The organism is Rhodococcus aetherivorans (assembly GCF_011058165.1).
Classification (GTDB): Bacteria; Actinomycetota; Actinomycetes; order Mycobacteriales; family Mycobacteriaceae; genus Rhodococcus; species Rhodococcus aetherivorans.
Genome location: NZ_JAALEG010000001.1, coordinates 1 through 57,398 on the forward strand (window position 1 = coordinate 1; position 57,398 = coordinate 57,398).

Here is a 57,398-nt window from a genome sequence, read left to right on the forward strand (position 1 = left end):
TCCCGCACCGACAAGCCCGCCGACAGTGTCGCCGAGGAGACCGGGGAGGTGACACCGGCCTTGACTGCCTGACCCACTCCCGAGGAATCACGCGACGACGTCGTACACCACCTCCAGGGACTTGACCGCGGCCGGTCCGGCCCGGCGCTGCTCGACAGCTACACCTCCGAACGGACGCGACACCTGCAGTACGCAATCGCGATGTCGGTGGCCCTCGGCAACGTCATCTGCGTCCTGGACCCGGAGCTGGCTGCCGAACGTGACGCCCGCATGCTCGCCGGGGGAGCAGATCCGGCCAAGGTTCTGCCCATCACCGAGCAGCCGGTCCTGGGGTCCGGGATCGTGGCCACGGCCGAGGGCCTCGCCGGACTCGCGGGAACCCATGCTCCGCAGTTCCCGGTGGAGACTGCCGAGGGGTACACCGCCCTGCTCGACGACGTCGTCGGCTACGGCGCGGTTCTGCTGACGTCCGACGCCGCGGCTGCTGCCCGGATCGGCGAAACGCATCGGTCCCTACTCGATGCGGCGAACGTGCGAGTGTTCACAATCGGGTCGGAAGGCTGCGATCTCGAGGATTCCACTCACGCATGGTCGCGATGGTTCACCGACCAGCAGATCGCCTGCGTACTCCTCCGTCCCGACCACTACGTCTTCGGCACCGCTGCCGCCCCGGAGCGGCTCACCGACCTTGTCCACGGGTACCACGCTGCCCTCGCTCCGATCTCTGTCGCCACCCCTGTTCCGACAGCCTGACCCCGCACCGCCCCGGGTTCCTCACACAATTTCAGGAGATGCCTCTCATGCGTATTGCCAACCTTGCCGGTCGCGCCGCTCTGATCGTCGGAGAGCGCGGTGCCGAGCACGCCATCGATATCGCCACTGCGAGCGATGGCCGGTTCGGTCCGGACCTGCCGTCGATCTACAACACCTGGGACGAGTTCCGCTCCTGGGCTTCGGATGTGGATTCGACGGAGCAGACCACCCCGGTGCAGCGGGCAACGCTCGAGGCGCCGTCCCCGGCCCCGCGCCAGGTTTTCGCGGTCGGCCTGAACTATTCCGCTCACGCCACCGAATCGGGTTTCGAGGCGCCGAGCCAGCTCCCGCCGGTCTTCACCAAGTACGTCTCGAGCTTCTCCGGCCCGGACACCGAGGTCACCATTCCCGCCGGCGGTAACGTCGACTGGGAAATCGAACTCGTGGCGATCATCGGCCGCGAAGGTTTCCAGATCGCCGAGCAGGATGCGTGGGACCACGTAGCCGGATTGACCGTCGGGCAGGACATCTCCGAACGAGTCACCCAGTTGCGCGGACCCGCACCGCAATTCGGACTCGGAAAGTCGTTCCCCGGATTCTCCCCGCAGGGTCCGTGGCTGGTCACCCCGGACGAGTTCGCCGATCCGAGCGATCTGGAGCTGGGCTGCAGGATCGACGGCGAGGAGATGCAGAAGGGCCGCACCCGCGAGTTGATCTTCCCGGTCGGCAAGCTGATCGCCGCCCTTTCGCAAACCGTCACCTTGTACCCGGGCGACGTCATCTTCACCGGAACCCCTGCCGGCGTCGGCGGTGGCCGCACCCCGAAGCGTTTCCTGCAGCCCGGCGAAACCCTCGACAGCTGGATCGAAGGCATCGGCGAACTGCACCAGCGGTTCGTCGCCGGTCCCGCCGCGAAGTAACAGGAGAACTGTCATGGCCTTGCACGGACTGGGCAAAGTCACCATCGGTGTGCCCAATGTGGACGAAAACATCTCCTACTACACCGAATTCGGGCTAGACCACCGCGGTGGCGGCATCTTCGCCACTCAGAACGGTGGCGAGCAACTCGAGATCGTTCATGCACCGATCCGTCGGCTGGTCGAACTCGAGATTGCTGCGGACGATCCCGACGACATCGCTTCCATCGCCCGGCGACTGGCCGAGCTCGGTGTGCCGGTGGTGCACGAAGAGTCGAGTCTGGTGGCCGTGGAACCGGCCACCGGCACCCGAGTGCGTGTCTCGGTGCGTTCGCGCATCGTCGTGCCCCCGGTACCGGCCACCCCGTACAACGGGCCCGGACGGATCGACCGCACCGGTCGCGCGCCCTTCTCCTCGCGCACCGGGCCGGTCCGTCCCCGCAAGCTCGGTCACGCCGTGCTGGGAAGTGTCGACTACGAGACGACGCGGAGGTTCTTCACCGAAGGCCTCGGGTTCAAGGTCAGCGATTATGTCGGGGACACGGCCGCCTTCATGCGTTGCTCCACCGATCACCACAACGTGCTCGTCCAGGCCTCGCCGGTGAACTTCCTGCACCACACCAGCTGGCAGGTCGACGACATCGACGAAGTCGGACGCGGCGGTTACGGAATGCTCGAAGGACATCCGGAACGGCACGCCTGGGGACTGGGACGGCATTACGCCGGCTCGAACTTCTTCTGGTACCTGCGCGATCCCGCCGGCAACTACTCCGAGTACTACTCCGACATGGACTGCATCCCCGAAGACGAGGTGTGGACCCCGGAGGTGCTCCACGGCCTGGCAGCACTGTACTCGTGGGGACCCCCGCTGCCGCCGTCGTTCCTCGAACCCGAAGATCTTGCCGCCCTGATGACCGGCGCGCACTCGAGCAAAGGCTGATCCAAGATGACCGATCGCGTCGAATTATTGTGCGCGGGCAAGGTGTTCGCCTCCGCAGCCGAAGCGGTGGCAGACATTCCCTCGTCGGCCGCGCTGGCGGTGGGAGGATTCGGAGTCTCCGGTGTTCCAGATGTCCTGATCGGTGCTCTTGCCGATCGCGACGTGGACGACTTCGAGGTCTTCTCCAACAACTGCGGCGCGACCGGCCACGGACTGGACCTGCTGCTCACTCGCGGAAAAGTACGCCGGATGGTCTCGTCCTATGTGGGGGAGAACAAGGAATTCGCTCGGCAGTACCTGTCGGGTGAACTCGAGGTGGAGTTGACGCCCCAGGGGACCCTCGCGGAGAAGCTGCGGGCCGGCGGCGCGGGCATTCCCGCCTTCTTCACCCCCGCCGGGGTGGGGACACCGGTTTCGCAGGGCGGTCTGCCGTGGCGCTACAACGCCGACGGATCGGTCGCGGTGGCGTCCCCGCCGAAGGAGATCCGCGAGTTCCGCGGCAAGCGGTACGTGCTCGAGGAGTCGATCACGGCGGACTTCTCGCTGGTGCACGCGCTCGAGGGCGACACCGAGGGCAACCTGGTGTTCAACAAGGCCGCGATGAACTTCAACCCGCTCGCCGCGATGGCCGGCCGGATCTGTATCGCGCAGGTCGAGGAGCTGGTGGAGCCGGGCGAGATCGATCCGGGCGAAGTGCACCTGCCGGGGATTTTCGTCAACCGGATCGTGCACACCGGGGTGCAGGACAAGCAGATCGAGAAGCGGACCGTGTCGGCCGGAAAGGGTGCTTGAGATGACCGTGAGTGTGGACACACAGTCCGTCGGCTGGTCGCGCACGCAGATGGCGGCCCGGGCCGCTCAGGAGCTGTCGCCGGGGGAATACGTCAACCTCGGTATCGGCCTGCCGACGCTGATCCCCAACTACCTGCGCGAGGGCGTGAAGGTCACCCTGCACAGTGAGAACGGGATCCTGGGAACGGGACCGTACCCGACCGAGGATGCGGTCGATCCGGACTTGATCAACGCCGGTAAGGAAACGGTCACCGTCAACCCGGGCGCGGCGTTCTTCGACTCGGCGCTGAGCTTCGGCATGATCCGCGGCGGGCACATCGACACCGCGGTGCTCGGTGGCATGGAGGTCTCCGCTACGGGCGATCTGGCGAACTGGATGGTGCCGGGCAAGATGGTCAAGGGCATGGGCGGGGCGATGGACCTCGTCCACGGTGCCCGCAAGGTCATCGTGCTCATGGAACACACCGACAAGCAGGGCAACCCCAAGATCGTCTCGGAGTGCTCGCTGCCGCTCACGGGAGAGGGCGTGGTGCAGCGGATCATCACCGACCTCGCCGTGATCGACGTGACCGACGACGGCCTGGTCCTGCGTGAGTGCGCACCCGGTGTCGCCGAGGAGTGGGTGCGCGGAGCCACCGGCGCACCGCTGCACCAACTCGAAGCTCAACCCGCCTGAGGACCTCAACCCGCCTGAGGACACTGTCGCGCCCGGGCCGCACTGCCGAACCCGCCCACTCCCGGAAAGAACCACCGGCCATGCCTATCGCCCACGTAGTGACCTTCACCTTCACCCCGAGCACCACATCGGAGACCATCGACGCGCTCGCCCACGCGCTCGAGACCGTCTCCCACTCCTGCGCGGGTATCGAGTCCTACCACCACGGTGCCGACCTGCGCCTGCGGCCGGGAACTGCGGACTACGCCGTCGCCGCGGTCTTCCGTGACCAACAGGCACTCACCGACTACATGACCGATCCGCAGCACCAACGCGTCAACACCGAGTTCGCGACTTTTGTCGCCGCCAAGTCATCGGTGCAGTTCCCGGTGCCCTGACCCGTCAAGACAGCTTTGCATCGATCCTCTCCCCAGAGCACCTCGGCATTGCGGGCGCACCGAGACCGGTGCTGCGGACGGTCAGTGAGTCGACGGCAGCCACGTCCGGGCAGCGGTCACCAACGCGGCGACCCCGATCGGCAGCGTCGGTTCGATGACAGGGGCGTAATGGGGTGAATGGTTGGACGGGACGGTGAGCAGCGCGGGATCGGTCATGTCACCGGTGGTGAAGAGCGACGGGTCGGCGCCGCCGAGAAGCCAGTAGGACAGCGGCGCCCCGGCGCTGGTCGCGAGAATGCCGACGTCCTCGCTTCCGGCGCCGGCTCCCGGGTCGAGAATGTTGTCCTGCCCCAGCCAGGTCGCGAAGGCCTCGAGGCTCGTGCGCAACGCGTCCGCGTCGTTGGTGACGACCGGAAAGCGCTCGATCTCGGTGATGGTCGGGTCCTCCGGCGCGCCGGCCGTGGCAGCTTCGCCGCGCACGATGCGTTCGACACTGTCGAGGATGCGGCGGCGCACGGCGGTGTCGTAACTGCGGATGTTCAACTGGATCTCGGCGTGCCCGGGAATCACGTTCGCGGCGTCACCGGCATGGATCGACCCGACGGTGAGCACCGCGGTCGCGGTACTCGGAATCTCCCGGGAAACGACGGTCTGCAGACGCAACACCGTGGCGGCGGCCAACACGATGGGATCGACCGACGCCTCCGGCATCGATCCGTGCGCGCCCCTTCCGACGAGCCGCACCCGCAGAGAATCCGAGCCCGCGTACGACGGGCCGGGATGTCCGGCGATCTTGCCGGCCGGCAGGGGCGCCACGTGCTGACCGAGCACGACGTCCGGCTTCGGGAATCTGTCGAACAGCCCGTCGTCCACCACGGCCTGCGCACCCGCGCCCAGCTCCTCGGCGGGCTGGAACACCAGCAGTAGGGTGCCGGTCCAGCCGGACCGGTCGGCAGCGAGAATTCGGGCCGCGCCCAGCAGACAGGTGGTGTGCAGGTCGTGGCCGCACGCATGAGCGACCGGCACCGTGCCGCCGTGCTCGTCGGTGGCCGTGGCGGTGCTGGCGTAGTCGAGCCCGGTGTCCTCCCGGACGGGAAGGGCGTCCATGTCCGCCCGCAGCAGCGCGGTCGGCCCCGGCCCGTTCTTCAGGACGCCGACTACGCCGGTCTTCCCTACGCCGGTGGTGACCTCGAATCCCGATGCCCTCAGCCGGTCGGCCACGATCGCGGCAGTGCGGTGTTCTCGGAATCCGAGCTCGGGATGCCGGTGCAGGTCCTTGTACAGATCGACGAGTGCCGGATCGATCGTGATACCGCCGGGTGTGGTCATGGTTTTCCTTCGATTACGTCTTCTGCTGGGCAGACGACTCGACCTTCGGGTTCCATGGGGCTGGCTGTGCACACGGAGCGCGGTTGTGCGTGAGGCCATCCTTCCACGCCCTTACTCGGCGCGGGGTGACTTCATGCGACCCGGCTCGAACGGGTTGCGCACGAATACGTTCGGCCACCGCCTCGCCCGAAGCGCTATCGGCCACAGCCGGCGCGGGTCGAGGGCTGCCCTGGCGAAGCCTGGGGCGCTGGACCGGTGGTCGACGAGGTGTGCAAGCTCGGCGAAGCCGGTGTGGTGATACGGAGACTGGTGTAATGGTGTGCGGCGAGGGGGGTTCCATCGATATCGTCGACGAGGTGGCGTTGCGGGACGCGGGTGCGGGTTGACAGGCCCTGAGCGTCACGGCGAGCAGCGGGAACGCGCAGTCGCGATGGTGGTCGGGCCCGAACTGTGACGGAGGTGCGTATGACGGTCGCTTATACGGTGGCGCCGCTGGTTCGTGCGGTGCTGGGCGAGGAGGCTCCGGTCGGGATCAGGTGTTGGGACGGCAGCCGGAGTGGGCCTGCGGACGCGCCCTGGCGGGTGCACCTGGTCAATAGGCGTGGTCTACGGCGATTGCTGTGGGCGCCCAACGACCTCGGTTTCGCTCGGGCCTACGTCTCCGGTGACATCGACATCGAGGGAGATCTGCTCGCCGGTCTGGACGTGTTGGAGCAGGTGTCGGACCCGAGCCGCGGCCCGGGTGTCCGGATCGACGGGCACACGAAGACGGCGGTGGTGAAAGCGGCGCTGCGCCTGGGGATCCTCGGCCCGCCCCCGCGGCCGCCGACGGAGGAGATGAAACCGGTGCGCGGGCGCCGGCACGACAAGGGACGTGACGCCGCCGCGATCAGCCACCACTACGACGTCGGCAACGACTTCTATCGACTCGTGCTCGGAGAGTCGATGACCTACTCGTGCGCATACTGGGCGGCGCAGAGCGAGGATCTGGACGCCGCCCAGTACGCCAAATGCGATCTGGTGGCCCGCAAACTCGGCCTGACCGCGGGGATGCGGGTACTCGACGTCGGCTGCGGGTGGGGGACCTTCGCGCTGCACGCGGCACGTCACTACGGCGCGCACGTCGTCGGTGTCACCCTGTCCCACGAACAGGCGGACTACGCCGGCAAACGGATGGTCGACGCGGGCGTGGGCGAGTTGGTGCAGATCCGGGTCCAGGACTACCGCGACGTCACCGACGGCCCCTACGACGCGATCTCGAGCATCGGCATGGCCGAGCACGTCGGCGCTGCGATGCTGGCGACCTATGCCGCGGACCTGTTCGCGCTGCTACGCCCGCAGGGACGATTGCTCAACCACGCGATCTCGCGGCGACCGGGCAAATCCCTCGCCGAGTTCTCGAAAACGTCGTTCATCGATCGCTATGTGTTCCCCGATGGCGAGATCTTGCCGCTCGCGACGATGATCGAGGCGCTCGAAGGGGCCGGTTTCGAGGTGCGAGACGTCGAGTCGCTGCGCGAGCACTACGCGACGACCCTGCGGGCCTGGGTGGCGAACCTGGAGTCGAACTGGGACGAGGCGGTGGCTCACAGCAGCGCCGGGCGGGCACGAGTATGGCGGCTGTACATGGCCGGCTCGGCGTTGGCATTTGCGGCGAACCGGCTCGGGGTCAATCAGGTCCTGGCGGTCAAATGCACCGAACGGGGTCACAGCGGCATGCCCGGCACCCGCGCCGAACTCCTGCGGCCACCCGCACCGAACCCCTCTCCGCCGGGCCACAGTCACACGCAGTGATGTCGGTCCTCTGCCCGGCACACGGACACGATGCGGAGTTCTACCGGCTTCTGACGAGGTAGCCGGAGTTTGCTCGGCTCGACCGAGCTGGACCATTCCGCGACCTTGCCACGGGCCTCGACTGGGATGATCCGAACTGACACCATTCGTACCCGTCGCGGCGACCGCCGTCGCACCCGAGAGTCCGAGGAGCCCCATGCCGAGTCGCACAGCCGGTGTCACCCTTGTGTCGGCCCTTGCGATGGCGATCCTGGCCGGGTGCGCGCAGCCGCAGGACGGGCAGCCGGTGGCCGAACCGACCACCGCGACGTCCTCCCGTCAGGCACCCACCGGCGGGGCCGCCGTGTCCACGACGGTGGGCGAACAGCCGTGCGACCCGGATGTCGACCTCGAGGCACCCGAGGTCTTCGCGGTGATCGAGCAGCTACCCCCGCCGCAGCAGATCCCCGATGCCACGTGGCTGCAGGCGTACAACGGCAACTACAACGGCTGCAGCAACCTGAGCTACGCGCAGGTCGGGATCGTGGGGGCGACGGGATCGTCGCCGACCCACCTGCTGTTGTTCCACCGCGGCGACTACGTCGGCACCGCCACGCCGTGCGCGCTGAACCCGGCGGTGGTCGCAACGGCCTTCGACTCCATCGACGTCGAATACAACTACCCGCGCGAGGGCGAGCCGAACGCGGCCGCTACCGGTTTCGCGGAGCTGACGTTCACGTGGTCCGACGGCGGGGTCGTCACCGACGGGCGACTGCCGGACGAGTACCTGGAGTTGACGGGATGCGACGAAATGCGGTGACATCGCCGGGCACTTCGATTGCCGCGGCATCGACGCGAACGTCGGTACGATCGCGGCAAGGTCGGGAAGCCACCCTCAGGACTGCCCGACAGAACAGACAAGGCAGAAACGATGGCAGTCGCCCCCATTCCGGTGGACCAGCGTGTGATCGGGATCGATTCGCGGCGCTTCGCCTCGATCGAGAAGGCGCTCGTCGAACTGATCACCAACAGTGACGACAGCTACTCCCGGCTGGACAACGGCCGCGCACAGGCGAACGGCCGCATCGACATCACCTACGAGCGCCACCAGTCGGGCGCGGTCCTGCAGGTCACCGACCATGCCGAAGGTATGCCGTTCGATCAGGCCGCCCGCATCCTGGCGTACGGGGCAGCCCACAGCCCGCTGTCGCGGGGCGAGGGCCATGGGCGGGGCTACTTCGGGCGCGGCCTCAAGCAGGCCGTGTTCGGTGTCGGCGCCGGAACGGTCGAGACCGTCAAGGACGGCCGGCTCACCCGCATCGACCTCTTCCGCGGCGAGAACGGCGGCTACCTCTACGACGACCACGGCGGCGACCGGCCGGTCTCCGACGACGACCGCGAACGCCTCGGCATCCCCGGGAACGGTACCCGGGTGACGTTGGTCGTGGAGAACCCGCACGTGGTCATCTCCCGGTACCAGACCGTGGTGCAGGCGCTGTCCGACAACGTCTACCTGCGTGAGGTGCTGTCGCGGCGGAGCGTGGAGGTGGTGCACGTCGCCGGTCGGCACGAGATCCAGCGCAGCGGCCGGGTGCTCTTCGACGAACCCCCGGCGCTCGTGCTGATCGGTCCGGACGCGCCCGGCAGCTTCGACTTCGACGGCGACGAGTACACCTTCACCCTCACCCTGAAGCGGGCCGAAGGTGCCGAGCTGGCCATGTCGGGGGACGAGCGCACGAACGGTCTCGTCGTCGTCTCGGGCCTCGCCGTGCTCGACTGTCAGATGTTCGAGTACGAGAACCAGGTGGGCGCCGAGTACCTGTTCGGCACCGTGCACTGCGCAGCCCTGATCGAGCGGCTCGGGCAGGGTGAGCCGATCATCAGCGACGAGCGTGAGGGTCTGAACCACAAGGACCGGTTCGTCGCCGCATTCTCGCATGCGGTCAGCGTTCGGCTCGCCGAATATGTGCTGGCCGAACGCGATCAGCTCAGACACCTCGAGCACGCGATAACCTCCGAGCACACCGCGCACATGATCGACCGGCTGCTGCACCGGATGAGCGAGTCGGCGATCCGGGATCTCGGGATCGGGCCGGCGCCGACATCGGCACCGCTGACGACCGCGACCGGCACGGGGAAGTCGGTCGTCCTTGAATTCACGACGCCCTTCTACTACCGCAGGCCCGGCCATCGGTTCCACGTCACTCTGGAAGTCGACACCGAGCGCCTGCCCGGCGACGACAGGCTGACGATCACGTACATGCTGCCCGACTCGATGCGGATCGACCCCCGGCCCGCCGAGATTGCCGTGGAGCAGAAGGCCGGTGTGCAGCGGCTGGAATGGACGGTCGTCGGCGAGGCGGCCGGGGAGCGCGGCGAGATCATGGTGCGGTCCGGGGCGTTCTGGGCGTGGTGCGAGATCGTCATCGCCGAGAACGCGCCGTCGCCGCACCATGTGCCACGCCCGCACACCCCGCCCCATCCGGAGGAACACCGACGGCCGCCACGCGACCACGGCGAGGACATGTTCGTCGGCTACGACCTGCGCTATCTCGGGGACGACGGTGGACGTGCCGTGTACGACCCCGAGCAGCGAACGATCCTCATCAACACCGGCGACCCCACCGTGCAGCTGTATCTGGACGGCCGGGGCCGGTTCCGGGATGCGGCACGACTGCTGCTGGCCGAGTTGTTCCTCGACGTGATCGCCGGCGAGTTGGCACGCCGATCGCTCGAGAACAAGGGCTTGCAGGACGACGTCCACGCCTACACCGCCGCCAAGCAGAAGATCATCCGCCGCTACGGCGCGCAGATCCACAAGTCGTTCGCCTGAACGGGATTCGAGGTGGCGTCATGACGGACCCGCGCAGGCCGCTCGACATCCCCACCACCGCTGCCATGCTCGAGGTCGCGCTCGCGGAGGCCCGGCTCGGCCTCGCCGAGGGCGGCATCCCGATCGGCGCGGCCCTGTTCGCCGCCGACGGGACGCTGCTCGGCCGCGGCCACAACCGGCGGGTGCAGGAGGGGGACCCGTCGCTGCACGCCGAGACCGCCGCCTTCCGGGCCGCGGGCCGCCGGCGCGACTACCGCTCGACGATCATGGTGACGACGTTGTCGCCGTGCTGGTACTGCAGCGGCCTGATCCGGCAGTTCGGCATCGGCGCGGTGGTGATCGGGGAGAGCGTCACGTTCACCGGCGGCCACGACTGGCTCGCCGAGCACGGGGTCGAGGTGACGGTGCTGAACGATCGACGCTGCATCGACATGATGGCGACGTTCGTCGCCGAGCACCCGGACCTGTGGCACGAGGACATCGGCGTCACACCCCCCGAGTAGGGCGATCACCGAGTAGGAGCGATCACCGGGCCGTCGGTGGGGGAGCGGCCGGCTCGCACCCCTCGACGGTGATGCGGGCCAGTTCCGCGACGAAGTCCGCCGTGCTCCGGGACTCAGCGAGCGCTCGCCGCTGACGGCGCGCGCCGTTGCCCCGGCGCAGGATCCGCCGCACCGATGCGCGCGCGGACGGGAAGTCGCCGGCCTCCTCGAGGCCGGGCCGCACGTGCTCGAGCAGCGAGCCCAGCAGCCGGGCTGCGGGGACGGGCCGTTGCGTCAGCGGGTCCATCCCGTAGCCGTCGATGCCCTCCCGCGCGGCGCGCCAGCACGCGGCCTTCAGTCGGTCGGCCTCGAGCCGGGGCGCCGGGTCACCGCGGTGGACGGCGGTGAGCGCGGTGGACACGAGTCCGCGGACGAGGGTGGCGGCGGTGACGGTCTCCTCGATCGTGGCGGGCACGTCGCAGACCCGGATCTCGAGGGTGGGCAGGTGCGGCGAGAGCCGGATGTCCCAGTAGACCATCGCGGGGTCGAGGACGGTGCCGGCGTCGAGCATCATGGCGACGACGTCGTCGTAGTGCCGGGCGGACCGGAAGAAGGGCGGCGGCCCCCCGCTGGCCCAGCGCCCCCACTGGATGTGACGCCAGCTGGCGTAACCGGTGTCGGCGCCGGCGGTGACGGACGAGTTCGCCGTGAGCGCGAGCAGGGCGGGCAGCCAGGGCCGCAGGTGATTGCAGACCTGCACCGCGACGTCGCGATCGGGCACCCCGACGTGGACGTGACAGCCGCAGATCACCTGATCGGTCACCACCCCGAAGTGCTCGGCCATCCGCCGGTACCGGGCGGCGTCCGTGAGCGCCCCGGGCGGGGTGGTGTCGAACGGGGGCACTGCCGCCGCGAGCAGGCGGGCCCCGGCGCGTGCGGCGGCCGCCGCCGCCACCGTGCGCGAGACGCGCAGTTCCTGCCGCAGGTCGTCGATCCGGGTGCAGACCGGTGTGGCGGTCTCGACCTGGCAGCGCGACAGCTCGAGCTGGAGGTCGAGCCCGGACTCGCGGGCATCGGCCACGACGGCGGCGTTGCTCAGCCGGGGCCGGCCGGAGTCGGCGTCGACGAGCAGCAACTCCTCCTCGACGCCCATGGTCAGCAGCCGGCCCGGGACATCGCCACGGTCGGATCCGGCACGGCGCGGCAGCGTGGACGTCATCGTCTCCTCCAACCGGAACGGCCGAAACAGCTCGGCAGGACCGTGGCTCCAGCCTGGCACGCGTCCCGGGCAGGTGGGAAGAGAACGGGAGGGAAATCAGGCGGCGCCGACGGCGTGGATACCGCGTGCCCACTGCTGCAGCGGCCGGTCTCCGAGCGCGATCGCGAGGGATTCGAGGGTGCGGACGCGGTCGGCCAGCTGGTCCGCGAGGACGTGTTCGAGGGCGGCGACGCTGCGCCTGTCCGCCGAGCCGGCGATGGTGGCGATGCAGTCGCTCAGCCGCGCCGCCCGAGACGACGACGACTTCGCGGATGTCGTGTGCGAATGCAGAATTCGTTCGAGGGCGTCGCATCGTTCCGACAAATAGCGAATGTCCGCCGCAATTTGCTGCTTCGCCATCGGATGCGAGCTGCGCTCGTGGCGAATTTCGAGTATCTGCAGTTGCGTCCGCACCAATTGGTGTACGGCCCGAATCTGGTCGCTCAGTGCGCTCGTGTTCGTGTTCATCGGGTTCCCTCTGCCGAATTCGATGATAGCCCCCGCGCCGGGCCATCCGGCGCATACCGGAGAATCTCGACTTCCGGCCGAGAAAGGACAGAAACGGCGATTCGGAATTCGGATCGGCACGGCCGCGAAGGGAAACGGCGACGAGGAGCGCCGCAGCAATTGTTGCCGCCTCCCCCCACCGAGCCGGTCACCGCCTCGGTGCGACCCGCTGCCGCGCCCGCGGCGAGATGCCGGGGCCGGGAGCCGTCCGCCGCCGGCGGTGCGAGCTCAGTCCTCGGGCAGCGGCGCCGACCAGAGCAGGCGGGTGCCGCCGGTGTCGACCGCGGTAGCGGTGAAGGTGCCCGCGACCTCCTCGGCGCGGGAGGCGAGGTTGTGCAGTCCGCTGCGCGCGACGGTGGCGGGAATGCCGACGCCGTTGTCGGTGACGTCGATGGTGAGGTAGTCGTCGACCGACACGGTGACGGTGACGTTGTTCGCGCCGGAGTGGTGCACCACGTTGCTCATCGCCTCCCGCAGCACCGCCTCGGCGTGATCGGCGAGGGGCCCGGTGACCACGTTGAGCGGCCCGGACATGCGCACGACGGTCCGCAAGCCGACGTCGGCGGTGTGTTCGGCGACGATGTCGTGCAGGGCCTGCCGCAGTTGCCGGGTGCCCTCCATCCCGCCGTGCAGGTCGAAGATCGCGGTGCGCACGTCGGTGATGATGCTCTGCACGTCGTCGATCATGTCCGCCAGGCGCCCGCGGATCTCCGGCGCCCGGGTGCGGGCGTGGGTGCTCTGCAGGTTCAGGCCGTGGGCGAACAGCCGCTGAATGACGTGATCGTGCAGGTCCCGCGCGATGCGGTCCCGGTCGGCGAGCACGGTCAGAGAGTTGAGCCGTCGCTGGTCGTCGGCCAGCTTCAGCGCGAGCGCCGCCTGATCGGTGAAGGAGGTGGCGAGGAAGAGCTGACGGTCGTCGAACGGCTCCCGCCCCGGATCGCGAATGACCGACAGCACCCCCGAAATGGTGTCGGTCGACGCGCGCAGCGGCAGCAGCAGCGCCGGCCCGTGCCGGTCGCCGTCACCGTCGAACTCCGTGACCTGCAGCGGCTCGCCGCACCGGTACACGGTTCCGGTCGCGGTCCCTTCGACCCGGATCCGCTTGCCCCCGAACCCGGACGGGTCCGAACCGGCGTATGCGGTGACGATCAGGGCCGCGACCTCCTCCGGTGGCACGTCGGGATCCTCGGGTTGGGCGATCTGTACGTGGTCCGCCTCCGACAGGGCCAGCGCGCGTCGGGCGATCAGGCCGAGCACCTCTTCCGGGTCGGTGTCGGCGAGCAGCTCGGCGCGGATCTCGCTCGTGGCCTCCTGCCAGCGCTGCCGCAGCCGGGCCTCCTCGAACAGGCGCGCATTGTCCACCGCGATGCCCGCCGCGGCCGCGAGGGCCTGCACGATCACCTCGTCGTCCTCGGTGAACGACTGACCGTTGGCCTTCTCGGTGAGGTAGAGGTTGCCGAACGCCTCACCGTGCACCCGGACCGGGACACCCAGGAAGGTCCGCATGGGCGGGTGGTGGGCCGGGAAGCCGGACGAGGCCACGTGCTGGGCCAGATTGTCGAGGCGGATCGGTTTCGGCTGTTCGATCAGCAGTCCGAGCAGTCCGTGGCCGGTGGGGAGGTCGCCGATCAGCGCGCGGGTGTCTGCGTCTATGCCCTCGTACACGAAGTTCTGCAATCCGTCCCCGCGGCGGTTGAGGACGCCCAGGGCGCCGTAGCGGCAGTCCACGAGCTCGATCGCGGCGTGCACGATGCGCTCGAGGGTCGCCTCGAGCTCGAGCCCGGACGCGACCGTGAGCACGGCCTCGAGCAGACCGTCGATCTGATCGCGCGCGACGATCACCTGGTCGATGCGGTCCTGGACCTCCGCGAGCAGCTCCCTCAGTCGCAGCTGCGAGAGCGTCCCCGCGAGCAACGTTTCCTCGTCGGCGGCCATCGCTCACCCCTTCGGTGGATTACGTCCCGTGCGCCGCGTGCCGGGCCGCTTCGAAAGGCCCGGTTTTTCCCATTGTGCCGAGGGTAATCCGTGGGTCACCCCCGGCGCGGTGACTTGCGCCCCGGTGGTGACGACTTTGGACCCTGCCGCGGGCCGCCTCGACGGGCGAGGGTGGAGTGCGGAGATGTCTTTGCAGGAGGGAAAGCCCAGGATGACGACGGGTCCGGAAGCTCCGCTCGCGCCGGGTCGCTGCATGGCGTTGCTGCGGTCGGTGCCGACCGGCCGTCTGGTCTACACCGACGGGGCGTTGCCCGCGGTGCACCCGGTGACCTTCGCGGCGCCGAACGGCGAGATCGTCGTTCCCACCGGCGATGACGGGTGGTTCGAGCGTTTCGACGGCAGGCTGCTCGCCTTCCATGCCGAACAACTCGAGGCGCCGACCCGGTCGGGGTGGAGCGTGGTCGCGATCGGCCGCGCCCGGCTCGCGCGCGGCACGGACGGTCTCCGCGGATTCGACGGCGCCGGCGGCCTGCCGTGGGGCATCGGCACGGAGGATCCCCTCCTCGTCATCGACGTCGAGCACATCAGTGGGCGTCGTGCCACGCTGCCGTGGTGGCCCGGCGAGCGCGGTTGACCATCCAGTCCCCGAGCCGACCGTGAGCCGGCACACCGTGCGGTACCGTGCTGACCGGGGATTGGAGGCTGCCGCATGGTCAAGGTCTTTCTCGTCGACGACCACGAGGTCGTCCGCCGTGGCATCGCGGACCTGCTCACCACGGATCCCGAACTGACGATCGCGGGGGAGGCGTCGTCGTACGGCGAGGCTCTCGTGCGGGTACCTGCCGTAGAACCCGACGTCGCCGTGCTCGACGTCCGGCTCCCCGACGGCAACGGCATCGAGCTGTGCCGGGAACTGCTCTCGCAGATGCCGCGACTGCGCTGCCTGATGCTGACCTCGTTCACCGACGAGCAGGCGATGCTCGACGCGATACTCGCCGGCGCGAGCGGCTACGCGCTCAAGGACATCCGCGGAACCGAGCTGATCCAGGCCGTGCGGGACGTCGGGGCAGGCAAATCCCTGCTCGACAGCCGCGCCGCGACCACGCTGATGGCGAAGCTGCGCGCCGACACCAGTAACGACGGCGGACCGTATGCGAACCTGACCGACCAGGAACGGACCCTGCTCGCGCTGCTCGGGGAGGGGCTGACCAACCGTCAGATCGCCGAACGGATGTTCCTGGCCGAGAAAACGGTGAAGAATTACGTGTCGCGGCTCCTGGCCAAGCTCGGGGTCGAACGCCGCACCCAGGCCGCGGTACTGGCGACGAAGGTGCCGCCGAGACGCCCCGGCGGGCGCTGAACGTTCCGTCGCCGCGCCGCCCGGGCGTTGCCGACGGCAGGACGGGCACCATGACGGACGACCGGCCCCGATTCGAGCGGCTGAGCCCGCTCGACGTAGGGAACCTGCGCGTCGAGGACCGCGGGGTGCCCATGCACGTGGCCGCGCTCGCCGTCCTGGACGGAGCGCCGCTGCGCGATGCGGCCGGACGCCTCCGGCTGGCGGCGATCCGCGAGCACGTCGCGCGGCGCACCCGCCGCGCGCCCCGACTGCGCCAGCGGCTGCACCGCCCGCCGCCGGGTGCCGGACCGCCCGTGTGGGTCGACGACCCGCACTTCGACATCTCGGGCCACGTGCGGACCCGCGCCCTGCCCGCTCCCGGCGACGAGGCCACCCTGTTGCGCACCTGCGCGGAACTCGACGAACCACGCCTCGACCGGTCCCGGCCGCTGTGGGAGATGTGGCTGCTCACGGACCGGGACGACGGGACGATCGCGCTGCTGCTGCGGCTCCACCACGTGGTCGCCGACGGCATCGCCGCCCTCGAACTGTTCGGCGCCCTGCTCGACACTGCCGCGACCACGCCCGACGAGGACCCCGGTCCCGTGCCCACCCCGGTTCCGCCACCCTCCGTGCGTGCGCTCGTCCGCGACAACCTGCACCGCCGGCCCGGGGCCGCGTGGCGGTGGCTCCGGGCAGTGCGGCCGGCGGTGGTGGCGCGACGTGCCGCCCTGCGGGTGCGGCAGCTGCGCTCGCTCGCCCGGCAGGGCCGGGCCCCGCGGGTGTCGTTCGACGGTCCCGTCGGGCCGCACCGCCGGCTGAGCCTGGTGCGCTGCGACCTCGCCGAGGTCAGGCGCGTCGCACACGCGCACGGTGCGACGGTCAACGACGTCGTGCTCGCCGCCGTGGCCGCCGGCGCGCGGCGGCTCCTCGCGGCGCGCGGCGAACTCGACCCGGACCTGATCCTGAAGGCGTCGGTGGCGGCGTCGCTGCGCACCGCCGACGACCGGAGCCCGGGGAACCGGGTCGGGATCCTGCTCGTGCCCCTGCCGGTGGGGCCCGGGTCGGTGGCCGCCCGGGTCGCGGCCGTCGCCCGCGAGACCGCGCGGCTCAAGCGGGAGCCGCCGCTGCAGCCCGGGGGACGGCTGCTCCAGCGGTGGACGGTGCGGGTGATGCGGCGCCAACGGCTGGTCAATCTGTTCGTCAGCAATCTGGTCGGCCCGCCCGTGCCGCTGTACTTCGCGGGTGCCCGCGTGCGCGAGCTGTTCCAGGTCGGCGTGGTGCAGGGCAACGTCGGTGTCGCCGTCGGCGTGCTGTCCTACGCGGGCCGGCTGAACGTCGACGTCGTCGCCGATGCCGATCTCGCCCCGGACGTCGACGAGTTCGCCGGGGGGATCGTCGACGGCCTCGCGGAGCTGGGCGTCGCGGCGGTCGGCGGCCCGCCGCGTCGCTGACCCGGCCCTTCAGGCGCGATCGCGCCGACCGTGCGCGCCAGCGAATTGCATGCGCGGAGTGCTGAGAATTTCGCGAACCCGATTTCCCCTACCGCGTGCGGCAGCCGGGTCCGCGCTCGAATTGCGGGACCCGGCGCGTTTGGTGGGTTCGGTGCACGGCACCGGTACGGTATGTACAAGATCAGAAATGGAGCTCCAGCATGGACTTTGGAACGTTGGCCGACTTCTTCGGAGCAATCGCCGACCTCTTCGGCGCGTTCGACTTCTTCTCCGGTTCCGCCGAGGATATGAACCTCAGCTGATCCGGGGGAAATAGAGGGGGCCTGCGGGTTGAGGACGCAGGCCCCCTTTTCCTGTCCGGGTCCCGGATACCGGTCGCCCGGTCGATCTCATTCTTTACCCGACGTTGATGTTCGATAAAGGTGAGATAACGCGAGATTGAATTTTCGAAAGCGCCGCCGGCTCCGGGGACCTCATTCGGCGTCGCGTTCGGCCAGGGCCACCGGCCGCATGTAGTCGGTGATGTACTCGCGCACCCACCACGCGCCGGTCTCGCGGCGCTCGCGCCACGTGGTGTACCGGTAGCTGAAGTACCGCGCCCGCACCCAGCGGGGCGGCGCGTCGGGGAACGGGTTACGCCGCAGCAGTGCCGTCACGTGCTCGTCGTTGGTCAGCAGCTTTTCGAGCAGTCGCCCGAACCAGGAGCGCGCGTAGTCGGGGGACAGCGCGGCGAACCACATCAGCCAGTCCAGCCGCAGGTGATACGGCGCGTACTGGCGGGGCCGGCGGCGCACGTCGCCGGGCTTGCCCTTGAACTCGTACTCGCGCCACACGGTGCCGGGGCCCACCTCCCGATCGGAGGTGCCCTCGACGATCACCTCGTGCCGGTGCCGGGTGATGCTGCCGAACGCGCCGTAGGTGTTGACGAAGTGCCACCGGTTGAACGAGGCGTTCATCGCCTGCCGGTGGGAGAGCATGTTCCGCACCGGCAGGTAGCTGAGCACCGCGACCGTCCCGGTCAGCGCCACGACCACCGCCACGAACACCGTCTGCGTCGTCCCGTACCCCGGACCGGGTTCGAGCGGCAGCAGACGCTCCCACCAGCTGTCCGGGATCACCGACAGGCCCAGCACGATCGCCAGCCAGTTCAGCCAGGAGAAGTTGCCGCTGACCACCAGCCACAACTGGGTGACGATCATGATCGACGCCGCGATCCCCGCGATCGGCTGCGGCGCGAACAGGAAGAAGGGCACCACGAGCTGGGTGACGTGGTTCCCGGCCACCTCGACCCGGTGCAGGGGCCTGGGCAGGTGGTGGAAGTACCAGCTCAGCGGGCCCGGCATCGGCTGGGTCTCGTGGTGGTAGTACAGGCACGTCAGATCCCGCCAGCACCGGTCGCCGCGCATCTTGATCAGGCCCGCCCCGAACTCGAGCCGGAACAGCAGCCAGCGCAGCAGGATCAGGACGAGCAGTGGCGGGGCGGTGTCCGCGTTGCCGAGGAAGATCGCCAGGAAGCCGGTTTCGAGCAGCAACGATTCCCAGCCGAACGAGTACCAGACCTGTCCGACGTTGACGATCGACAGGTACAGCAGCCACAGCAGGAACCAGACGAGCATCGACGCGATCAGCGGCAGCCGGTCCGTCACCCCGAGCGCGGTGGCGGCGGCCAGGACCGCGCCGAGACCGGCGACCGCCGCGAAGAGACGGTCCGAGTAGCGCAGGTGGAACACGCTCGGGGCCCGGCCGAACGACGTCGCCTTCAGGAAGCGGGGGATCGGCGTCAGGCCGGTGCTCCCGAGCAGCGCCCGGAACTGGTTGAGCGCCACCAGGAACGCGACGAGGTACACCAGGGCCAGCGCGCGCGTGCACAGCAGCCGTCCCAGCGAATACCCGTCGGCGTCGTACCATTCCACGGCAGGTCACCTCGTACCGGTGCGGACCCCTCGAGCATGGCACGCGCACCGCGTTTCGGGAGTGGATTCCCCGTGGTGGGCGGCGGGGTCAGCGCAGCGCCGGCGGGTTGTCCAGATCTCGCGCCGTGTACGTGTCGCACGCCGCGATCTGCCCGGTGGTGTACCCGGCGAGGAACCACTTCTGCCGCTGGTCGGACGACCCGTGCGTCCAGCCCTCGGGGTTCACCCGCCCGCCGGCGGAAGCCTGGATCCGGTCGTCGCCGACGGCGGACGCCGCCGACAGCGCGTCGCGGATGTCCTGCTGGGTGAGGGGCTGCAGGAACGGCTCCCCGGTGTTCGGATCCGGCTGCTTGTCGGCGTGGTACGCCCACGCCCCGGCATAGCAGTCGGCCTGCAGCTCGGTGCGGACGGCCCCGGAGTCGGCACCGCGCGGATCGGCCTGCGCGCGGCCGAGGTCCCCGAGCTGGTTCTGCAGGTGGTGACCCACCTCGTGCGCGACGACGTACTCCTGCGCGAGCGGGCCGGCGTTGGCGCCGAACCGGGTGACCAGGTCCTGGAAGAAGCTGGTGTCGAAGTACGCGGTCCGGTCGGCCGGGCAGTAGAACGGTCCGACGTCGCTCGTGGCGTTGCCGCAGCCCGTCGCGACCGCACCGGAGAACAGCACGACCGCGGGCCGGACGTACTCGACGCCGGTCTGCGGCCCGAGCTGCTGTTCCCACACCGCGTCGAGGCTGCCGACGGTGAACTGGACGCGGCAGTCGACGCTCGCGTTGGCGTCCGCCCCGGTCTCACAGCCCTCCAGGGTGCCCGAGCCGTACTGCCCGGACTGCTCCGGGGCGCCGCTGCCGAGGAGCGAGCCGGGATCACCTCCGAGCAGCAGTGCCAGGATCAGCACCAGCAGGCCGCCGGCGCCACCGCCGATCGCGATCTTCCCGCCCGGTCCGCCTCCGCCGCCGACCTGGATGCGGCCGCCCTCCATCCGAGCGCCCTCGTTGAACGTCATCGCCGCCTTCACTTCCTCGTCGCAGGGGGACCGATCGGTTCAGCTTGGCACGGCCGATCGGGTACGGGTGTCCTCGGCGGATGTGTGTCTTTCGTAGGATTGCAACGACGACGTCCCTCGTTAGGTTGTTTCGAAAGGAATTCCGTGCTGCGCACCCATCTCGCCGGCTCGTTGCGAGCCGAGCACGCCGAGCAGACCGTCACCCTCACCGGCTGGGTGGCCCGGCGCCGCGACCACGGCGGGGTGATCTTCATCGACCTGCGCGACGCGTCGGGTGTGTCGCAGGTCGTCTTCCGCGAGGGCGCCGTCCTCGAGCAGGCACACCGTCTGCGCGCCGAGTACTGCATCAAGGTCGTCGGAGTGGTCGAGGTCCGACCGGAGGGCAACCAGAACTTCGACATCCCCACCGGCGCCGTCGAGGTCAACGCCTCGACGCTCGAGGTTCTCAACGAGGCCGCGCCGCTGCCGTTCCAGCTCGACGACCAGGTCGGCGAGGAAGCCCGCCTGAAGTACCGCTACCTGGACCTGCGCCGCGAGGGCCCGGGCAAGGCGATCCGGCTGCGCAGCAAGGTCAACGCCGCCGCCCGCGGCGTGCTCGCCCACCACAGCTTCGTGGAGGTCGAGACCCCGACGCTGACCCGCTCCACCCCGGAGGGCGCCCGCGACTTCGTGGTGCCGGCGCGGCTGCAGCCCGGCAGCTTCTACGCACTGCCGCAGTCGCCGCAGCTGTTCAAGCAGTTGCTGATGGCCGGCGGCATCGAGCGGTACTACCAGATCGCCCGCTGCTACCGCGACGAGGACTTCCGCGCCGACCGGCAGCCGGAGTTCACCCAGCTCGACATCGAGATGGCGTTCGTGTGCCAGGACGACGTGATCCTGCTCGCCGAGGAGATCCTGCACGCGCTGTGGCGCCTGGTCGGGCACGAGCTGACCACCCCGATCCCGCGCATGACCTACGCCGACGCGATGCGCCGCTACGGCTCCGACAAGCCCGACCTGCGTTTCGGCCTCGAGCTCGTCGAGTGCCGGGAGTTCTTCAAGGACACCACCTTCCGGGTGTTCCAGGCCGAGTACGTCGGCGCGGTCGTCATGCCCGGCGGCGCGAGCCAGCCGCGGCGCCAGCTCGACGCCTGGCAGGAGTGGGCCAAGCAGCGCGGCGCGAAGGGCTTGGCGTACGTGCTGGTCGGCGAGGACGGGGAGCTGTCCGGACCGGTCGCGAAGAACCTCACCGACGCCGAGCGCGAGGGCCTGGCCAAGCACGTCGGCGCCCAGCCCGGGGACTGCATCTTCTTCGCCGCCGGCGCCACCAAGCCCATGCGCGCGCTGCTCGGTGCCGCTCGCGGCGAGATCGCCCGCAAGCTCGATCTCATCGATCCCGACGACTGGAAGTTCGTGTGGGTCGTCGACGCCCCGCTGTTCGAGCCGGCCGCCGACGCCACCGCCTCCGGCGACGTCGCGCTCGGCAGCTCCGCATGGACGGCGGTGCACCACGCCTTCACCTCGCCGATGCCCGAGCACCTCGACACGTTCGACACCGATCCCGGGTCGGCCCTCGCCTACGCCTACGACATCGTGTGCAACGGTCACGAGATCGGCGGCGGCTCGATCCGAATCCACCGCACCGACATCCAGCAGCGCGTGTTCAAGGTGATGGGCATCTCCGAGGAGGAGGCGAACGAGAAGTTCGGCTTCCTGCTCGAGGCATTCAAGTACGGCGCGCCGCCGCACGGCGGCATCGCCTTCGGGTGGGACCGCATCACCGCCCTGCTCGCCGGCGCGGACTCGATCCGCGAGGTCATCGCGTTCCCGAAGTCCGGCGGCGGTGTCGACCCGCTGACCGACGCTCCGGCGCCGATCACCCCCGAGCAGCGCAAGGAGTCCGGGATCGACTTCAAGCCGGAGCCGAAGAAGGCCGAGAAGTAGGGCACCGACAGGACCTCGTCGGCGGCGCCTGCCCACGGTCCGGCGCCGCCGCGGTGTCACGGTCCGGCGCCGCCGCGGTGTCACGGTCCGGCGCCGCCGCGGTGTCACGGTCCGGCGCCGCCGCGGTGTCAGAGGGCAGCGCGCACGGCGGGGGGCGCACGGCGGGGCACGGCCTGGCACAGTGACAGCAGGCGCCGGACGGACGGAGAGGGCGGCAACGGCATGACCGACATGGTCGCCACACAGTCGCTGCGGGCGCGGTACGCCCACCGCGGACCGGAATTCGACGAACTCTTCGACCCAGCGGGCGACGTCCGCGAGCACTGGGCCGAACTGGCGGAGGGGTTGCAGGCACGTGGCCCCCAGGCGCTGGCCCGCTACCGGCAGCGGGTGCGCCGGCTCGTCGACAACCACGGCATCACATACACCCCCGTCGACGCCCGCACCGAGGAGACCGGTCCGGCCGCGCCGCACCGGTGGGAACTCGACGGGGTGCCGTTCGTCCTCTCCGCCGACGATTGGAGCACCCTCGAGCAGGGTCTGCTGCAGCGCTCACGGCTGCTCGACACGCTGCTCGCCGACCTGTACGGGCCGATGCGCACGCTCCGGGAGGGACTGCTGCCCCCGCAACTGGTGTTCGGCCATCGCGGCTACGTGCGGGCCGCGCACGGGCTCTCGCTCCCCGGGCCGCATCAGCTGTTCGTCCACGCAATCGACGTCGCCCGTGCCCGCGACGGCCGGTTCCGGGTGGTGCGGGACCACACCCAGGCCCCGTCCGGCGCCGGGTACGCCCTCGCCGACCGGCGGGTGACGGCACGCGCCATGCCCGACCTGTACCAGGCGACGAACCCACGGCCGCTGTCGCCGTTCGTCGAGGCGATGCGCCTCGCGCTGCGCGAGGCCGCACCCGCCGGCGCGGAGGACCCGGTGGTGGTCGTCCTCGGCCCGGGCGCACACTCGGAGACCGCCTTCGATCAGGCCCACATCGCGGGCGTCCTCGGGTTCCCGCTGGTCGAGGCCGCCGACCTGGTGGTGCGCGAGGGCCGGTTGTGGATGCGCTCGCTCGGCTCGCTCACCCGCGTCGACGTCGTGCTACGCCGCGTCGATGCCGCCTACGCGGACCCGCTCGACCTGCGGCCGGACTCGCGGCTCGGCGTGGTCGGGCTCGTGGAGGTGGTGCGGCGCGGCGCCGTCACCGTCGTCAACACCCTCGGCAGCGGGGTGCTCGAGAATCCGGCCCTGGCGGAGTTCCTGCCGTCGCTGTGCCGGGCGCTGCTGGACGAGGACCTGCTGCTCGAGCCGGTCCCCGCATACTGGGGCGGCACCCCGGCCGGGGTGGCGGCGCTGACGGAGAGGTTCGAGCAGCTGGTGCTGCGGTCGGCGGTCACCGCCCGGTCGGTGATGGTCGGCAGCCTCGACGCGCAGCAGCGCGAGGGTCTGCTCGCCCAGGTGCGAGCGCAGCCGGGGCGGTGGGTCGGCCAGGAGATTCCCGACCACTCGTACGTCCCGTCGCTGTCCGGAATCTCCGGCGGGCTCGGTGCCGCGCCGGTCGGCGTCCGACTGTTCACCGTCGCCCAGCGGGTCGGATTCACCCCCATGCCCGGTGGGCTCGGCGAGATCGTCGTCCCGGGCGCGACGCCGCGCACGCGGCCGCCGATGCGCGTCGTCGCCAAGGACGTGTGGGTGCGCACCGCCGCGCCCACGGCCACCACCGGCGCGACAGGCGTTTCGGCCGGGGACGAGGTGTCCACCTTCGCCGTGCCCCCCGTCGACGTCGTCGCCTCGCCTCGGGTGCTCAACGACCTGTTCTGGCTGGGCCGCTACGGCGAGCGTGCCGAGGACACCGCCCGCCTGCTCGTCGCGGTCCGCGAGCGCTACCAGGACTACCGCTTCCGGCCCTGGCTGCCGGGCAGCGAGTGCCTGCCCGTGCTGCTGTCGGCGCTCACCGCCGCGGCCCCCGGACCGGCGATCGCGGCGCAGCACACCGGTGCCGACGTCATGGACGACTACCACTCCGCCACAGCGGAATTCCGCTCCATGACCGTCGATCCGAAACGGCTCGGCTCGCTCGCCCAATCGTTCGCCGGACTCGACCAGGCGGCCCGGGCCGTGCGCGACCAGCTCTCCAACGACACGTGGGCCGTGCTCGCCGACGTCCAGCGCGCCCTCGACGCGCTCACCGAGGACCCCGACGACGACGGCTCCCTGCTCGGCGCCACCCAGTCCGCCGTCCTCGCCGGGATGCTCGCCCTGTCCGGGCTCGGGGCCGAATCGATGGTCCGTGACCTGGGCTGGCACGTGATGGACCTCGGCAAGCGGATCGAGCGGGCGCTGTCGCTGACCACCCTGCTGGCGACCACCCTCACCGTCGCCCGCGACGCCGCCACCGACCGGGCGCTGATGGAGACGGTGCTCGGCGCCGCGGAGAGCTCGGTGACCTACCGCCGCCGCAACCACCGGGTGCGCCCGGCCGCCGTCGCGCAGCTGCTGCTGCTCGACACCACCAACCCCCGCTCGCTGGCGTGGGTGCTCGAACGCCTGCGCGAGAACTTGCGGGCGCTGCCCGACGCCTCCGGCTCGACCCGGCCCGAACGCCTCGCCGACGAGCTGCTGACCCGGCTGCGCCGGGTGGACCCGGTCGACCTCGAGACCGCCACCGACGGCGTCCGCCGCGAGCTCGCCGATCTCCTCGCGGCCGTCCACACCGGACTCGAGCAGCTGGCCGAGCAGCTGCTGCGCGGGCCGCTGTCGCTGCCCGGCGGCACCCGGCCGCTGTGGGGCGGCGCCCAGCGGAGGACCCTGCCGTGACCGATCCGCTCGACCCCGCCCGGCGCCGGTACCGCATCGTGCATCGCACCACCTACCGGTACTCCGGCGTGGTGACCTCCTCGTACGGCCGCGGCTACCTGCTGCCCCGCGACACCGACAACCAGCGGGTCGTCTCGAGCAGCGTCACCGTCGACCCCGCCCCGGCCGACACGTCGGTGGGGGCGGACCTGTGGGGCAACCGCGACGTCTACTTCCACGTCGCCGAGCCCCACGACACGCTCGTCGTCACCGCGGAGTCCGAGGTGACGGTGACCCCGCCGGATCCGGCGCGGCTGGTCGCCGGTCCCGCCGTCGCGCCGTGGGAGTCGGCGCGGCCGGTCGGCACGGCCGGCGCCCTGGCCACCGACTTCGTTCTGGACCTCGACCCGCCCGAGGTCGACGCCGAGGTACTCGCCTACGCCGCGCCCACCTTCCCTCCGGGCCGGCCGCTGGTCGAGGCGATCGCCGAACTCACCCACCGCATCTTCACCGACTTCGCCTACCACTCCGGATCGACGTCGGTGTCCACGCGCGTCGCCGAGGTCCTGGTCGCGCGCTCCGGCGTGTGCCAGGACTTCGCGCGCCTGGCCCTCGCCTGCCTGCGCGCGCACGGCCTCGCCGCCCGCTACGTGTCCGGCTACCTCGCCACCGATCCGCCCCCCGGACGCGAACGCATGGTGGGCGTCGACGCGACGCACGCCTGGGCGGCGGTGTGGCTGCCCGGCGACACGTGGCTCGCCTTCGACCCGACCAACGACCAGTTCGTGGACGAGCGGTATACCACCGTCGCGTGGGGCCGCGACTACGCCGACGTGCCGCCGCTGCGCGGGGTGATCTACACCGAAGCCAAGGACAGCACCATCGACGTGTCCGTCGACGTGGCTCCGCTCGCGCCCACCGGCGGCGACCGCACCGACCCCGAACCGACAGGAGCGGCCGATGCGTGACTTCTCGTGCCCGATGTGCGGGCAGCAACTGACCTTCGAGAACTCGGTCTGCCTGCGCTGTGGCAGCGCAATCGGCTTCGACCTCGGCGCCGTCTCGATGGTCGCGATCCTGCCCGAGGACGACGCCGACGGTCCGGCCTCCGGTGCGGTGCCGGCCCGCCGCTACCGGCTGTGCGACAACCTGCACCTGGCCCGCTGCAACTGGATCGTCGGCCGCGACGAGCCCGGCCTGTGCCGGTCGTGCCGGCTCACCCGCACCCGCCCGGCCGACGACGACACCGACGCGCTGGCCGCGTTCGCCGACGCCGAGGCCGCCAAGCGCCGGCTGATCGTCGAACTCACCGAACTCGGCCTGCCGCTCACCGGCCGCGACACCGACCCGGACACCGGCCTCGCGTTCGACCTGCTGTCGAGCCGCGACGAGCAGGTCCTCACCGGACACGCGTCGGGAGTGATCTCCCTCGATCTCGCCGAGGGCGACGACGTGCACCGTGAGCAGCTGCGGATCGAGATGGGCGAGCCGTACCGCACCCTGCTGGGCCACTTCCGGCACGAGATCGGGCACTACTACCAGATGGTCCTGATCGCCACCCCCGCCGTGCGGGCCCGGTTCGAGGCGCTGTTCGGCGATCCCGACGCGGACTACCAGGCGGCGCTGGACCGGCACTACTCCGAGGGAGCACCCGACGGGTGGGAGGACGAGTTCGTCTCCTCGTACGCGACGATGCATCCGGCCGAGGACTGGGCCGAGACGTTCGCGCACTATCTGCACATGCGGGACGCGCTGGACACCGCCGCCGGGTTCGGGTTCGCACCCGCCGGCGCCGCCCTGGACCGCCCCCAGCCCGGCCCGGCCGGCTTCGACAAACTCCTCGAGCGCTGGCTGCCGCTGGCCTGGTCGCTGAACATGGTCAACCGGTCGATGGGTCACACCGATCTGTATCCGTTCGTGCTACCCCCGCCCGTTTTGGTCAAGATGCGGTTCGTGCACGAACTGATCGTCGCCCGAACCGGGTAGATTGTCAGACGATGACTGCAACATTGGCGGAGCCCATGTCGGAAGTGGTGGAGGCGGCCGAAAAGCTGCTGACCCGGCGCACCGGCGCACCCGTGACCTTGGCCGATCCGGTGGATCTCGGCGGCAGTGGCCGCTCGGTGGTTCTGCGCGTGCGGGTCGCGGCGAACCCGTTCTCCCTGCCGCGCACCCTGGTGCTCAAGCAGGTGCCCCCGCGCGCCGAACGGCGGGTGGGCTTCCGTGGCGCCGCCACCGACGACGAGGTCGCGTTCCTGCGCGAGGCGGTGTCCTACCAGTTCGCCACCGCCCTGGCCAAGGACGACCGGCCGGGCGCCGAACTGCTGGCCTACGACTTCGAGTCGCGGCTGCTGGTGCTCAGCGACCTCGGCGACGCCACCCCGATCGCCACGCTGCTGCGCAGCGACGACACCGACACCGTCACCAACACCCTCATGGCGTTCGCCCAGGCCCTCGGCCGGATGCATGCCGCGACCGTCGGGCGCGAGGAGGACTTCGCCGCCCTGCTGCGCCGTGCCGAGGTGGCGCACTTCGCCGACGCCGTCGTCGAGCAGGCCACCGGCGCGCTGCGCGTCGTGCCCGACCGCTTCGCCACCGAGTTCGGCCTCGAGGTGCCGCAGAGCGTGATCGACCGCGCCGAGCGGGCCGCGAAGCTGTTCACCGCCGGCCGGTTCCGGGCCTTCAGCCCCTCGGACCTGTGCCCGGACAACATCGTCGTCGGCGACGAGGGCGTGCAGTTCCTCGACTACGAGTGGGGCGGCTTCCGCGACGCCACCCTCGACATCGCCTACGCCCTGACCTCCTTCCCGGCGTGCCTGTGCAAGGCGCCGCTCACGCTCGAGCGGGCCCGCGCGATGGCCGACGCGTGGCGGGCCGAGGTGGTGGGCATGTGGCCCTCGCTCGGCTTCGACGAGGTGCTCGCCGAGCGGCTGCTCGACGCGCAGCTCGCGTGGGTGTGGCTGAGCACCTATCTGTTCGTCCCCGAGGACCATGCCCGCATCGCGGCGGTGCGGGACCACCACCTGTCCGTGCCGTGGTCCGACGCGCTGCGCAGCCGCTGGTCGTTGCTCGCCGACTACGCCGCCGACACCGGACACGACGACGTCGCCGGGCATGCCCGAGACGTCCTCGAACGTCTCGAGCAGCGCGTCGGCGACTGACCGCGCTACGCCCGGGCCGTCACGCGCGGTATGCCCGGCCCGCCTACGGCGCGGTACGTGCGCAGATGGCCTCGACGAACCGGCCCACCTCCGACTCGGGCAGATGCGTGGCCAGGTCGGCCTCGCTGATCATGCCGATCAGCCGATGCTCCTCGACCACCGGCAGCCTGCGGATGCGGTGTTCCTCCATCATCGTCAGGACCCGGTCGATGTCCGCGTCCGCGTCGACCACGTAGGGCTTGCCCTGGGCGAGCTCACCGGCCGTCATGGAACTCGGGTCGCCGCCCGCGGCGACGCACTCGAGCACGATGTCGCGGTCGGTGATGATGCCGTGGAGCCGGTCGTCGTCGCCGCAGATCGGCAACGCGCCGATGTCCAGTTCCCGCATCCGCTGGGCCGCGGTCTCGAGGGTGTCGTGTTCGCCGATGCAGACCGCGTCGCGGTGCATGATGTCGCGTGCAGTGGTCATCACTGCCTCCTCCGTTGAAAACGGTTACTGCACTTCCATTGTCACGCGCGACGGCGACCGGCGGAAGGGCTGCGGAGGCATCGGGCTCACCCGGCGAAGGCGTGCGTTGCCGCGCGGCCGTCCCAGCCACCCGCCGGCCCGGCCAACCCGAACAGCGCCGCGACCGTCGGGGCGACGTCGAGGGTGCGCACGGGGTCGGCGACGGTGAGGCCGCGGCGGATACTCGCATGCCCGCCGGCGACGAAGAACGGGATCTCGACGGTCGCGGCGTGACCGTGATTGCCCGGAATCGGATTCGACAACGGGCTCGGATCGGAGAACCGCCACCCCGCGTCGCACAACGCCACCAGATCACCCGCGGCGGCGCCGAGACCCAGATCCGCACCCGCGTACAGTGCGGCCACGCCCGGGACGGCGGCGGCGACCTCCCGCATCCGCGCCACCGCGTCCACCCGGGCCGCCGGATCGCCGACCCAGTACAGCAGGTTCGCACCGCCGTTCTGGGCGGTGCGCACCGATCCGGCGAGCAGCGGGTCGGCGCCGAGCACGTCGACGAGGCCGATCAGCTGGTCCGGCGCCGACCAGTCCATCCCGTGGTCGGCCAGCACGATCAGCACCGACCGTTCCCACCGTCCCGTCGCGCGCAGGAACTCCACGAACCGGGCCACCTGCTCGTCCGCCGAGCGCAGCGCCGCGGTACGCGCGAGCCGCAGCGACGCGCCGAGCACGTCCAGGTGCCCGACGCGGTCCACGTCGCCGAGGTTGGTGAACGTGAACCGCGGCGACCGCTCCTCCACCACGGAGATCAGCGCGTCGACCGTGAAGCGGTCCGGCGCGTGTTCGGTGAGCGGCAGCAGCGGCACCGGATCCCACGCCACCGACGCGCGGCCGCCGAACAGGCCGTGCAGGTACCGCTTGGACAGCACGCTCGCGGTCGTCAGCCCCAGCTCGCGGGGCAGCCGGTCGAGCACCGTCCCGGCGCGCAGGTCGGTCGGCCGGTCGAGGTCCCGGGTGCGGCCGAGCACCGGGTCGAAGATCGAGTTGGCGGGCACGCCGGAGCGGTGCGGCAGCACACCGGTCATCATCGCCGCATGGTTCGGCAGCGTCTCGGCCACCGAGATCGCCCGGGCCGCGGTGTACCGGGTGCCGGCGTCGGCGAGCGCGAGCAGATGCGGCGTGAGACCCGGCGCGAGCTCGTCCGGGCGCATCCCGTCGACGACGAGGACGTGCACGTCCGCGTCCGGGAGCAGCGCCGACGGCGTCGCCGCCCGGGCCGGAGCCGTGCCGATCAGGGCCGGAGCCGTGCCGATCAGGGCCGCGCCGGCCAGCACGGCCGTGCCGGCGAGCATCGTGCGCCGATCGATCGCTCCGGCGGGTGGCGTCACGGCCGGGCCTGCCGGCCGTGCGCACCCGGATCGAGCGCGGCCGCCGGCTCCAGCCGCGGCGTGCCGGCGGCGACCCGCCGGCTCGTGCCGTACCGCACGCCGGTGCCCGGGTCGGTCGGATCGAGCACGTACAGCCAGTCCATCTGCACCGCGTCGGGTGTCACGTCGAGGACACCGAAGCCGTGCGAGTCCAGTTCGACGTACCGGATGTGGTGGTTCGTCGCCAGCACCGCCGCCTCGATCGACGGGGTGACGGTGCGGGGCGCGACGCCCAGCATCTCGTCGATGTTCGCCGAGGTCACCGACGGCACCACCAGTTCGGTGGCCACGGTGCCCGCGCCGGGGTAGTTCGCGGCGTCGACGGGGATGTCGGCGGCCCACGACGAGTGGATGTCGCCGGTGAGGAACACCACGTCGCGGCCGGAGGCACGAATCGCGTCGAGCAGCCGTCGCCGGTCGGCGGGATAGCCGTCCCACTGGTCGACGTTGAACGGTGCCCCCGCCGCGGGGAGCCCCGCGACGGCGGTCAGCGCCGCCGTGGTCCGCTCGTCCAGGGGCGGCAGCAGCACCGGGGTGATCATCACCGGGTTCCCGATGAGCTGCCATCGCGTGCCCGAACTCGTCACGCCCGCGGTCAGCCACGCCATCTGCTCCGCGCCGGTGATGGTGCGCGCCGGGTCGTCGATGCGGCGCCCGTGCACCTGCTCGGTGCGATAGCTGCGCAGATCCAGCATCGACAGCTCGGCCAGGTCCCCGAACTGCAGCCGCCGGTACAGCCGGGGCGCGTCGGCGGTGCCGCCCGGCCGGAGGGGCTGCCACTCCAGGTAGGCCTGCAGGGCCGCGGCCCGTCGCTCCGCCCAGGCTCCCTCGACGGCGGGGTCGTGGTTCTGGGCGCCGCCGGACCACGCGTCGTTGGCGCTCTCGTGGTCGTCCCACACCACGATCCACGGCAGCAGCGCGTGCAGCCGCTGCAGATCGGGATCGCTCTTGTACTGGCCGTGCCGGATCCGGTAGTCGGCGAGGGTGACGATTTCGTGCCGCGGGTCGTGCGGGCGCACCACCCGGTTGCCGCCGGAGGCGTATTCGCCCGTGCCGTACTCGTACAGGTAGTCGCCGAGGTGCACGACGGCGTCGAGGTCCGGGCGCGCCGCCAGGTGCCGGTAGACGCCGAAGAACCCGGCCTCCCAGTTCGAGCACGACACCACCGCGAACCGTAGCCGGTTCAGCTCGGCCCCCGGCCCGGGCGCGGTGCGGGTGCGGCCGACCGGGGAGGCCGCGTCGCCGGCGGTGAAGCGGTAGAAGTAGGCGGTGTCCGGCTCGAGGCCCGTCGCATCGACCTTGACCGTGTGGTCGGACGCGGGGGACGTCGTCACGGACCCCGAGGCCACCACGTCGCGGAGGTCGCCGTCGGTGGCGATCTCCCAGCGGACCGTCGTCGGGGCGCCGAGGCCGGAACCGGGCACGGCGTCCGGGGCGGGCGTGATGCGGGTCCACAGGATCACCCGGTCGGGTAGGGGATCGCCGGAGGCCACGCCGTGCGCGAACACGACGCTCTCCGCCGCGGCGGGGGAGACGGAGACGGCCGCCAGGGCCGCGGCGCCGAGGGCGACGCCGCCCGCGCGCAGCGCGGTCCGTCGCGACACGACACGGGTTTCGGTGGGAGGCACCGGACGATCAGACCAGCGTCCCCCGCGATGAGCAAGTACCGCGACGGAATGTCCCGAACGTTCACGGCCGGTTCACGCGCCGTCGGCCCGACCCGCCGTCGGGCCGGGACGGTAGCGTCGTGGGGTGAGCACCTTCTTCGGAGCGGAGGAACCAGCCGGACCGGACGCCCTGTTCGAGACCCCCCGCCCGACCGAGCCCGACCCCGCACCCGTACCACCGGCGTCGCGCCCGTCCCGCGGTGCCGGACCGAACGCGCCGCTCGCCGCGCGGATGCGCCCGGCCGACCTGAGCGAAGTCGTCGGCCAGCAGCACCTGCTCGCCCCCGGTGCGCCGCTGCGCCGCCTCGTCGAGGGCTCCGGCGCCGCGTCCGTCGTGCTCTACGGCCCGCCGGGGACCGGCAAGACCACCCTGGCCTCCCTCATCTCCGGTGCCACCGGCCGCCGCTTCGAGGCGCTGTCCGCGCTGTCGGCCGGCGTCAAGGACGTGCGGGCCGTGATCGACCTGGCCCGTCGCCGCCTGGGCGCCGGTGAACAGACCGTGCTCTTCATCGACGAGGTGCACCGCTTCTCCAAGACCCAGCAGGACGCGCTGCTCGCCGCGGTGGAGAACCGGATCGTGCTGCTCGTGGCGGCCACCACCGAGAATCCGTCGTTCTCCGTCGTCGCCCCGCTGCTGTCCCGCTCGCTGGTGCTGCAGCTGCAGCCGCTGGGCCCGGACGACGTCCGGGCCCTGCTCGAGCGGGCCCGCACCGACGAACGCGGTCTCGGCGGCGGTGTGGAGATCACCGACGACGCGCTCGACCACCTGGTGCGCCTCGCGGGCGGAGACGCACGTCGCGCGCTGACCGCGCTCGAGGCGGCGGCCGAGACCGCGCTCGACCGCGGCGGTACGGGCGCGACGATCGACCTGCCGACCGTCGAGTCGAGCATCGACAAGGCCGCGGTGCGCTACGACCGCGACGGCGACCAGCACTACGACGTCGCGAGCGCGTTCATCAAGTCGCTGCGCGGCTCCGACGTCGACGCGGCGCTGCACTATCTCGCGCGGATGATCGTCGCGGGGGAGGACCCGCGGTTCATCGCGCGGCGGCTGATGATCCAGGCCAGCGAGGAGGTCGGTATGGCCGATCCCACCGCGCTGCAGACCGCGACGGCGGCCGCGCAGGTCGTGCAGCTCGTCGGCATGCCCGAGGCGCAGCTCGCCCTGGCGCAGGCCACCATCCACATCGCGACCGCGCCCAAGTCGGGTGCGGTGACCGCCGCGCTCGGCGCCGCGATCGCCGACGTCAAGGCCGGCCGGTCCGGGTCGGTGCCGGCGCATCTGCGCGACGGTCACTACGCCGGCGCACAGAAGCTCGGTAACGCCGTCGGCTACCGCTACCCGCACGACCACCCCGACGGCGTGCTGGCGCAGCAGTACGCGCCGGACGAACTCGTCGGCGTCGACTACTACACCCCGACCGGCCACGGCGCCGAGCGCGAGCTGGCGCAGCGGGTGCCCAAGCTGCGCCGGATCGTGCGCGGCGAACGGTAGGGCACCGCGTGCGCCGCAGGTCGCGCGGCAGGCGCCGAGCGAATGAACCATGCCGTCGGACTACGGAGGTGAACGATACATTCGCTCGCCCCCCGGCGGGGGACGGAGCGGCGCGGGTGGCGAGAACGGCCACCGTCGCCCGCGCGATAAGCTGAACGATGGCCGATTCGCCGTGCCCGCGCGGGTTCGGCAGCCCACACCGTCAGACAAAGAGGACCATCGACGTGCAGACCCACGAGATCCGCAGGCGCTTTCTCGACCATTTCGTGAAGGCCGGCCACACCGAGGTGCCCAGCGCGTCGCTGATCCTCGCCGACCCGAACCTGCTGTTCGTCAACGCCGGCATGGTCCCGTTCGTGCCCTACTTCCTCGGCCAGCAGACCCCGCCGTTCAGCACCGCGACATCGGTGCAGAAGTGCGTGCGCACCCTCGACATCGAGGAGGTGGGCATCACCACCCGGCACAACACGTTCTTCCAGATGGCGGGCAACTTCTCGTTCGGCGACTACTTCAAGGAAGAGGCGATAGGCCATGCGTGGTCGCTGCTGACCAGCCCCGTCGAGGACGGCGGCTACGGCATCGATCCCGAGAAGCTCTGGGCGACGGTGTATCTGGACGACGACGAGGCGTACTCGATCTGGCACGACAAGATCGGTGTCCCCGCCGAGCGCATCCAGCGTCGCGGCATGAAGGACAACTACTGGTCCATGGGCATCCCCGGCCCGTGTGGCCCCTGCTCGGAGATCTTCTACGACCGCGGCCCCGAGTACGGCGCCCCGGGCGGCCCGGAGGCCGACGAGGACCGCTACATCGAGATCTGGAATCTCGTGTTCATGCAGAACGAGCGCGGTGAGGGCGGCGCCAAGGAGGGCTACCCGATCCTCGGGCCGCTGCCGAAGAAGAACATCGACACCGGCATGGGCGTCGAGCGCGTCGCGTTCCTGCTCCAGGGCGTCGAGAACGTCTACGAGACCGACCTGCTGCGCCCGGTCATCGACAAGGCCGCCGAGCTGACCGGCAGCGTCTACGGCGCCGACCACGCCTCCGACGTGCGGTTCCGCGTCATCGCCGACCACGCCCGCACCGCCGCGATGCTCATCGTCGACGGCGTCAACCCCGGCAACGACGGTCGTGGCTACGTGCTGCGCCGCCTGCTGCGCCGGATCGTGCGCTCGGCCCGGCTGCTCGGCGCCGACACGCCGACGATGGCCGAGTTCATGGCCGTCGTGCGCGACACCATGAGCCCGTCCTACCCGGAACTGGCCACGGACTACTCGCGCATCGAGACCGTCGCCGTCGGCGAGGAGACCGCGTTCCTCAAGACCCTGGGCACCGGCAGCAAGCTGTTCGAGGGTGCGGTCGAGACCGCGAAGGCGCAGGGCAGGTCCGTCCTCGGCGGCACCGAGGCCTTCACCTTGCACGACACCTACGGGTTCCCCATCGATCTGACGCTGGAGATGGCCTCCGAGGCGGGCCTGACCGTCGACGAGGACGGGTTCCGTTCCCTCATGGCCGAGCAGCGCCAGCGCGCGAAGGACGACGCCCGCGCCCGCAAGCACGCCCACGCCGACCTGACCGTCTACAAGGAGCTGCTCGACCGCGGCCCCACGGAGTTCACCGGCTTCACCGAGCTGGTGACCGAGGCGACGGTGCTGGCCGTCATCACCGGCGGCGAGCGGCTGCACGCGGCGCAGGCCGGCCAGGACGTCGAGCTGATCCTCGACCGCAGCCCCCTCTACGCCGAGTCCGGCGGCCAGATCGCCGACGTCGGCACCATCACCGCCGGCGGCCTGCGCATCAAGGTCAACGACGTCCAGAAGATCGCCAAGCAGCTGTGGGTGCACAAGGTGACCGTGCTCGAGGGACAGGTCACCGAGGGCGATGCCGTGCTCGTGCAGGTCGACCCGTCCTGGCGCAAGGGCGCCACCCAGGGCCACTCGGGTACCCACCTGGTCCACGCCGCGCTGCGTGAGGTCCTCGGCCCCAACGCCGTGCAGGCCGGCTCGCTGAACAAGCCGGGCTACCTGCGGTTCGACTTCTCCTGGCCCGGCGCGCTCAGCGAGCAGCAGAAGACCGACATCGAGGCCGTCACCAACGAGGCCGTCGCCGCGAACTACCCGGTGAACACCTTCGTCACGGACCTGGACAAGGCCAAGAAGATGGGCGCGATGGCGCTCTTCGGCGAGAACTACGGCGACGAGGTCCGCGTCGTGGAGATCGGCGGCCCGTTCTCGATGGAGCTGTGCGGCGGCACCCACGTCGAGCACTCCTCCCACGTCGGCACCGTCACCCTGCTCGGCGAGCAGTCCGTCGGTTCGGGCGTGCGCCGCGTCGAGGCGTACGTCGGCCTGGACTCGTACCGGCACCTGGCCAAGGAACGGGCGCTGCTCGCGGGTCTCTCCTCGACGCTGAAGGTGCCCTCCGAGGAGGTGCCCGCACGGGTCGAATCCCTGATCGAGCGGCTGAAGGTGGCCGAGAAGGAGCTCGAACGCACCCGCGCCGCCGCGGTGCTCGCCTCGGCCGGCACCTTCGCCGAGAAGGCGCAGCGCACCGGGGATCTTCTCGTCGTCGCCGAGACCGCCCCCGAGGGCGTGGCCGGGAACGACCTGCGCAGCCTCGCCTCCGACGTCCGCGGCCGGCTCGGCAGCGAGCCCGCCGTGGTGCTGCTGCTCGGTTCCGCCGACGGCAAGGTGCCGTTCGTCGTCGCCACCACCAAGGCGGCCCAGGCGAGGGGCATCAAGGCCGGCGACCTGGTGTCGAGCTTCGGGCCCGCCATCGGTGGCCGCGGCGGCGGCAAGCCCGACATGGCGCAGGGATCCGGATCCGATCCGGCCGGGATCCCTGCGGCGCTGACCGCGTTCCGGGCCCGGCTGAGCGAGCTGGCCGGCTGATCGTGGCCGACTTCGCCGGTCCCGACCGTCCGGGCGTCGACGACCCCGGCCGCGGCCGCCGCATCGGCATCGATGTCGGAAGTGTCCGAATCGGGGTCGCCTCGTCCGACCCTGACGGCATCCTGGCCACTCCGGTCGAGACCGTGCCCCGCTCGAAGGAACGCGGGTCCGACGCGCCGGATATCCGGCGCATTGTGGACATCGTCACGGAGTACGAGGCCGTGGAGGTTATCGTCGGACTGCCGCAGACCCTGCGCGGGGAGCCCGGCAAGGCCGCGAAACTGGCCCGTGATTTCGCGGGACGGCTGCGCCGGCGCCTGACCGGGATCCCTGTGCGGATGGCCGACGAACGATTCACGACGGTCACTGCGGCGCGGGCGCTCCGCGAGAGCGGAGTCAGCGCGCGCGGTGCGCGGCCGGTGATCGACCAGGCCGCCGCCGTCGCCATCTTGCAGGGTTGGTTGGACGAGCGGAGTGCAGTTGTGAACGTGGCCGAGGACGGCAAGCCGGGGAGCGGGCAGTGAGCCGGCACGGGCGGCCGGACGACGAGTCCACCGGGGCGGACCACGACTTCCCCGGGGGGCGCTCCGGCTTCGGACCCGCGCAGCAGGACGAGTGGTACCGGCCGCGGCACGGTTCTCCGGGGCCCGACGTCCCGGAGCCGCCGGCCCCGGCCGGGGACGGTTACCGATACGAGCACCCACCGCATCCGGCCGCCGGACATCCCTTCGACGACGCGCCGACCACCGAGCACGTCTACCGGCTCGACGACTACGCCCCCGGCGCCCCGTCGCAGCCCGACCCCCGCCACGACCGGCAGGACCTCGATCCCCACGGCCGGACTCCCACCGACGGGCCGGGCCACGACACCTTCGAGGCCCGGGCCCACGAGACGCAGGGCTACGAGACACAGGGCTACGAGACGCAGGGCTACGAGCCCCGGGACTACGACCCCCGCGACCACGACGGGTACGACCCCGAGCCGGGGGCCTACCGGTACGACGACTACGAGCAGCGGCCGGCCTACGACGAGGCGGGCTACGACCAGTTCGGCTACGCCGCGGTGGACGACGACCCCCGCGGATACGCCGAGACGCCGGCCGCAGGGCGGGACTGGACCGACTCCGCCGACCGCGCCGCCCCCGAAACCGTCGGGGTGTCCCCGGCCCGCCGGGCCCACGCCCGCTCGGCCCGGGCCCGCCGCACCCGCGGCCGGATCGTCGGGATCCTCGCCGTCGCGGCCGTGCTGGTCCTGCTCCTCGGCGGCGGATTCTTCGCCTACCAGAAATTCACCGGCCCGGACCTGCCGCCCGACTACACCGGTGCGGGCGGTCCCGCCGTCGTGGTGCAGGTGCACCCGGGCGACACCGCCGAGCAGATCGGCGCCGTCTTCAAGGAGGCGGACATCGTCGCCAGCTCCGATGCCTTCTACAACGCCGCCGTCCAGGACCCCGGCATGAACTCGCTGCAGCCGGGCTTCTACTCGATCGCCAGCCGGCTTCCCGCCCGCGAGGCCGTCGCCGCCCTGGTCGACCCCGCGAACCGGGTGGGGGCGGTGGTGATCTCCGAGGGCCGGCAGTTGCACGACATCCGTGACGTCAACACCGGCGCGGTGCGCAAGGGCATCTACACCCTCATCGCGGAGGCCAGCTGCCTCGACCGCGACGGGCAGCGCACCTGCCTGACGTACGAGGAGCTCGACGCCGCCGGCGCGAGCACCGACCTCGCCGCGCTCGGCGTGCCGGAATGGGCGCGGGGCGCGGTCGCGAACGTGCCCGACCGCAACCGTCAGCTCGAGGGGCTCATCGCGGCGGGTCGCTGGGACTTCGACCCCAGTGCCGGGGCCGCCGAGATCCTGCGGTACCTCGTCTCCACCAGCGCGCAGCGCTACGACGAGACCGGCATCACCCAGGCCGCGGCGAAGGTCGGGCTGACCCCGTACGAGATGCTCGTCGCAGCGTCCCTCGTGGAACGCGAGGCGCTGCCGGACGACTTCGCGAAGGTCGCCCGGGTGATCCTCAACCGCCTGAAGATCGGGCAGCCGCTGCAGTTCGACTCGACGGTCAACTATGCCCTCGACGAAACCGAGCTGGCGACCACCGACGCCGACCGGGCGCAGGTCACCCCCTGGAACACGTACGCGAGCCCCGGACTGCCCGCCACGCCGATCTCGTCGCCGAGCATCGAGGCGCTGCAGGCCGTAGAGAACCCGGAGGCGGGAGACTGGACGTACTTCGTGACCATCGACGCCCAGGGCACGACCCTGTTCACCAACAGCTACGACGAACACCTGACGAATACGCAGCAGGCTCTGGAAAGCGGAATCCTCGACAGTGGCAGATGACATCGTGACCGGCGGCCGCAAGGCCGCGGTCCTCGGCAGCCCCATCGCGCATTCGAAGTCCCCGCTGTTGCACCTGGCGGCCTACCGGGCGCTGGGGCTGACGGACTGGACGTACGAGCGCATCGAATGCACCGGCGAGCAGCTGCCGGCGCTGGTGGCCGGGCTCGGCCCCGAGTGGGTCGGGGTGTCGGTGACGATGCCCGGCAAGTTCGCGGCGCTCGAGTTCGCCACCGAGCGTACCGACCGGGCGGTGCTGATCGGCTCGGCGAACACCCTGGTGCGGACCGCGGACGGCTGGCGGGCCGACTGTACCGACGTCGACGGCGTCACCGGCGCGCTGCGCGCCGCCGGCGTCGGGGATCTGACCGGCGCCTCGGCGGTGGTGGTCGGGGCCGGGGGGACGGCGCGCCCGGCCCTCGTGGGGCTCGCCGAGCTCGGGGTCACGTCGGTGACCGTCGTCGCCCGCAGCGAGCTCCGGGCCGCCGAGACCTTCGACTGTGCCGAGGCGGTGGGCATGAAGCCGCGCTGGCTGCCGTTCGACGCCCCGGAACTCGGGGAGGTGTGCGCGTCCGCGGGCGCGCTGGTGAGCACCGTGCCGGCGGCGGCGGCCGCGCCCTACGCGCAGCAGCTCGGCCGCGCGCCGTTCGTCCTCGACGCGATCTACGACCCGTGGCCCACGCCGCTCGCCGAGGCCGCCGCGGCGCACGGCTCGGTCGTCGTGGGTGGCCTGCAGATGCTGCTGCACCAGGCGTTCGGCCAGGTCGAGCAGTTCACCGGCCGGCTGGCCCCGCGGGAGGCGATGGCGGCGGCCGTCGCCGGCTGAACCACCGGTAGGTGCTACCGTCCGGTTGCACATCGTCCGGGTAGGTGCAACCATGAAGTTGCATGTCATCGGACGAGGAGGTTCCCATGGACACGCAGGACCGCATCGAACGGGAGATCCGCATCGAGGCGCCCGCCGCTCGGGTGTGGCAGCTCGTCGCCCGGCCCGGCTGGTGGATCGGCGACGGCGACCGTTCCGGGCACACCGTGACCACCGACGGCGACCTGATCGTCGTCCACGACCCGCGGTACGGGAAGTTCCCGATGTACCGGGTGGCGTCCGATGAGCCCCGATACCTCGCGTACCGCTGCTCGGCGGTGATCGACGAGCCGCCCCGTGACGGCGCCGCCACCCTCGTCGAGTTCTTCCTCACCGAGGTGGGCGGCGGCACCGTCCTGCGCGTCGTCGAGAGCGGGTTCGGCGCCCTGGACGGGACCCCGGCACAGCGCCGCGAGGCGTTCGAGGGCAACACCGACGGCTGGCGGCAGCAGCTCGACATCGCCAAACGGGACGTCGAGAGTGCCTGACCCCGCCGATTCCGCCGTCGGCGCGGTGCTCGCGGCGCTGGCCGACCCGACCCGCCGGCTCATCCTCGGCACGCTCGCCGAACTGGGGAGGGCCAGCGCCACCACGCTCGCCGGGCGGGTCCCGGTCTCGCGCCAGGCGGTGGTCAAGCAACTCCAGATCCTCGAGACCGCGGGCCTGGTCGACGCCGCCCGCGCCGGCCGGGAGGTGCTCTACACCCCGCGCCCCGAGACCCTGGACGGCTCGGCCCGGTGGCTCGCCGAGCTGGCCGACGCCTGGGACCGCCGTCTCGGGGCGGTGAAACGCGCCGCCGAAGAGGGCCGGCCCTCCCGCTGACCGGCGGAGGAAGAAAATTCCGCGCCGGATGTCGATCCACCCGCCGGCCGTTCGTGTACAGGTTGGATCACCGGCACGGGGCCGGGGACCGCCACCGCGAGGAGGATCGGCCATGACCCAGTACCTGCTGAGCATCTACCAGCCCGACGGTGACCCGCCGCCGCCGGAGTTCCTCGACCCGATCATGCGCGACGTCGAGGCCGTCGATGCCGAGATGCGTGCCGCCGGCGTCTGGGTGTTCGCCGGGGGACTGCACCCCCCGAGCACCGCCACCGTGCTCCGGCTCGCGGGCGACGGCATCCTCACCACCGACGGCCCGTACCTCGAGGGCAAGGAACACATCGGCGGGTTCACCGTGATCGAAGCGCCCGACCTCGACGCCGCCCTGGAGTGGGGCCGCAAGCTCGCCCGCGCGATCACGCTGCCGATCGAGGTGCGGCCGCTGCAGGGCGGGCACTGCGGGTGACACGCCCGTGCCCGAGGTGACGGACGCGGAGATCGCGCGCGTGTTCCGCGCCGAACACGGCCGTGCGGTCGCCGCGCTCGTCCGCGCCTTCGGGGACATCGACCTGGCCGAGGAATCCGTGCAGGACGCGTTCGCCGTCGCCGTCGCCCGGTGGCCGGTCGACGGGCTGCCGCCGAGCCCGGCCGGGTGGATCGTCACCACCGCCCGGCGCCGCGCGATCGACCGGATCCGCCGGGAGAAGGCCCGCGCCGGCAAGCACGCCGACGCCGCCCGGCTGCACGAATCCGGGGACACCGCCGTCGACGGCGAGGAGACCGTCGTGCCCGACGACCGGCTGCGCCTGATCTTCACGTGTTGCCATCCCGCGCTGGCGCCCGCCGCCCGCGTCGCCCTCACGCTGCGGTTGCTCGGCGGCCTGACCACGGCCGAGATCGCCCGGGCCTTCCTCGTCCCGGAGACGACCATGGCGCAGCGGCTGGTGCGCGCCAAGGGCAAGATCCGCGACGCCCGCATCCCGTACCGCGTTCCGGACCCCGGTGAGCTACCCGCCCGCCTCGGCTCCGTGCTCGCCGTCGTCTATCTCGTCTTCACCGAGGGGCACACCGCGGCCGGTGGGGACCGGCTGGTCCGCGACGACCTGTGCACCGAGGCGATCCGGCTCGCCCGCCTGCTGGCCGAGCTCATGCCCGACGAACCCGAGGTACTGGGCCTGCTCGCGCTGCTGCTGCTCGCCGACGCGCGACGACCGGCCCGCACGAACGCCGCCGGGAATCTGGTGCCCCTCGCCGAGCAGGACCGCGGGCTGTGGGACCGCGACCGGATCGCCGAGGGACAGGCCCTCGTCCGGCGCTGCCTGCGGCTCGGGCGGCCCGGCCCGTACCAGATCCAGGCCGCGATAGCCGCCGTCCACGGCGACGCCGCCACGGTCGAGACGACCGACTGGCGGCAGGTCGTCGCGCTCTACGATCAGCTGCTCGTCGTCGCACCCACCCCGGTCGCCGCCCTGCACCGGGCAGTCGCGGTGGCCGAGGTCGACGGCCCCGCCGCGGGTCTCGCCCTCGTCGACGCCCTCGACCTGGACCGCTACCACCTGTTCCACGCGGTGCGCGCCGACATGCTCCGCCGGCTCGGCCGCATCCCGGAGGCCACCGCGGCGTACGACGCGGCGCTCGCGCGGACCGCCAACGCCGCCGAGCGCGGCTTCCTGCAGCGCCGTCGCGCCGAGCTCAGCTGACCGGCGACTCCTCCGCCGGCGGCCCGGTCCTGCCGTTCTGCCACGGCCACCGGCCGGAGATCTCGAGCTGCAGGGACCAGCTCAAGAAGGTCCGGATGAGGACGATGACCGCCAGTACCCCTACCGAGGTGAAGGTGGGGGTGACGGCGACCGTCTTGATGATGTCCGCGGCCACCAGGAATTCGAGACCGAGCAGGATCGACCGCCCGAGATCGCGCCGGTAGCGTTCGTAGATCGGTGCGGCGGCGGAGCGGCGCCAGGACCGCACGGCGACCCAGCTCGCCACCGCCGCACCGACGACGATCACCGCCACCCCGACCACGTCGACGGCGCCGCCGACGGTCTCGAGCACGCGGGACAGCTCCATGCGAACCTCCGGGGTGCGGACGGGACGATTCGGTCATGTTCGCAGGTCCGGCTCGATCCGTCCCGGCAACCGGTTGTCCACACCCGGACCGGTTATCCACAGATTCCGCCTGCGGGCGGCGAGATCGCCGTGCCGGCGCCGCGCGCGCGGCACGCTGCCGCCATGACCGTATTGCTGTTCGCCGTGCTCGGCGCCGCGGCCGGTGCCGGCGCGCACCGCCTCGTCGCCCGCCTCGCCGGGCGCCACCCACCGCGCGGGGTGTGTGAGGCCGCCGCCGCGGCCGGCGGCGCCGTGGCCGTGCTCGCCACCGCCACGGCACCGGGTGCGGCCGCCGTCGCGGCGCTGATCTGGTGGTGTGTGTGCCTGAGCGCGGCCGACCTGTCGGCGCGGCGGCTGCCGAACGTCCTGACGGTGCCGGGCGCCGCCGTCGTCCTCGCGGTCGCCGCAGGAGCGGGACACGCGGCCCCCGCGCTCGCCGGGGCGGTCCTGCTGGCCGGGCCGTACCTGCTCGCTCACCTGGCCGCCCCGCGGAGTCTCGGCGCGGGCGATGTGAAGCTCGCCGCCGGGCTGGGGGCGGCCGCGGGCGCGAACGGCGCGGCCGCGTGGACGACGGCGGCCCTGCTGCCACCGCTGCTCACCGCCGCGGCGGGCGCCGTCGTCGTCGGCGCGGGTTGGGTACGGGCACATCGCCGCCCGCGCGGTGTGGTGCTGCCGCACGGGCCGTCGATGTGCGCGGCGGCCGTCGCCGCGGTCCTGGCGGCGGGTTGACCGGGGCGGCGTCCTGCCGGTGGCGGTGCACGTGGAAGGATGGGATTGTGCTGCGCTGGATAACTGCTGGAGAGTCCCATGGTCCCGCCCTCGTCGCGATGCTCGAGGGGATGGTCGCCGGCGTCGAGGTGACGTCGAGCGACATCTCGGAGCAGCTGGCGCGGCGCCGCCTCGGCTACGGCCGCGGCGCGCGCATGAAATTCGAGGCCGACAAGGTCACCATCCTCGGCGGCGTCCGGCACGGCCACACCCTCGGCGGCCCGGTGGCCATCGAGATCGGCAACACCGAGTGGCCCAAGTGGGAGACCATCATGTCCGCCGACCCGGTGGACGCCGAACTGCTCGCCGGGCAGGCCCGCAACGCGCCGCTGACCCGTCCGCGACCCGGCCACGCCGACTACTCCGGCATGCTCAAGTACGGCTTCGACGACGCCCGGCCCGTTCTCGAGCGCGCCAGCGCCCGGGAGACTGCGGCCCGCGTCGCCGCCGGCACCGTGGCCCGCAACTTCCTGCGCCAGGTGTTCGGCGCCGAGGTCGTCTCGCATGTGATCTCCATCGGCGCGTCCGAACCCTACGTGGGGGTGGAGCCGACCGGCGCCGACCTCGCCGCCATCGACGCCAGCCCGGTGCGGGCCTTCGACAAGTCGGCCGAGGAGTCGATGATCGCCGAGATCGAGGCCGCCAAGCGCGACGGTGACACCCTCGGCGGTGTCGTCGAGGTCGTGGTGCACGGCTTGCCCGTCGGTCTCGGCTCGTTCATCAGCGGTGCCGACCGGCTCGACGCCCGGCTCGCCGCGGCCCTCATGGGCATCCAGGCCATCAAGGGCGTCGAGGTCGGCGACGGCTTCGAGACCGCCCGCCGCCGCGGCAGCGTCGCCCACGACGAGATGCGGCCCGGCCCCGACGGCGTGCTCCGCTCGACCAACCGGGCCGGCGGCCTCGAGGGCGGCATGACCAACGGCGAGGCGCTGCGGGTGCGGGCCGCGATGAAGCCCATCTCCACGGTGCCGCGCGCCCTCGCCACCGTCGACATGTCGTCCGGCGAGGAGGCCGTCGCGATCCACCAGCGCTCCGACGTGTGCGCCGTGCCCGCGGCCGGCGTCGTGGCCGAGGCGATGGTGGCGCTCGTCGTGGCGCAGGCCGCGCTCGAGAAGTTCGGGGGCGACTCGATCGACGAGACCCGCACCAACGTCCGCAACTACCTCGAGGCCGTCGCGGCCCGGGTGCCACGGTGACGACATGACGCCACGCGCAGTTCTGATCGGGCCGCCCGGGGCCGGCAAGTCGACCATCGGCCGCCGGCTCGCCCAAGCCCTCGACCTGCCGTTGCTCGATACCGACGCCGAGATCGAGCGCACCACCGGGCGCACGATCCCGGACATCTTCGGCACCGACGGCGAACCGGCGTTCCGGCGGATCGAGGAAGAGGTGGTGGCCGACGCGCTCGCCCGTCACGACGGGATCGTCTCGCTCGGCGGCGGCGCGATCCTGTCCGAGCGCACCCGCGCCCTGCTCGAGGGGAGGACGGTGATCTACCTCGAGATCAGCGTCGCCGAGGGCCTGCGCCGCACCGGGACCAACACCACGCGGCCGCTGCTCGCCGGGGCGGATCCCGCGGCGAAGTACCGGGAGCTGATGCGCCGGCGCCGCCCGCTGTACCGGCAGGCGGCCACCATCCGGGTTCGCACCGACGGGCGCAGCCCCGGCCGCGTGGTGCAGCAGGTCCTTGCCAAACTGGAGGCGCAGACGGATCTGGCCGCCACCGGTGCCCACCCGTCCGCTGCCAGCGGGACCAGTACAGAGAATCGGAGCAATCAACCGTGACCGAACCGGTACGCGTCGACGTCCAGACGGCCCAGCCCTACCCGGTGATCATCGGCCGAGGCCTGCTCGGTGAGCTCGTCGACGAACTCACCGGCACCCGCACCGTCGCGATCCTGCACCAGCCGCCGCTCGCGGAGACCGCAGAGGCGGTGCGCACCGCGTTGGCGGAGAAGGGGATCGACGCCCACCGGGTCGAGATCCCCGACGCCGAAGACGGCAAGGACCTCGCCGTCGCGGGATTCTGCTGGGAGGTGCTCGGGCGCATCGGGTTGACCCGCAGCGACGCGATCGTCAGCCTCGGCGGGGGAGCGGCCACCGACCTGGCCGGGTTCGTCGCTGCGACGTGGATGCGCGGGGTGCGGATCGTGCACGTGCCCACCACGCTGCTCGCGATGGTCGATGCCGCGGTCGGCGGCAAGACCGGCATCAACACCGACGCCGGCAAGAACCTCGTCGGCGCCTTCCACGAGCCGTCCGCGGTGCTCGTCGATCTCGCGACCCTCGAGACGGTGCCGCGCAACGAGATCGTCGCCGGCCTCGCCGAGGTCGTCAAGACCGGCTTCATCGCCGACCCGAAGATCCTCGAGCTGATCGAGGCCGACCCGGAGGCCGCGCTCGACCCGGCGGGAACGGTGCTGCCCGAACTGATCCGACGCTCGATCGAGGTCAAGGCGAAGGTCGTCGCCGCGGACCTCAAGGAGTCGAGCCTGCGCGAGATCCTCAACTACGGGCACACCCTCGGGCACGCCATCGAACGGCGCGAACGCTACCGGTGGCGTCACGGCGCCGCTGTCGCCGTCGGCCTGGTCTTTGCCGCCGAGCTGGGCCGCCTCGCGGGGCGCCTGGACGACGCCACCGCCGACCGGCACCGCAGCATCCTCGAGCTCGTCGGGCTGCCCACGACCTACGACGCCGACGCCTTCCCGCAGCTGCTCGAGGGCATGCAGTCCGACAAGAAGAACCGCGCGGGCATGCTCCGGTTCGTCGTCCTCGACGGCCTCGCCAAGCCCGGCAGGCTCGAGGGACCGGATCCGTCGCTGCTCGCGGCGGCGTACTCGGCCGTCGCGCGGGAGGGGACCGCCGACCCGGGCACCGTGCTCCTGTGATCCGCTGAGTCCCCTCGACGGGCCGGCGCACCGAAGGGTGCGCCGGCCCGTTCCCTTTTTCCGGGATCCCCTCGGCTTACTCGGCCCCGAGGTAATTCGAACTGGACGGAATCAAAGAATTTTCCGAATCGAAGGTCGCGGCCCCACCGAACGGCCGACCGCAGCCACGAAAATGAAAGACTTTTCGCCGCAACGTGTTCGGATCCGCCCTCGGCTCTTCGTTGATTTCCGGGTGGTACCGGCCGTACGATTCCCGTCATGATGAACGCTCAGCAGGTCACGACGACGCCGGATGCCTTCCGGCGCCGCGTCGCTCACTGCTGACCCACCACGCGAGCCCCGGGAGTCGACGTCCCGGGGCTTTCGTCGTGTTCGGGCACGTCGCTTCCTCTCGCCGACACGAGAGTCGAGGAACGGATCATGAACGGTGCAGATCACCGAGTGCTCGGTCGCGAACTCGAAATGTTCGCCACCGCACCGATAGTGGGTGCGGGCCTTCCGCTGTGGCTGCCGGACGGTGCGGTGATCCGTGCCGAACTCGAGGCCTTCGCCGCCGAGGTGGCGGCCGAAACCGGCTGTCGCCGCGTCTACACCCCGGTGCTCGCCAAGAAGGAATTGTTCGTCCGGTCCGGCCACTGGTCCAAATTCGCCGACGACATGTTCCCCGAGATGCGGGTCGGAGGCGAGAGTTTCGTTCTCCGGCCCGCCAATTGCCCCCACCACGCCCAGATCTTCGCCTCGCGGGGCCGCAGTTACCGCGACCTGCCGATCCGCCTGTCGGAGCTGGGATCGATGTTCCGCAGCGAACTGTCCGGCGTGCTCGCCGGCCTGAGCCGGGTCCGGCAGATCAGTCTCGACGACGCGCACGTGTTCTGCGCGCCCGAACAGGTCGGCGCGGAGGTGGAACTCGCGCTGAGTGCGATCGAGCGCTGCTACGGGGTCCTCGGGCTCGACGACCGGCGTTACCGCCTGTCCCTGGGTGACGCCGGCGGGCGGTATCTCGGCACCGGCGAGCAGTGGGCGCACGCCCAGGATCAACTGCGCGGAGCGCTCGAACGGCGCGGGCTGGACTTCTTCGAAGCCGAAGGGGAGGCCGCGTTCTACGGTCCGAAGATCGACATCCAGGTCGCCGGCGCGCACGGGCGCGAGGAGACCGTGTCCACCGTCCAGCTCGACTTCACTCAGCCCGAGCGCTTCGGCCTCGAATACACCGGCGAGGACGGGCGCAGGCATCGGCCCGCGATGATCCACCGGGGTGTGCTCGGGTCGATGGAGCGGCTGATCGCGATGCTCGTCGAACGCTTCGAAGGGCGCATGCCGCCCTGGCTGTCGCCCCGCCAGGTGGCGGTCCTGCCCGTCGGGGACGGCCACGGCGACGGGGCCGGCAGGCTGCGGGACAGGTTGGTGGCCGAGGGGATTCGCGTCGACGTGCTCGCCGGGGGTTCGTTGGGCAGCCGTATCCGGGCCGCGCGCCTGCACCGCGACCCGTACATCGCGATCGTCGGCGATGAGGAACTCGCGGACGAGACCGTCAGCGCACTGGTGCCGCAGTCGGGGCAGCGGGCGTGCCTCGGGCGCGAGCAGTTCGTGCAACGGGTGCGGGCCGACGTCCGGGGCCGGGTCCTGCGTCCGTCCGCGCTGCCGTGAACGCCCCCTCGTGGACGCCGGCCGAGGGGGAGCCGGCGTCTCGGGTCATGACCGGGTTCCGGCGATCGGCTCGGCCGCCGTCGGCGCTGGTCGTGCCGTCGCAGTCGGGCTCCGAGCGCGCCCGGCCCGGACTCCGTTGGCGATCACGACGATCTCGGCGACCTCGTGGACGAGGACGACCGCGGCCAGGCCGAGGACTCCGAACAGGGCGAGTGGCATCAGAACGGTGATGATCGCCAGGGACAGTCCGACGTTCTGCAGCATGATCGTCCGCGACCGTCGAGCGTGGCGGAGCGCTCGGGGCAGGTGCCGCAGGTCCTCGCCCATCAGGGCGACGTCGGCGGTGTCGATGGCGACGTCGGAGCCCATCGCGCCCATCGCGATGCCGAGGTCGGCGGCCGCGAGCGCAGGGGCGTCGTTGACCCCGTCGCCGACCATCGCGGTCGGCCGTGTGGCGCGCAGGGTCTCGACGAGACGGGCCTTGTCCTCGGGGCGCAGGTCGGCGTGCACCTCGTCGATACCGGCGTCGGCGGCCAGGGCTCGGGCGGTGCGGTCGTGGTCGCCGGTGAGCATCGCGACGGTGTAGCCGTCACGGCGCAGCCCGGCGACCACCTCGCGCGCTTCCGCGCGGAGCTCGTCGCGGACGGCGACCGCCCCGATCGCGGCGCCTTCGCGTTCGACGAGGACCGCGGTGGCCCCGGCGTGCTGCATCCGCTCGATGTCCGCGGCGAGCGGACCGGCGTCGATCCAGCCGGGCCGGCCCAGCCGGACAGGAGCGCCGGCGATGCGGCCGGTCAGGCCGGCACCGGGGACCGCGTCCACCTGTTCGGCCGGCACGTAGTCGTCGACGGCGGCGAGAATCGCCGGGGCGAGGGGGTGTTCGCTGCGGGCCTCCAGAGCGGCGGCCACGGCGAGAACGTCGTGGGGGGTCGTTCCCTCCGCGGTGGCGACGTCGAGCACGGCGGGCCGGTTCCGGGTGAGGGTGCCGGTCTTGTCCAACGCGATGCCGCGGATGCGGCCGAGAGCCTCGAGGGCGGCGCCGCCCTTGACCAGGACGCCGAACCTGGATGCGGCGCCGACCGCGGCGACGACCGTGACCGGGATCGCGATCGCCAGCGCGCACGGCGACGCGGCGACCAGCACCACCAGGGCGCGTTCGATCCACACGCGCGGATCCCCGGCCAGGCTGCCGACGACGGCGATGGCCGCGGCCGCGACCATCACGGCCGGGACGAGTGGGGTGGCGATCCTGTCGGCCAGGCGTTGCGCGTCGCCCTTGCGGGACTGCTCGGCCTCGACGATCCGCACGATCCTGGCCAGCGAGTTGTCCTGCGCGCCGGCGGCGACCTCGACCTCGAGGACACCGGTGCCGTTGATCGACCCGGCGAACACCTCGTCGCCCGGACCGGCCTCGACGGGCATCGATTCCCCGGTGACGGCGGAGGTGTCCAGGGCGGTGCGCCCGGATCGGACGATCCCGTCGGTGGCGATCCGCTCCCCGGGTTTGACGATCATGACCTCGCCGAGCGCGAGGTCGGCAGGCGGAACGGTCTGCTCGCGACCGTCGCGCAGCACCGTGGCGGTGTCCGGGACCAGGGACAGCAGTGCGCGCAGACCACGGCGGGTGCGGGTGACGGCGTACTCCTCGAGTCCCTCGCTGATCGCGAACAGGAACGCGAGCATCGCGGCCTCGCCGACCTCACCGAGCAGCACCGCGCCGAGGGCCGCGATCGTCATCAGGGTCCCGACGCCGATCCCGCCCCTGACCAGGCGTTCGAGCGTGGCGGGGACGAAGGTGTAGCCGGCGACGATCAAGGCCACCGCCTCGAGTCCCACACCGAGAGCGTCGGGTCCGCCGCCGACACGGACGATCAGGGCCGCCACCAGCAGGACGCCCGCGGCGCGGCCGCCCGGATCTCCGTGATCTGCCACAACTTCTCGGGCGCGTCCTCGTCCTCGCCGGGGAGGCGGGGTTCGGCGTGGCCGCAACCGCAGGCGTCGCTCACGACGCGCTCCCGGTGCCGGTGCCGTAGTTCGGGCACAACGCGACCGCGTTCCCGGTCGCGGCCAGCAACGTCTCGGCCGAGGCGAGCAGATCCATCAACTCGGGTCGGGTCAGCGAGTAGAACACCTGCCGGCCCTGGGGGCGGCCCTCGACGAGGTTGCAGTCCCGCAGGCACGCCATGTGCGCAGAGACCGTCGACTGCGCCAACCGCAGCTCACCGACGAGGTCCGCCACCCGCGCCTCACCCTCGGCGAGCCGTCGCACGATCGCCAATCGGGTGCCGTCCGAGAGGCTGTGGAACAGCGCCACCGCGGCGTCGAGGTCCGACACCGGCCCGGTCGACGTCCGGACCGCACCACCGTCGCGATTGATCGTCATACGGCGATGATAGCGGTTTCAGGCGATGTAACGCTGCGACTACTCGGCGCCGCGCACGACCTGCAGGCCGGGACGGCCGGCACGCGACGGCACGGGCGTTCCGCGGCGGCCCCGGTTGTCCCGGACGGGATGGGAGAGCCGGTGGGCGTGCAGGTAGGCGACGCCCACGCGGGAATACCAGGCGGCGGTCCAGGACGGGATGCCGCCCAGCATCGACAGCGCGAACCCGTGGTGGCGGTCGACGAAGTCGACGGTCACCGCGTACAGATCCACCCCCGGGCACTTCCTGGCCGCCGCCTCGATGTCGAGGTCGTCGGGCCACCAGCTCGCGGGCAGGACGGGGTCGGCCGCCTCGGGGGTGCCCGGGTGGCGGCGACCGAGCACTCGTCCGCGCACCACCTTGGCGGCGGCGCTGCACGAGCCCTTCGCGAGGCCCCACGTCGTGGACCACAGGCCGGCGGGGTGCGTCAGCGGCAGGATCGCCCCGAGCAGTCGTCCCAGCTGCGGTTCACCACCGGTCCGGGAGCACCAAGGCCCACCCTCGTCCGAGCCGTTCGGGGCCGTCTTCCCGTCGGGGCATACCGGAGCGCGCTCTCCCATGGTTCCCTACTCTAAATGTATTGGGCGCCAGTCGGATTGATTTTCGGTGATCGCATCGCGGCAGGGGGATCCGACCGGGCGGCTCCGCCTGCCCGGCATCCGGGTCGCGGACGGGGCGGTGCTGGGGCGGTCGCTGCGCGTGGGGACTCTGCCGAGGATCGGTCTCATCCGCCGTCGAGGCTCCGGTGGGCCAGTTCCTCGCGCGCGGCGGTCTCGACGCCGACCGGGAGGGCAGGGGTGCGGCCCAGTTCGAGGTCGGCCACGAACTCGGCGAGCAGGTCGGTCGGCCATCGATCGAAGTCGGCCATCGCAATCCCCCTCGGTGCGTCCGATCGGGCGAGCGGCTTTCCCTCGCCTGCTCCCGATTCTCGATCCCGATGCTTCACAATTACACCACCGGCACGTCGTGTGACACGACTCCTCGCATAATCGGTCCGTTCCGCCCGTCCCGTCCGATTCCGGCCCGGGCGCGGATCACGCCCGGATGCCCTCCACGGCCGGCGCGGAGCTCGGTTCGGCGCCGTGTTCCCGGCCCAGGTCGGCGATCGCGGAGGTGAACTCCGGGTCGAACAGCAGGAAGCTGAGCAGGTCTCCGCGATCCTCGTCATCGCCGCCGACCAGCCGCGCGACGACGGACGGCGCGGGGTTGCGTAGGAACCGGCGCACGGCGGGCCGGCGATGCACCACGTCCTCCGCGATCTCGGCGATCCGGCCGGCCTGGCCCGGTGGTGGACCGGCGAAGTCGATCCCGATGGGACGGTCGGTCGGGGACACCGCGCGGGTCTGCGCGATCCGTGCGTTGCGGAATTCGAGCGTGTGCAGATCCTCGATCATCCGGTAGCCGAGCATCGCGCGCAGTGCCAGGGCCGCGACGCCGGCCACGTCGGGAGGCGCCGGCCGGTGCCTCCCGGTGCGCGCCGCGACCGGCGGGGGCCACACCCGCGGCTGCGTCGCCACGACGCCGACGTCGTTCGCGCCCAGCAGCAGCGCGGGTTTGATCGGGGTGTTGAGCAGCAGTCCGCCGTCGATGTACCAGCCGGAGCGCTGCGGGGCGCATCGGTCGGTGACGTGGATGGGCCGGAACAGGATCGGGACCGCCGAGGAGGCCAGCAGGTGGTCGACGGTCAGCGTCGTCTCGACGTAGCTGATGTTGCGGCGGATGTCGTACTCGGGCAGGCGCACCGAATCGTTCTTCTCCACGAACACCACCGTCCCGCCGGTGGCCACGGACGTCGTCGCGACGGCGACCGCGTCCACCAACCCGGCCCGGATGTTCTCGTGCAGCCGGGTCCACGGGACGAGGCGCTGCAGGGTTCCCCGGATCGGGGTCGTATCGAGCAGGCTGACGAGACGCGTGCGGGGAAAGCCGATCGCCTGGCCCAGGAAGGCCGCGCCGGTGCCGAGAAGGCTGTGCACCGACGAGTACACGTCGGACGAGACCACCCCGGTCCACAGGTCCACGACCCGTTCCGCGGCCGTGGGCAGTCCCTCGTCGGCAAACGCGGCGAGCCCGAGCACGTTGATCGCGCCCGCGCTGGTCCCGACGAGGATCGCGGGCGCTGCGCCGTGCCGCGTCATCCGGGGAAGCAGGGAGGTGATCGCCCCGGCCTGATAGGCACCGCGCGCGCCCGCGCCCGCGACGACCAGCGCCGTCCGCCGGCGTCCGTGGGTACCGCGCGCCCCGCGTCCGGCCATGGGCGGAACGGTACCTGCCGGCCTCCGGCCACGGACCCGATTCCGCAACCGGCCCGGTCCGATCGGGAGACGCTAGGGGCGGCGGTCCGGATCGATCCGCTCGAACACCTCGGTCGGGGCGTCGTCGTCGCGCCACCCCGGATCCGGCGCCGCGGCCGCCCCGACCGGCGCCGGCCCGGCGTCGGGCTTCGCCTTCGGCGCGGACTTGCGCTGCTCCCGGCGCACCAGGAACCGCCCGAGCATCACCGCGGCCGTCGCGGGGACGTACACCAGCAGCACGGTGAACGCCGCACCCGAGGTCAGTTCGAAGAACAGCGACTTGACCCCGACCTGGATCGGGCTGACCGTGTCGATCAGCCAGGTGAGCAGGCCGGCGACGAGGCCGGTGACCGCCGCCGCCTTCAGCCACAGCATCGTCAGGTCCGCACCGTCCTCCGACTGCGGGTGCGCCCGCTGGTCGCGGATCCCGTCGAGCCCGGCCCACACGATCGCGGCGAGCACGACGACGGCCAGCGCGACCATCCGCAGCACCGAGCCTTGCAGCGGCCATTGCACCAGGGCGGCCCCCAGCAGGACCCGCACGAGCACGTGCACGAGGGTCAGGCCGAGCCCGCGAAGCAACCAGGGTTTCATGTACCTCAGAGTAACGTCTGGATCGGCGGAAGTGTGTTCCGCCCCACATGGTCTCCGCTCCTCATCGTCCTGCTCCTCATCGTCCTGCCCTTCGTCGTCCTGCCCTTCGTCGTCCTGCCCTTCGTCGTCCTGCCCTTCGTCGTCACCGCCCGGGCGGCGGCCGTTCCGGCCGCCGCCGCGGGAGTACGTTGAGCCCATGCCCGCCGATCACGCCTCCCGCCGCGCCGCGCTGCGCCGGCTGCTCGCCGACCGGGACCTCGATGCGCTCCTGGTGACGGACCTGCTCAACATCCGCTACCTCACCGGCTTCACCGGTTCGAACGCCGCGCTGCTCGTCACCGCCGACGACGACGCCGACGAGTCCCGCACCGTCGTGTGCACCGACGGCCGCTACCTCACCCAGATCGCCGCGCAGGTGCCCGACCTGCGGGCCCGGATCGCCCGCGCCAGCGCCGATCACCTGGTCGGTTCCGCGGCCACGCCGGCCCGGTGGGGCTTCGAGAGCCACATCGTCACCGTCGAACAGCACGTGCGCTGGGCGGGGCTGGACAGCCCGCTCACCCTCACGCCCGCGCCCCGGCTGGTCGAGCAGTTGCGCATGGTCAAGGACGAACACGAGGTCGGGCTGCTGAAGGCGGCGTGCGCCGCCGCGGACCGGGCGCTGGCCGACCTCGTCGCCGCCGGCGGGCTGCGCCCGGGCCGCACCGAACGGCAGGTCGGCCGCGATCTCGAGGCCCGCATGCTCGACTACGGCGCCGACGGCATCTCCTTCGAGACGATCGTCGCGACCGGGGCGAACTCGGCTGTGCCGCACCACCGGCCCACCGACGCGGTGCTCGCCGCCGGGGACTTCGTCAAGCTCGACTTCGGCGCGCAGGTCGGGGGATACCACTCCGACATGACCCGCACCTACGTCCTCGCGCGGGCCGCCGACTGGCAGCGGGAGGTGTACGACCTCGTCGCGCGCGCCCAGGCGGCCGGGCGGGCGGCGCTCGTGCCGGGCGTCGACCTGGCCGCCGTGGACGCCGCGGCCCGCGGCGTCATCGCCGACGCCGGGCACGGTGATCTGTTCCTGCACGGACTCGGCCACGGGGTCGGTCTGGAGATCCACGAAGCACCCGGAATCGGCCAGGCGGCGACCGGTACACTTGCCTGCGGTGCGGCGGTGACCGTCGAACCGGGCGTGTACTTCTCCGGGCGCGGAGGCGTGCGGATCGAGGACACGCTCGTGGTGCGTGAGCAGGGACCGGAGCTGCTCACACTCACCGACAAGACATTGACCGTCGTATGAGGGCGGTACCTCGACTCTAGGAGACGCGAAACCAAGTGGCCGATACCAGCGATTTCAAGAACGGGCTCGTGCTGAAGATCGATGGTCAGCTGTGGCAGATCATCGAGTTCCAGCACGTCAAGCCCGGCAAGGGGCCGGCGTTCGTCCGTACGAAGATCAAGAACGTGCTCTCCGGCAAGACCGTCGACAAGACCTGGAACGCCGGGGTGAAGGTCGAGACCGCCACCGTGGACCGCCGCGACATGACGTACCTGTACCACGACGGCACCGACTACGTGTTCATGGACGGCGAGACCTACGACCAGATCTCCATCAACGAGGAGACCCTGGGCGACGGCGCGAAGTTCCTGCTCGAGAACATGCAGGTGCAGGTGGCCACCCACGAGGGCACCCCGCTGTTCGTCGAACTGCCGGTCACCGTCGAACTCGAGGTCACCCACACCGATCCCGGCCTGCAGGGCGACCGCTCCACCGGGGGCACCAAGCCGGCGACCCTCGAGACCGGCGCCGAGATCCAGGTCCCGCTGTTCATCAACACCGGCGACAAGCTCAAGGTCGATTCGCGTGACGGCAGCTACCTCGGGCGAGTGAATTCCTGAGTGTCCGGTACGCAGAAGAAACTCGGAGCCCGGCACAAGGCGCGTAAGCGTGCCGTCGACCTGCTGTTCGAGGCCGAAGCCCGCGACATCGACCCGGTCGGTCTCGCGGCCGACCGCATCGCGCTCGCCGTCACCGACGACCAGGTCGCCCAGGTGCCGCCGTACACGCAGACCGTCGTGCGCGGCGTGGCGGAGCATCTCGACGAGCTCGACCAGGTGATCGCCGAGCACCTGCACGACTGGACGCTCGAGCGGCTGCCCGCCGTGGACCGGGCGATCCTGCGCATCTCGGTGTGGGAGCTGTTCCACGCCTCCGACGTGCCGCCGGTGGTGGCCGTCGACGAGGCCGTCGAACTGGCCAAGCAGCTGTCCACCGACGACTCGCCCGCCTTCGTCAACGGCATCCTCGGCCAGATCGTGGCGCTCGCCGACCAGGTCCGTGCCGCCGCGGCGGCCACCTCGTCGCGCGCCGCCGAGCCGGCCGAGCAGCGGGAGTCCGAGCGGCCCTGACATCGCAACGTGAGCGGGCCCGGCCGGGGACGGAAGTCGCCGGCCGGGCCCGCTCGTCGCTACCGGGACGGCGGCCTGTGGCACGCCTCACCCCGCACCCGTGTCTGGGGGTCACCGGCCGCTGCTAGGCTGATGCACCGTCAGGCATCCTTTAACGATCCGTCCAGCGAGGCGGAGAAGGAGGTCGCAGTATGGCCATGTCCGAAGACGGGTCGCCGGTATCCACGCCCGGTCCGGCCCGCGAATTGCTCTCCGCAGCCGACGTCGGCCGCACCGTCGCCCGCATCGCGCACCAGATCATCGAGAAGACCGCGCTCGACGCCCCCGAGGGCGAGGCCCCCCGCGTCGTCCTCGTCGGTATCCCCACCCGCGGCACCACCCTCGCGCACCGGCTCGCCGAACGCATCGCCGAGTTCTCCGGGGTGACCGTGCCCGTCGGCTCCCTCGACATCACCCTCTACCGCGACGACCTGCGCACCAAGCCGCACCGGCCGCTCGAGCGCACGTCGGTGCCCGAAGGCGGCGTCGAGGACGCCCTCGTCGTCCTCGTCGACGACGTCCTGTTCTCCGGCCGCTCGGTGCGCGCCGCGCTCGACGCCCTGCGCGACCTCGGCCGGCCCCGCGCCGTGCAGCTCGCCGTCCTGGTCGACCGCGGCCACCGCGAACTGCCGCTGCGCGCCGACTACGTCGGCAAGAATGTCCCCACCGCCCGCGCCGAGGACGTGCGGGTCCTGCTCACCGAGCAGGACGACCGCGACGCCGTGGTGATCTCCGGAGGCAAGATTTCGTGAAGCACCTGCTCTCCATCGCGGACCTGACCGAGGCGTCCGCGACCGAGCTTCTCGACGAGGCCGAACGGTTCGAGCAGGCGCTGCTCGGCCGTGAGGTGCGCAAGCTGCCGACCCTGCGGGGCCGCACCGTGATGACGGTGTTCTTCGAGAACTCCACCCGCACCCGGGTCTCGTTCGAGGTCGCCGGCAAGTGGATGAGCGCGGACGTGATCAACGTCAGCGCCTCGAGCTCGTCGGTCGCCAAGGGCGAATCGCTGCGCGACACCGCGCTGACCCTGCACGCCGCCGGGGCGGACGCGTTGATCGTGCGGCACCCCGCCTCGGGCGCCGCGCACCGCATCGCCGACTGGACCGGCGACGGCAACGGCGGCGGGCCGGCGGTGATCAACGCCGGCGACGGCACCCACGAACACCCCACGCAGGCCCTGCTCGACGCGCTGACCCTCCGGCAGCGGCTCGGGTCGATCGCCGGCCGGCGCATCGGGATCGTCGGCGACATCCTGCACAGCCGTGTCGCCCGCTCCAACGCGCTGCTGCTGTCCACGCTCGGCGCCGAGGTGGTGCTGGTCGCGCCCCGCACGCTGCTGCCGGTGGGCGTGGAGACCTGGCCGGTGACCGTGTCGCACTCGCTCGACGCCGAACTGCCCGGCCTCGACGCGGTGCTCATGCTGCGGGTGCAGGCCGAACGCATGAACGGCGGGTTCTTCCCGTCGGCGCGCGAGTACTCGATCGGATACGGGTTGTCGGAGAAGCGGCTGGCGATGCTCGGCGAGCACGCCGTGGTGCTGCACCCCGGTCCGATGCTGCGCGGCATGGAGATCGCCTCCGCGGTCGCCGACGCCCCGCAGACCGCGGTGCTGCAGCAGGTGAGCAACGGCGTGCACGTGCGCATGGCCGTGCTGTTCCGTCTGCTCGTCGGCACGGAGAGCGCGATCGCATGACCGGCTCGCACGTGGACCGCGCAGCCGCGCAGGATACGAAGAACACTGGGACAGGAGAAGATTCGGTGTCGCCGCAGGTGCTCATCCGCAACGTGCTCGTCTACGGGGAGGGCGCGCCGACCGACGTGCTGCTCGGCGACGAGCAGATCCTCGGGATCGGGACCGACCTCGATGCCGGCTCCGACGCCGAGGTGATCGACGGCGCCGGACGGGTCCTGCTGCCCGGCTTCGTCGACCTGCACACGCACCTGCGCGAGCCCGGCCGCGAGGACACCGAGACCATCGACACCGGATCCGCCGCGGCGGCGCTCGGCGGCTACACCGCGGTGTTCGCGATGGCCAACACCGACCCCGTCGCGGACTCCGTCGTCGTCACCGACCACGTGTGGCGGCGCGGGCAGGAGGTCGGCCTCGTCG

The 57,398-nt window shown here is 71.5% G+C and carries 54 protein-coding genes and 1 pseudogene (1 of these 55 running past the window's edge); 39 read left to right on the forward strand and 16 right to left on the reverse strand.

What is annotated here, in order from left to right; genetic code table 11:
- The first annotated feature begins 201 nt into the window (after positions 1-201).
- The 6 genes from G6039_RS00005 to G6039_RS00030 all read left to right on the forward strand — a co-directional run bounded on the left by G6039_RS00005 (position 202) and on the right by G6039_RS00030 (position 4,455).
- Positions 202-753 carry an aromatic-ring hydroxylase C-terminal domain-containing protein gene (locus G6039_RS00005; RefSeq protein ID WP_206530603.1) on the forward strand — a complete coding sequence of 184 codons (552 nt, stop codon included), beginning with the start codon at positions 202-204 and terminating at the stop codon, positions 751-753.
- 47 nt (positions 754-800) lie between these two features.
- A complete protein-coding gene (locus G6039_RS00010; protein WP_029543535.1) occupies positions 801-1,673 on the forward strand; it encodes a fumarylacetoacetate hydrolase family protein in 873 nt (290 codons plus the stop codon).
- A gap of 13 nt (positions 1,674-1,686) precedes the next feature.
- Positions 1,687-2,610, forward strand: a complete 924-nt coding sequence (locus G6039_RS00015; RefSeq protein ID WP_006930681.1) for a VOC family protein — start codon at positions 1,687-1,689, stop codon at positions 2,608-2,610.
- A gap of 6 nt (positions 2,611-2,616) precedes the next feature.
- Positions 2,617-3,402: a CoA transferase subunit A gene (locus G6039_RS00020; RefSeq protein ID WP_006930683.1), complete on the forward strand. Its 786-nt coding sequence runs from the start codon at positions 2,617-2,619 to the stop codon at positions 3,400-3,402.
- Position 3,403: 1 nt separating this feature from the next.
- The gene (locus G6039_RS00025) at positions 3,404-4,078 is read left to right on the forward strand and encodes a CoA transferase subunit B (protein WP_006930685.1); all 675 of its coding nucleotides are present in this window, start codon (positions 3,404-3,406) and stop codon (positions 4,076-4,078) included.
- An 80-nt stretch (positions 4,079-4,158) separates the two neighbouring features.
- Positions 4,159-4,455 (forward strand): Dabb family protein, encoded by a 297-nt coding sequence (locus tag G6039_RS00030; protein ID WP_037200865.1) that lies wholly within the window; start codon positions 4,159-4,161, stop codon positions 4,453-4,455.
- An 81-nt stretch (positions 4,456-4,536) separates the two neighbouring features.
- Here the strand turns inward: G6039_RS00030 and G6039_RS00035 are convergent, their stop codons facing one another.
- Positions 4,537-5,784 carry an amidohydrolase gene (locus G6039_RS00035; protein ID WP_029543538.1) on the reverse strand — a complete coding sequence of 416 codons (1,248 nt, stop codon included), beginning with the start codon at positions 5,782-5,784 and terminating at the stop codon, positions 4,537-4,539.
- 465 nt (positions 5,785-6,249) lie between these two features.
- Between G6039_RS00035 and G6039_RS00040 the strand changes: the two genes are divergently transcribed.
- From G6039_RS00040 to G6039_RS00055, 4 genes are all read left to right on the forward strand, one after another.
- A complete protein-coding gene (locus tag G6039_RS00040) occupies positions 6,250-7,578 on the forward strand; it encodes an SAM-dependent methyltransferase (RefSeq protein ID WP_029543540.1) in 1,329 nt (442 codons plus the stop codon).
- A 196-nt stretch (positions 7,579-7,774) separates the two neighbouring features.
- Positions 7,775-8,377, forward strand: a complete 603-nt coding sequence (locus tag G6039_RS00045; protein ID WP_029543543.1) for an LppP/LprE family lipoprotein — start codon at positions 7,775-7,777, stop codon at positions 8,375-8,377.
- A gap of 111 nt (positions 8,378-8,488) precedes the next feature.
- On the forward strand, positions 8,489-10,390 hold the full coding sequence (locus G6039_RS00050) for an ATP-binding protein (protein WP_029543545.1): 1,902 nt from the start codon (positions 8,489-8,491) through the stop codon (positions 10,388-10,390).
- 65 nt (positions 10,391-10,455) lie between these two features.
- A complete protein-coding gene (locus G6039_RS00055) occupies positions 10,456-10,893 on the forward strand; it encodes a nucleoside deaminase (protein WP_029543547.1) in 438 nt (145 codons plus the stop codon).
- Positions 10,894-10,915: 22 nt separating this feature from the next.
- On the opposite strand, the gene G6039_RS00060 is transcribed toward G6039_RS00055, so the two are convergent.
- The 3 genes from G6039_RS00060 to G6039_RS00070 form a co-directional block, all read right to left on the reverse strand.
- Positions 10,916-12,091, reverse strand: coding sequence for a carboxylate-amine ligase (locus G6039_RS00060; RefSeq protein WP_029543549.1), 1,176 nt, complete (start codon positions 12,089-12,091; stop codon positions 10,916-10,918).
- 96 nt (positions 12,092-12,187) lie between these two features.
- Entirely contained in the window at positions 12,188-12,757 is a 570-nt protein-coding gene (locus tag G6039_RS00065; protein WP_231385900.1) for a hypothetical protein, read from the reverse strand.
- A 108-nt stretch (positions 12,758-12,865) separates the two neighbouring features.
- Positions 12,866-14,572 carry a sensor histidine kinase gene (locus tag G6039_RS00070; protein WP_006930700.1) on the reverse strand — a complete coding sequence of 569 codons (1,707 nt, stop codon included), beginning with the start codon at positions 14,570-14,572 and terminating at the stop codon, positions 12,866-12,868.
- Between the two features lie 211 nt (positions 14,573-14,783).
- Between G6039_RS00070 and G6039_RS00075 the strand changes: the two genes are divergently transcribed.
- The 3 genes from G6039_RS00075 to G6039_RS00085 all read left to right on the forward strand — a co-directional run bounded on the left by G6039_RS00075 (position 14,784) and on the right by G6039_RS00085 (position 17,365).
- Positions 14,784-15,206 (forward strand): pyridoxamine 5'-phosphate oxidase family protein, encoded by a 423-nt coding sequence (locus G6039_RS00075; RefSeq protein ID WP_029543553.1) that lies wholly within the window; start codon positions 14,784-14,786, stop codon positions 15,204-15,206.
- A 75-nt stretch (positions 15,207-15,281) separates the two neighbouring features.
- Positions 15,282-15,932 (forward strand): response regulator, encoded by a 651-nt coding sequence (locus G6039_RS00080; protein ID WP_029543555.1) that lies wholly within the window; start codon positions 15,282-15,284, stop codon positions 15,930-15,932.
- A 50-nt stretch (positions 15,933-15,982) separates the two neighbouring features.
- On the forward strand, positions 15,983-17,365 hold the full coding sequence (locus G6039_RS00085; protein ID WP_029543557.1) for a wax ester/triacylglycerol synthase family O-acyltransferase: 1,383 nt from the start codon (positions 15,983-15,985) through the stop codon (positions 17,363-17,365).
- Positions 17,366-17,838: 473 nt separating this feature from the next.
- Here G6039_RS00085 and G6039_RS00090 read toward each other — a convergent pair whose 3' ends face one another.
- Together G6039_RS00090 and ypfJ are read right to left on the reverse strand one after the other, a co-directional pair.
- Complete coding sequence (locus tag G6039_RS00090; protein ID WP_029543559.1) at positions 17,839-19,278, reverse strand: lipase maturation factor family protein; 1,440 nt, start codon at positions 19,276-19,278, stop codon at positions 17,839-17,841.
- Between the two features lie 88 nt (positions 19,279-19,366).
- Positions 19,367-20,281, reverse strand: coding sequence for a KPN_02809 family neutral zinc metallopeptidase (gene ypfJ / locus G6039_RS00095; protein WP_006930708.1), 915 nt, complete (start codon positions 20,279-20,281; stop codon positions 19,367-19,369).
- Positions 20,282-20,425: 144 nt separating this feature from the next.
- Here ypfJ and aspS point away from each other — a divergent pair, with 144 nt between their 5' ends.
- The 5 genes from aspS to G6039_RS00120 all read left to right on the forward strand — a co-directional run bounded on the left by aspS (position 20,426) and on the right by G6039_RS00120 (position 28,152).
- Positions 20,426-22,204 (forward strand): aspartate--tRNA ligase, encoded by a 1,779-nt coding sequence (aspS, locus tag G6039_RS00100; RefSeq protein WP_029543561.1) that lies wholly within the window; start codon positions 20,426-20,428, stop codon positions 22,202-22,204.
- 222 nt (positions 22,205-22,426) lie between these two features.
- A complete protein-coding gene (locus tag G6039_RS00105; protein ID WP_029543563.1) occupies positions 22,427-25,012 on the forward strand; it encodes a circularly permuted type 2 ATP-grasp protein in 2,586 nt (861 codons plus the stop codon).
- Positions 25,009-25,959 carry a transglutaminase family protein gene (locus G6039_RS00110; protein ID WP_006944840.1) on the forward strand — a complete coding sequence of 317 codons (951 nt, stop codon included), beginning with the start codon at positions 25,009-25,011 and terminating at the stop codon, positions 25,957-25,959. The genes G6039_RS00105 and G6039_RS00110 overlap by 4 nt, the downstream gene beginning before the upstream one ends.
- On the forward strand, positions 25,952-26,977 hold the full coding sequence (locus G6039_RS00115; RefSeq protein ID WP_029543565.1) for a zinc-binding metallopeptidase family protein: 1,026 nt from the start codon (positions 25,952-25,954) through the stop codon (positions 26,975-26,977). The genes G6039_RS00110 and G6039_RS00115 overlap by 8 nt, the downstream gene beginning before the upstream one ends.
- Positions 26,978-27,012: 35 nt before the next feature.
- On the forward strand, positions 27,013-28,152 hold the full coding sequence (locus tag G6039_RS00120) for a kinase (protein WP_080688626.1): 1,140 nt from the start codon (positions 27,013-27,015) through the stop codon (positions 28,150-28,152).
- Between the two features lie 43 nt (positions 28,153-28,195).
- Here G6039_RS00120 and G6039_RS00125 read toward each other — a convergent pair whose 3' ends face one another.
- The 3 genes from G6039_RS00125 to G6039_RS00135 all read right to left on the reverse strand — a co-directional run bounded on the left by G6039_RS00125 (position 28,196) and on the right by G6039_RS00135 (position 31,649).
- Positions 28,196-28,621 carry a CBS domain-containing protein gene (locus G6039_RS00125; RefSeq protein ID WP_029543569.1) on the reverse strand — a complete coding sequence of 142 codons (426 nt, stop codon included), beginning with the start codon at positions 28,619-28,621 and terminating at the stop codon, positions 28,196-28,198.
- Between the two features lie 86 nt (positions 28,622-28,707).
- Positions 28,708-30,006 carry an alkaline phosphatase family protein gene (locus G6039_RS00130; RefSeq protein ID WP_029543571.1) on the reverse strand — a complete coding sequence of 433 codons (1,299 nt, stop codon included), beginning with the start codon at positions 30,004-30,006 and terminating at the stop codon, positions 28,708-28,710.
- Positions 30,003-31,649, reverse strand: coding sequence for an alkaline phosphatase D family protein (locus G6039_RS00135; RefSeq protein ID WP_029543573.1), 1,647 nt, complete (start codon positions 31,647-31,649; stop codon positions 30,003-30,005). Before G6039_RS00135 ends, G6039_RS00130 begins: the two co-directional genes overlap by 4 nt.
- A gap of 148 nt (positions 31,650-31,797) precedes the next feature.
- On the opposite strand from G6039_RS00135, the gene G6039_RS00140 reads away from it, so the two are divergent.
- The 9 genes from G6039_RS00140 (at position 31,798) to G6039_RS00180 (ending at position 41,826) form a co-directional block, all read left to right on the forward strand.
- Complete coding sequence (locus G6039_RS00140; RefSeq protein ID WP_029543575.1) at positions 31,798-33,207, forward strand: replication-associated recombination protein A; 1,410 nt, start codon at positions 31,798-31,800, stop codon at positions 33,205-33,207.
- A gap of 224 nt (positions 33,208-33,431) precedes the next feature.
- Positions 33,432-36,098, forward strand: a complete 2,667-nt coding sequence (alaS, locus tag G6039_RS00145) for an alanine--tRNA ligase (RefSeq protein ID WP_006947016.1) — start codon at positions 33,432-33,434, stop codon at positions 36,096-36,098.
- The gene (ruvX, locus tag G6039_RS00150; protein ID WP_170914086.1) at positions 36,098-36,622 is read left to right on the forward strand and encodes a Holliday junction resolvase RuvX; all 525 of its coding nucleotides are present in this window, start codon (positions 36,098-36,100) and stop codon (positions 36,620-36,622) included. Before alaS ends, ruvX begins: the two co-directional genes overlap by 1 nt.
- The gene (mltG, locus tag G6039_RS00155; RefSeq protein WP_029543577.1) at positions 36,619-38,442 is read left to right on the forward strand and encodes an endolytic transglycosylase MltG; all 1,824 of its coding nucleotides are present in this window, start codon (positions 36,619-36,621) and stop codon (positions 38,440-38,442) included. The genes ruvX and mltG overlap by 4 nt, the downstream gene beginning before the upstream one ends.
- A complete protein-coding gene (locus tag G6039_RS00160) occupies positions 38,432-39,265 on the forward strand; it encodes a shikimate dehydrogenase (RefSeq protein ID WP_029543578.1) in 834 nt (277 codons plus the stop codon). The genes mltG and G6039_RS00160 overlap by 11 nt, the downstream gene beginning before the upstream one ends.
- Before the next feature lie 86 nt (positions 39,266-39,351).
- Positions 39,352-39,792 (forward strand): SRPBCC domain-containing protein, encoded by a 441-nt coding sequence (locus G6039_RS00165; RefSeq protein WP_029543580.1) that lies wholly within the window; start codon positions 39,352-39,354, stop codon positions 39,790-39,792.
- Entirely contained in the window at positions 39,785-40,126 is a 342-nt protein-coding gene (locus G6039_RS00170; RefSeq protein ID WP_006947009.1) for an ArsR/SmtB family transcription factor, read from the forward strand. The genes G6039_RS00165 and G6039_RS00170 overlap by 8 nt, the downstream gene beginning before the upstream one ends.
- A 112-nt stretch (positions 40,127-40,238) precedes the next feature.
- On the forward strand, positions 40,239-40,592 hold the full coding sequence (locus G6039_RS00175; RefSeq protein ID WP_006947008.1) for a YciI family protein: 354 nt from the start codon (positions 40,239-40,241) through the stop codon (positions 40,590-40,592).
- Positions 40,593-40,599: 7 nt separating this feature from the next.
- Complete coding sequence (locus G6039_RS00180) at positions 40,600-41,826, forward strand: RNA polymerase sigma factor (protein WP_006947007.1); 1,227 nt, start codon at positions 40,600-40,602, stop codon at positions 41,824-41,826.
- On the opposite strand, the gene G6039_RS00185 is transcribed toward G6039_RS00180, so the two are convergent.
- Positions 41,819-42,193, reverse strand: coding sequence for a DUF1622 domain-containing protein (locus G6039_RS00185; protein ID WP_006947006.1), 375 nt, complete (start codon positions 42,191-42,193; stop codon positions 41,819-41,821). The two genes, G6039_RS00180 and G6039_RS00185, sit on opposite strands and share 8 nt — an antisense overlap.
- Positions 42,194-42,355: 162 nt before the next feature.
- Here G6039_RS00185 and G6039_RS00190 point away from each other — a divergent pair, with 162 nt between their 5' ends.
- The 5 genes from G6039_RS00190 to thrS all read left to right on the forward strand — a co-directional run bounded on the left by G6039_RS00190 (position 42,356) and on the right by thrS (position 47,538).
- Positions 42,356-42,961, forward strand: coding sequence for a prepilin peptidase (locus tag G6039_RS00190; RefSeq protein ID WP_049904244.1), 606 nt, complete (start codon positions 42,356-42,358; stop codon positions 42,959-42,961).
- A gap of 47 nt (positions 42,962-43,008) precedes the next feature.
- The gene (gene aroC, locus G6039_RS00195; protein ID WP_006947004.1) at positions 43,009-44,196 is read left to right on the forward strand and encodes a chorismate synthase; all 1,188 of its coding nucleotides are present in this window, start codon (positions 43,009-43,011) and stop codon (positions 44,194-44,196) included.
- Positions 44,197-44,200: 4 nt separating this feature from the next.
- On the forward strand, positions 44,201-44,785 hold the full coding sequence (locus G6039_RS00200; protein WP_006947003.1) for a shikimate kinase: 585 nt from the start codon (positions 44,201-44,203) through the stop codon (positions 44,783-44,785).
- Complete coding sequence (gene aroB / locus G6039_RS00205; RefSeq protein WP_006947002.1) at positions 44,782-45,891, forward strand: 3-dehydroquinate synthase; 1,110 nt, start codon at positions 44,782-44,784, stop codon at positions 45,889-45,891. Before G6039_RS00200 ends, aroB begins: the two co-directional genes overlap by 4 nt.
- A 417-nt stretch (positions 45,892-46,308) precedes the next feature.
- Complete coding sequence (thrS, locus tag G6039_RS00210) at positions 46,309-47,538, forward strand: threonine--tRNA ligase (protein WP_255326728.1); 1,230 nt, start codon at positions 46,309-46,311, stop codon at positions 47,536-47,538.
- A gap of 45 nt (positions 47,539-47,583) precedes the next feature.
- On the opposite strand, the pseudogene G6039_RS00215 reads toward thrS, so the two are convergent.
- From G6039_RS00215 to G6039_RS00240, 6 genes and pseudogenes are all read right to left on the reverse strand, one after another.
- Positions 47,584-49,544: pseudogene (locus tag G6039_RS00215) on the reverse strand (heavy metal translocating P-type ATPase).
- Positions 49,541-49,921, reverse strand: a complete 381-nt coding sequence (locus G6039_RS00220; RefSeq protein WP_043801063.1) for an ArsR/SmtB family transcription factor — start codon at positions 49,919-49,921, stop codon at positions 49,541-49,543. Before G6039_RS00220 ends, G6039_RS00215 begins: the two are co-directional and overlap by 4 nt.
- Positions 49,922-49,960: 39 nt before the next feature.
- Positions 49,961-50,521, reverse strand: a complete 561-nt coding sequence (locus G6039_RS00225) for a hypothetical protein (protein ID WP_029543588.1) — start codon at positions 50,519-50,521, stop codon at positions 49,961-49,963.
- Positions 50,522-50,685: 164 nt separating this feature from the next.
- On the reverse strand, positions 50,686-50,829 hold the full coding sequence (locus G6039_RS00230; RefSeq protein WP_006937614.1) for a hypothetical protein: 144 nt from the start codon (positions 50,827-50,829) through the stop codon (positions 50,686-50,688).
- 166 nt (positions 50,830-50,995) lie between these two features.
- On the reverse strand, positions 50,996-52,216 hold the full coding sequence (locus G6039_RS00235; protein ID WP_029543590.1) for a patatin-like phospholipase family protein: 1,221 nt from the start codon (positions 52,214-52,216) through the stop codon (positions 50,996-50,998).
- Positions 52,217-52,288: 72 nt separating this feature from the next.
- Positions 52,289-52,849: a B-4DMT family transporter gene (locus tag G6039_RS00240; RefSeq protein ID WP_029543592.1), complete on the reverse strand. Its 561-nt coding sequence runs from the start codon at positions 52,847-52,849 to the stop codon at positions 52,289-52,291.
- 33 nt (positions 52,850-52,882) lie between these two features.
- Here G6039_RS00240 and G6039_RS00245 point away from each other — a divergent pair, with 33 nt between their 5' ends.
- The 7 genes from G6039_RS00245 to G6039_RS00275 all read left to right on the forward strand — a co-directional run.
- Positions 52,883-53,041, forward strand: coding sequence for a hypothetical protein (locus tag G6039_RS00245; RefSeq protein ID WP_155951778.1), 159 nt, complete (start codon positions 52,883-52,885; stop codon positions 53,039-53,041).
- Positions 53,042-53,045: 4 nt separating this feature from the next.
- On the forward strand, positions 53,046-54,140 hold the full coding sequence (locus G6039_RS00250) for an aminopeptidase P family protein (RefSeq protein ID WP_029543594.1): 1,095 nt from the start codon (positions 53,046-53,048) through the stop codon (positions 54,138-54,140).
- A 35-nt stretch (positions 54,141-54,175) separates the two neighbouring features.
- Positions 54,176-54,739, forward strand: coding sequence for an elongation factor P (gene efp, locus G6039_RS00255; RefSeq protein ID WP_006937620.1), 564 nt, complete (start codon positions 54,176-54,178; stop codon positions 54,737-54,739).
- Positions 54,740-55,249 carry a transcription antitermination factor NusB gene (gene nusB, locus G6039_RS00260; protein ID WP_006937621.1) on the forward strand — a complete coding sequence of 170 codons (510 nt, stop codon included), beginning with the start codon at positions 54,740-54,742 and terminating at the stop codon, positions 55,247-55,249. It begins immediately after the preceding gene.
- Positions 55,250-55,440: 191 nt separating this feature from the next.
- Positions 55,441-56,040, forward strand: a complete 600-nt coding sequence (pyrR, locus tag G6039_RS00265; protein ID WP_006937623.1) for a bifunctional pyr operon transcriptional regulator/uracil phosphoribosyltransferase PyrR — start codon at positions 55,441-55,443, stop codon at positions 56,038-56,040.
- The gene (locus tag G6039_RS00270; protein WP_006937625.1) at positions 56,037-56,981 is read left to right on the forward strand and encodes an aspartate carbamoyltransferase catalytic subunit; all 945 of its coding nucleotides are present in this window, start codon (positions 56,037-56,039) and stop codon (positions 56,979-56,981) included. The genes pyrR and G6039_RS00270 overlap by 4 nt, the downstream gene beginning before the upstream one ends.
- 65 nt (positions 56,982-57,046) lie before the next feature.
- On the forward strand, positions 57,047-57,398 hold the 5' end (the start) of the coding sequence (locus tag G6039_RS00275; RefSeq protein WP_006937633.1) for a dihydroorotase. Its footprint extends 968 nt past the window's final position; 352 of the gene's 1,320 nt are visible here — the first part of the coding sequence; it begins with the start codon at positions 57,047-57,049; its stop codon lies beyond the right edge, outside the window.

Bases quoted from the DNA above. Each gene is read 5' to 3' on its own strand.
- G6039_RS00005 (WP_206530603.1), top strand. From the start codon at position 202: ATGTCGGTGGCCCTCGGCAACGTCATCTGCGTCCTGGACCCGGAGCTG.
- G6039_RS00010 (WP_029543535.1), top strand. From the start codon at position 801: ATGCGTATTGCCAACCTTGCCGGTCGCGCCGCTCTGATCGTCGGAGAG.
- G6039_RS00015 (WP_006930681.1), top strand. From the start codon at position 1,687: ATGGCCTTGCACGGACTGGGCAAAGTCACCATCGGTGTGCCCAATGTG.
- G6039_RS00020 (WP_006930683.1), top strand. From the start codon at position 2,617: ATGACCGATCGCGTCGAATTATTGTGCGCGGGCAAGGTGTTCGCCTCC.
- G6039_RS00025 (WP_006930685.1), top strand. From the start codon at position 3,404: ATGACCGTGAGTGTGGACACACAGTCCGTCGGCTGGTCGCGCACGCAG.
- G6039_RS00030 (WP_037200865.1), top strand. From the start codon at position 4,159: ATGCCTATCGCCCACGTAGTGACCTTCACCTTCACCCCGAGCACCACA.
- G6039_RS00035 (WP_029543538.1), bottom strand. From the start codon at position 5,784: ATGACCACACCCGGCGGTATCACGATCGATCCGGCACTCGTCGATCTG.
- G6039_RS00040 (WP_029543540.1), top strand. From the start codon at position 6,250: ATGACGGTCGCTTATACGGTGGCGCCGCTGGTTCGTGCGGTGCTGGGC.
- G6039_RS00045 (WP_029543543.1), top strand. From the start codon at position 7,775: ATGCCGAGTCGCACAGCCGGTGTCACCCTTGTGTCGGCCCTTGCGATG.
- G6039_RS00050 (WP_029543545.1), top strand. From the start codon at position 8,489: ATGGCAGTCGCCCCCATTCCGGTGGACCAGCGTGTGATCGGGATCGAT.
- G6039_RS00055 (WP_029543547.1), top strand. From the start codon at position 10,456: ATGCTCGAGGTCGCGCTCGCGGAGGCCCGGCTCGGCCTCGCCGAGGGC.
- G6039_RS00060 (WP_029543549.1), bottom strand. From the start codon at position 12,091: ATGACGTCCACGCTGCCGCGCCGTGCCGGATCCGACCGTGGCGATGTC.
- G6039_RS00070 (WP_006930700.1), bottom strand. From the start codon at position 14,572: ATGGCCGCCGACGAGGAAACGTTGCTCGCGGGGACGCTCTCGCAGCTG.
- G6039_RS00075 (WP_029543553.1), top strand. From the start codon at position 14,784: ATGACGACGGGTCCGGAAGCTCCGCTCGCGCCGGGTCGCTGCATGGCG.
- G6039_RS00080 (WP_029543555.1), top strand. From the start codon at position 15,282: ATGGTCAAGGTCTTTCTCGTCGACGACCACGAGGTCGTCCGCCGTGGC.
- G6039_RS00085 (WP_029543557.1), top strand. From the start codon at position 15,983: ATGACGGACGACCGGCCCCGATTCGAGCGGCTGAGCCCGCTCGACGTA.
- ypfJ (WP_006930708.1), bottom strand. From the start codon at position 20,281: ATGACGTTCAACGAGGGCGCTCGGATGGAGGGCGGCCGCATCCAGGTC.
- G6039_RS00105 (WP_029543563.1), top strand. From the start codon at position 22,427: ATGACCGACATGGTCGCCACACAGTCGCTGCGGGCGCGGTACGCCCAC.
- G6039_RS00115 (WP_029543565.1), top strand. From the start codon at position 25,952: ATGCGTGACTTCTCGTGCCCGATGTGCGGGCAGCAACTGACCTTCGAG.
- G6039_RS00120 (WP_080688626.1), top strand. From the start codon at position 27,013: ATGTCGGAAGTGGTGGAGGCGGCCGAAAAGCTGCTGACCCGGCGCACC.
- G6039_RS00125 (WP_029543569.1), bottom strand. From the start codon at position 28,621: ATGACCACTGCACGCGACATCATGCACCGCGACGCGGTCTGCATCGGC.
- G6039_RS00165 (WP_029543580.1), top strand. From the start codon at position 39,352: ATGGACACGCAGGACCGCATCGAACGGGAGATCCGCATCGAGGCGCCC.
- G6039_RS00175 (WP_006947008.1), top strand. From the start codon at position 40,239: ATGACCCAGTACCTGCTGAGCATCTACCAGCCCGACGGTGACCCGCCG.
- G6039_RS00185 (WP_006947006.1), bottom strand. From the start codon at position 42,193: ATGGAGCTGTCCCGCGTGCTCGAGACCGTCGGCGGCGCCGTCGACGTG.
- G6039_RS00190 (WP_049904244.1), top strand. From the start codon at position 42,356: ATGACCGTATTGCTGTTCGCCGTGCTCGGCGCCGCGGCCGGTGCCGGC.
- G6039_RS00200 (WP_006947003.1), top strand. From the start codon at position 44,201: ATGACGCCACGCGCAGTTCTGATCGGGCCGCCCGGGGCCGGCAAGTCG.
- G6039_RS00220 (WP_043801063.1), bottom strand. From the start codon at position 49,921: ATGACGATCAATCGCGACGGTGGTGCGGTCCGGACGTCGACCGGGCCG.
- G6039_RS00225 (WP_029543588.1), bottom strand. From the start codon at position 50,521: ATGGGAGAGCGCGCTCCGGTATGCCCCGACGGGAAGACGGCCCCGAAC.
- G6039_RS00230 (WP_006937614.1), bottom strand. From the start codon at position 50,829: ATGGCCGACTTCGATCGATGGCCGACCGACCTGCTCGCCGAGTTCGTG.
- G6039_RS00235 (WP_029543590.1), bottom strand. From the start codon at position 52,216: ATGGCCGGACGCGGGGCGCGCGGTACCCACGGACGCCGGCGGACGGCG.
- G6039_RS00240 (WP_029543592.1), bottom strand. From the start codon at position 52,849: ATGAAACCCTGGTTGCTTCGCGGGCTCGGCCTGACCCTCGTGCACGTG.
- G6039_RS00250 (WP_029543594.1), top strand. From the start codon at position 53,046: ATGCCCGCCGATCACGCCTCCCGCCGCGCCGCGCTGCGCCGGCTGCTC.
- pyrR (WP_006937623.1), top strand. From the start codon at position 55,441: ATGGCCATGTCCGAAGACGGGTCGCCGGTATCCACGCCCGGTCCGGCC.